General features: G+C 69.5%; 53 protein-coding genes (1 of these 53 running past the window's edge). 34 read left to right on the forward strand and 19 right to left on the reverse strand.

Going from position 1 to position 56540, the window contains the following annotated elements:
* Nucleotides 1-176 precede the first annotated feature (176 nt).
* Genes AX018_RS15840 through sctN form a run of 7 tightly spaced genes read left to right on the forward strand, consistent with a single transcriptional unit; the run spans nucleotide 177 to nucleotide 5061 of the window.
* Nucleotides 177-392 carry a hypothetical protein gene (locus tag AX018_RS15840; protein ID WP_111879002.1) on the forward strand — a complete coding sequence of 72 codons (216 nt, stop codon included), beginning with the start codon at nucleotides 177-179 and terminating at the stop codon, nucleotides 390-392.
* Nucleotides 389-901, forward strand: a complete 513-nt coding sequence (locus AX018_RS15845; RefSeq protein ID WP_111879005.1) for an HrpB1 family type III secretion system apparatus protein — start codon at nucleotides 389-391, stop codon at nucleotides 899-901. Before AX018_RS15840 ends, AX018_RS15845 begins: the two co-directional genes overlap by 4 nt.
* 38 nt (nucleotides 902-939) lie before the next feature.
* A complete protein-coding gene (locus AX018_RS15850; RefSeq protein WP_111879008.1) occupies nucleotides 940-1317 on the forward strand; it encodes a type III secretion protein in 378 nt (125 codons plus the stop codon).
* A 10-nt stretch (nucleotides 1318-1327) separates the two neighbouring features.
* A complete protein-coding gene (gene sctJ, locus AX018_RS15855; RefSeq protein WP_111879010.1) occupies nucleotides 1328-2155 on the forward strand; it encodes a type III secretion system inner membrane ring lipoprotein SctJ in 828 nt (275 codons plus the stop codon).
* Nucleotides 2152-2793, forward strand: coding sequence for a type III secretion protein HrpB4 (locus AX018_RS15860; protein WP_111879012.1), 642 nt, complete (start codon nucleotides 2152-2154; stop codon nucleotides 2791-2793). Before sctJ ends, AX018_RS15860 begins: the two co-directional genes overlap by 4 nt.
* On the forward strand, nucleotides 2787-3749 hold the full coding sequence (sctL, locus tag AX018_RS15865) for a type III secretion system stator protein SctL (RefSeq protein ID WP_111879015.1): 963 nt from the start codon (nucleotides 2787-2789) through the stop codon (nucleotides 3747-3749). Before AX018_RS15860 ends, sctL begins: the two co-directional genes overlap by 7 nt.
* Entirely contained in the window at nucleotides 3742-5061 is a 1320-nt protein-coding gene (gene sctN / locus AX018_RS15870) for a type III secretion system ATPase SctN (RefSeq protein ID WP_111879019.1), read from the forward strand. Before sctL ends, sctN begins: the two co-directional genes overlap by 8 nt.
* A gap of 223 nt (nucleotides 5062-5284) precedes the next feature.
* Here the strand turns inward: sctN and AX018_RS15875 are convergent, their stop codons facing one another.
* From AX018_RS15875 to AX018_RS15890, 4 genes are read right to left on the reverse strand one after another with little or no spacing between them, the layout of a single operon-like run.
* Nucleotides 5285-6043, reverse strand: coding sequence for a hypothetical protein (locus AX018_RS15875; RefSeq protein ID WP_146749340.1), 759 nt, complete (start codon nucleotides 6041-6043; stop codon nucleotides 5285-5287).
* A gap of 20 nt (nucleotides 6044-6063) precedes the next feature.
* The gene (locus tag AX018_RS15880) at nucleotides 6064-7932 is read right to left on the reverse strand and encodes a hypothetical protein (RefSeq protein ID WP_245951585.1); all 1869 of its coding nucleotides are present in this window, start codon (nucleotides 7930-7932) and stop codon (nucleotides 6064-6066) included.
* A gap of 4 nt (nucleotides 7933-7936) precedes the next feature.
* The gene (locus AX018_RS15885; protein WP_111879035.1) at nucleotides 7937-8425 is read right to left on the reverse strand and encodes a hypothetical protein; all 489 of its coding nucleotides are present in this window, start codon (nucleotides 8423-8425) and stop codon (nucleotides 7937-7939) included.
* Entirely contained in the window at nucleotides 8422-8907 is a 486-nt protein-coding gene (locus AX018_RS15890; RefSeq protein ID WP_111879038.1) for a hypothetical protein, read from the reverse strand. Before AX018_RS15890 ends, AX018_RS15885 begins: the two co-directional genes overlap by 4 nt.
* 303 nt (nucleotides 8908-9210) lie before the next feature.
* Here AX018_RS15890 and AX018_RS15895 point away from each other — a divergent pair, with 303 nt between their 5' ends.
* Nucleotides 9211-10599 carry a leucine-rich repeat domain-containing protein gene (locus tag AX018_RS15895; protein ID WP_111879040.1) on the forward strand — a complete coding sequence of 463 codons (1389 nt, stop codon included), beginning with the start codon at nucleotides 9211-9213 and terminating at the stop codon, nucleotides 10597-10599.
* A gap of 500 nt (nucleotides 10600-11099) precedes the next feature.
* Here AX018_RS15895 and AX018_RS15900 read toward each other — a convergent pair whose 3' ends face one another.
* The 4 genes from AX018_RS15900 to AX018_RS15920 form a co-directional block, all read right to left on the reverse strand.
* The gene (locus AX018_RS15900) at nucleotides 11100-13292 is read right to left on the reverse strand and encodes a pectate lyase (RefSeq protein ID WP_245951586.1); all 2193 of its coding nucleotides are present in this window, start codon (nucleotides 13290-13292) and stop codon (nucleotides 11100-11102) included.
* A gap of 830 nt (nucleotides 13293-14122) precedes the next feature.
* Nucleotides 14123-15721, reverse strand: a complete 1599-nt coding sequence (locus AX018_RS25285; protein WP_245951596.1) for a hypothetical protein — start codon at nucleotides 15719-15721, stop codon at nucleotides 14123-14125.
* Between the two features lie 436 nt (nucleotides 15722-16157).
* Nucleotides 16158-17030 carry a type III secretion system export apparatus subunit SctT gene (gene sctT, locus AX018_RS15915; RefSeq protein WP_111879048.1) on the reverse strand — a complete coding sequence of 291 codons (873 nt, stop codon included), beginning with the start codon at nucleotides 17028-17030 and terminating at the stop codon, nucleotides 16158-16160.
* Between the two features lie 9 nt (nucleotides 17031-17039).
* Nucleotides 17040-17582 carry a type III secretion protein gene (locus AX018_RS15920; protein ID WP_111879051.1) on the reverse strand — a complete coding sequence of 181 codons (543 nt, stop codon included), beginning with the start codon at nucleotides 17580-17582 and terminating at the stop codon, nucleotides 17040-17042.
* Nucleotides 17583-17824: 242 nt separating this feature from the next.
* Between AX018_RS15920 and sctU the strand changes: the two genes are divergently transcribed.
* The 8 genes from sctU to AX018_RS15960 are packed head-to-tail and all read left to right on the forward strand — an operon-like array spanning nucleotide 17825 to nucleotide 25369.
* On the forward strand, nucleotides 17825-18880 hold the full coding sequence (gene sctU, locus AX018_RS15925) for a type III secretion system export apparatus subunit SctU (protein ID WP_111879053.1): 1056 nt from the start codon (nucleotides 17825-17827) through the stop codon (nucleotides 18878-18880).
* Between the two features lie 57 nt (nucleotides 18881-18937).
* Nucleotides 18938-20992 (forward strand): type III secretion system export apparatus subunit SctV, encoded by a 2055-nt coding sequence (gene sctV / locus AX018_RS15930; RefSeq protein ID WP_111879055.1) that lies wholly within the window; start codon nucleotides 18938-18940, stop codon nucleotides 20990-20992.
* 13 nt (nucleotides 20993-21005) lie between these two features.
* Nucleotides 21006-21833, forward strand: a complete 828-nt coding sequence (locus AX018_RS15935) for a type III secretion HpaP family protein (RefSeq protein ID WP_111879056.1) — start codon at nucleotides 21006-21008, stop codon at nucleotides 21831-21833.
* Nucleotides 21834-21837: 4 nt separating this feature from the next.
* A complete protein-coding gene (gene sctQ / locus AX018_RS15940; RefSeq protein ID WP_245951587.1) occupies nucleotides 21838-22971 on the forward strand; it encodes a type III secretion system cytoplasmic ring protein SctQ in 1134 nt (377 codons plus the stop codon).
* Nucleotides 22968-23630, forward strand: coding sequence for a type III secretion system export apparatus subunit SctR (gene sctR / locus AX018_RS15945; RefSeq protein WP_111879059.1), 663 nt, complete (start codon nucleotides 22968-22970; stop codon nucleotides 23628-23630). The genes sctQ and sctR overlap by 4 nt, the downstream gene beginning before the upstream one ends.
* A gap of 19 nt (nucleotides 23631-23649) precedes the next feature.
* Nucleotides 23650-23913: a type III secretion system export apparatus subunit SctS gene (gene sctS / locus AX018_RS15950; protein ID WP_111879062.1), complete on the forward strand. Its 264-nt coding sequence runs from the start codon at nucleotides 23650-23652 to the stop codon at nucleotides 23911-23913.
* The gene (locus tag AX018_RS15955; RefSeq protein ID WP_111879064.1) at nucleotides 23910-24905 is read left to right on the forward strand and encodes a hypothetical protein; all 996 of its coding nucleotides are present in this window, start codon (nucleotides 23910-23912) and stop codon (nucleotides 24903-24905) included. Before sctS ends, AX018_RS15955 begins: the two co-directional genes overlap by 4 nt.
* Before the next feature lie 8 nt (nucleotides 24906-24913).
* Nucleotides 24914-25369, forward strand: coding sequence for a type III secretion system chaperone family protein (locus AX018_RS15960; protein ID WP_111879067.1), 456 nt, complete (start codon nucleotides 24914-24916; stop codon nucleotides 25367-25369).
* A 35-nt stretch (nucleotides 25370-25404) separates the two neighbouring features.
* On the opposite strand, the gene AX018_RS15965 is transcribed toward AX018_RS15960, so the two are convergent.
* Complete coding sequence (locus tag AX018_RS15965) at nucleotides 25405-26100, reverse strand: winged helix-turn-helix transcriptional regulator (protein WP_245951595.1); 696 nt, start codon at nucleotides 26098-26100, stop codon at nucleotides 25405-25407.
* Between the two features lie 236 nt (nucleotides 26101-26336).
* Entirely contained in the window at nucleotides 26337-26690 is a 354-nt protein-coding gene (locus AX018_RS25290) for a hypothetical protein (protein ID WP_170146284.1), read from the reverse strand.
* Between the two features lie 4 nt (nucleotides 26691-26694).
* Here AX018_RS25290 and AX018_RS15970 point away from each other — a divergent pair, with 4 nt between their 5' ends.
* A complete protein-coding gene (locus tag AX018_RS15970) occupies nucleotides 26695-28101 on the forward strand; it encodes a helix-turn-helix domain-containing protein (protein WP_245951588.1) in 1407 nt (468 codons plus the stop codon).
* A 147-nt stretch (nucleotides 28102-28248) separates the two neighbouring features.
* Here the strand turns inward: AX018_RS15970 and AX018_RS15975 are convergent, their stop codons facing one another.
* Together AX018_RS15975 and trpE are read right to left on the reverse strand one after the other, a co-directional pair.
* Nucleotides 28249-28590: a chorismate mutase gene (locus tag AX018_RS15975; RefSeq protein WP_111879073.1), complete on the reverse strand. Its 342-nt coding sequence runs from the start codon at nucleotides 28588-28590 to the stop codon at nucleotides 28249-28251.
* Entirely contained in the window at nucleotides 28587-30086 is a 1500-nt protein-coding gene (trpE, locus tag AX018_RS15980; protein ID WP_111879075.1) for an anthranilate synthase component I, read from the reverse strand. Before trpE ends, AX018_RS15975 begins: the two co-directional genes overlap by 4 nt.
* Before the next feature lie 398 nt (nucleotides 30087-30484).
* Here trpE and AX018_RS15985 point away from each other — a divergent pair, with 398 nt between their 5' ends.
* Nucleotides 30485-32275 (forward strand): methyl-accepting chemotaxis protein, encoded by a 1791-nt coding sequence (locus tag AX018_RS15985; protein WP_111879078.1) that lies wholly within the window; start codon nucleotides 30485-30487, stop codon nucleotides 32273-32275.
* A gap of 56 nt (nucleotides 32276-32331) precedes the next feature.
* On the opposite strand, the gene gph is transcribed toward AX018_RS15985, so the two are convergent.
* Nucleotides 32332-33042 carry a phosphoglycolate phosphatase gene (gene gph, locus AX018_RS15990; protein ID WP_111879080.1) on the reverse strand — a complete coding sequence of 237 codons (711 nt, stop codon included), beginning with the start codon at nucleotides 33040-33042 and terminating at the stop codon, nucleotides 32332-32334.
* Between the two features lie 291 nt (nucleotides 33043-33333).
* Between gph and AX018_RS15995 the strand changes: the two genes are divergently transcribed.
* Nucleotides 33334-33780, forward strand: a complete 447-nt coding sequence (locus tag AX018_RS15995) for a hypothetical protein (protein ID WP_111879083.1) — start codon at nucleotides 33334-33336, stop codon at nucleotides 33778-33780.
* Nucleotides 33781-33810: 30 nt separating this feature from the next.
* Here AX018_RS15995 and rpe read toward each other — a convergent pair whose 3' ends face one another.
* Nucleotides 33811-34491: a ribulose-phosphate 3-epimerase gene (gene rpe / locus AX018_RS16000; RefSeq protein WP_111879086.1), complete on the reverse strand. Its 681-nt coding sequence runs from the start codon at nucleotides 34489-34491 to the stop codon at nucleotides 33811-33813.
* A gap of 39 nt (nucleotides 34492-34530) precedes the next feature.
* Here rpe and apaG point away from each other — a divergent pair, with 39 nt between their 5' ends.
* The 4 genes from apaG to AX018_RS16020 all read left to right on the forward strand — a co-directional run bounded on the left by apaG (nucleotide 34531) and on the right by AX018_RS16020 (nucleotide 39465).
* A complete protein-coding gene (gene apaG / locus AX018_RS16005; protein ID WP_111879089.1) occupies nucleotides 34531-34938 on the forward strand; it encodes a Co2+/Mg2+ efflux protein ApaG in 408 nt (135 codons plus the stop codon).
* Entirely contained in the window at nucleotides 34935-36914 is a 1980-nt protein-coding gene (locus tag AX018_RS16010; protein ID WP_245951590.1) for a site-specific recombinase, read from the forward strand. Before apaG ends, AX018_RS16010 begins: the two co-directional genes overlap by 4 nt.
* Before the next feature lie 180 nt (nucleotides 36915-37094).
* A complete protein-coding gene (locus AX018_RS16015) occupies nucleotides 37095-38354 on the forward strand; it encodes a cation:proton antiporter (protein ID WP_111879095.1) in 1260 nt (419 codons plus the stop codon).
* Nucleotides 38344-39465, forward strand: coding sequence for a YbdK family carboxylate-amine ligase (locus AX018_RS16020; protein ID WP_111879098.1), 1122 nt, complete (start codon nucleotides 38344-38346; stop codon nucleotides 39463-39465). Before AX018_RS16015 ends, AX018_RS16020 begins: the two co-directional genes overlap by 11 nt.
* A gap of 6 nt (nucleotides 39466-39471) precedes the next feature.
* Here the strand turns inward: AX018_RS16020 and AX018_RS16025 are convergent, their stop codons facing one another.
* A complete protein-coding gene (locus AX018_RS16025) occupies nucleotides 39472-41622 on the reverse strand; it encodes a LamG-like jellyroll fold domain-containing protein (protein WP_415842014.1) in 2151 nt (716 codons plus the stop codon).
* A gap of 168 nt (nucleotides 41623-41790) precedes the next feature.
* Between AX018_RS16025 and thiL the strand changes: the two genes are divergently transcribed.
* The 7 genes from thiL (at nucleotide 41791) to AX018_RS24885 (ending at nucleotide 49658) form a co-directional block, all read left to right on the forward strand.
* A complete protein-coding gene (gene thiL, locus AX018_RS16030) occupies nucleotides 41791-42765 on the forward strand; it encodes a thiamine-phosphate kinase (protein ID WP_111879101.1) in 975 nt (324 codons plus the stop codon).
* 861 nt (nucleotides 42766-43626) lie between these two features.
* On the forward strand, nucleotides 43627-44895 hold the full coding sequence (locus AX018_RS16035; RefSeq protein WP_245951591.1) for a pectate lyase: 1269 nt from the start codon (nucleotides 43627-43629) through the stop codon (nucleotides 44893-44895).
* 182 nt (nucleotides 44896-45077) lie between these two features.
* Entirely contained in the window at nucleotides 45078-46799 is a 1722-nt protein-coding gene (locus tag AX018_RS16040; RefSeq protein ID WP_111879103.1) for a DUF4139 domain-containing protein, read from the forward strand.
* On the forward strand, nucleotides 46796-47329 hold the full coding sequence (locus AX018_RS16045; protein WP_111879106.1) for a phosphatidylglycerophosphatase A family protein: 534 nt from the start codon (nucleotides 46796-46798) through the stop codon (nucleotides 47327-47329). The genes AX018_RS16040 and AX018_RS16045 overlap by 4 nt, the downstream gene beginning before the upstream one ends.
* 59 nt (nucleotides 47330-47388) lie before the next feature.
* Nucleotides 47389-47883 carry a CinA family protein gene (locus AX018_RS16050; protein ID WP_415842276.1) on the forward strand — a complete coding sequence of 165 codons (495 nt, stop codon included), beginning with the start codon at nucleotides 47389-47391 and terminating at the stop codon, nucleotides 47881-47883.
* A gap of 299 nt (nucleotides 47884-48182) precedes the next feature.
* Entirely contained in the window at nucleotides 48183-49262 is a 1080-nt protein-coding gene (locus AX018_RS16055) for a Coq4 family protein (RefSeq protein WP_211322454.1), read from the forward strand.
* Between the two features lie 156 nt (nucleotides 49263-49418).
* Entirely contained in the window at nucleotides 49419-49658 is a 240-nt protein-coding gene (locus AX018_RS24885; protein WP_146749341.1) for a hypothetical protein, read from the forward strand.
* Between the two features lie 42 nt (nucleotides 49659-49700).
* Here AX018_RS24885 and AX018_RS16060 read toward each other — a convergent pair whose 3' ends face one another.
* Nucleotides 49701-50609, reverse strand: coding sequence for a LysR family transcriptional regulator (locus tag AX018_RS16060; RefSeq protein WP_111879147.1), 909 nt, complete (start codon nucleotides 50607-50609; stop codon nucleotides 49701-49703).
* 137 nt (nucleotides 50610-50746) lie between these two features.
* On the opposite strand from AX018_RS16060, the gene AX018_RS16065 reads away from it, so the two are divergent.
* The 3 genes from AX018_RS16065 to AX018_RS16070 are packed head-to-tail and all read left to right on the forward strand — an operon-like array spanning nucleotide 50747 to nucleotide 52123.
* Nucleotides 50747-51112 (forward strand): DoxX family protein, encoded by a 366-nt coding sequence (locus AX018_RS16065; RefSeq protein ID WP_111879111.1) that lies wholly within the window; start codon nucleotides 50747-50749, stop codon nucleotides 51110-51112.
* 37 nt (nucleotides 51113-51149) lie between these two features.
* Nucleotides 51150-51287: a hypothetical protein gene (locus AX018_RS25295; RefSeq protein ID WP_170146285.1), complete on the forward strand. Its 138-nt coding sequence runs from the start codon at nucleotides 51150-51152 to the stop codon at nucleotides 51285-51287.
* Nucleotides 51284-52123: a pirin family protein gene (locus tag AX018_RS16070; RefSeq protein WP_111879114.1), complete on the forward strand. Its 840-nt coding sequence runs from the start codon at nucleotides 51284-51286 to the stop codon at nucleotides 52121-52123. The genes AX018_RS25295 and AX018_RS16070 overlap by 4 nt, the downstream gene beginning before the upstream one ends.
* Before the next feature lie 52 nt (nucleotides 52124-52175).
* Here AX018_RS16070 and AX018_RS16075 read toward each other — a convergent pair whose 3' ends face one another.
* The gene (locus AX018_RS16075; protein WP_111879116.1) at nucleotides 52176-53657 is read right to left on the reverse strand and encodes a SulP family inorganic anion transporter; all 1482 of its coding nucleotides are present in this window, start codon (nucleotides 53655-53657) and stop codon (nucleotides 52176-52178) included.
* A 103-nt stretch (nucleotides 53658-53760) separates the two neighbouring features.
* Nucleotides 53761-54618, reverse strand: a complete 858-nt coding sequence (locus tag AX018_RS16080) for a YecA/YgfB family protein (protein WP_111879118.1) — start codon at nucleotides 54616-54618, stop codon at nucleotides 53761-53763.
* 215 nt (nucleotides 54619-54833) lie between these two features.
* On the opposite strand from AX018_RS16080, the gene AX018_RS16085 reads away from it, so the two are divergent.
* Nucleotides 54834-55670 (forward strand): hypothetical protein, encoded by an 837-nt coding sequence (locus AX018_RS16085; RefSeq protein ID WP_111879121.1) that lies wholly within the window; start codon nucleotides 54834-54836, stop codon nucleotides 55668-55670.
* Between the two features lie 211 nt (nucleotides 55671-55881).
* On the opposite strand, the gene AX018_RS16090 is transcribed toward AX018_RS16085, so the two are convergent.
* Nucleotides 55882-56540 carry the 3' portion of a UDP-N-acetylglucosamine 1-carboxyvinyltransferase gene (locus AX018_RS16090; protein WP_111879124.1) on the reverse strand. Its footprint extends 643 nt past the window's final position, so only the last 659 of its 1302 coding nucleotides appear in the window; the start codon falls outside the window, past its right edge; it ends in the stop codon at nucleotides 55882-55884.

A 56540-nucleotide genomic window follows, 5' to 3' on the forward strand; every position in this document is an offset into this window, starting at 1 on the left:
CAAGAGCAGAACATGAAGAACCAGGAGGCATTGACCGATGCCAGCACGAAGAACATGGCCAAGCAGGCCCTGCTCAACTTCCAGAAGGAAATGGCGGAAATGAACGCCAAGACCATCGGTGCCATGGGCAAGGGCCTGTCCGGTCTGGCTCCGTCCTGATGCGCACCGGACATGGCATGGAACAGCCTCTCCACAAGAAAGGAACGCTCATGTCCTATGCCATTTCCCTGGCCGTGGCCACGCTCTCCTGCGCGGCCTACGCCATCCAGGTGCATGCAGGCGCGGAGACCGCCGGGCAGCCCCCGCTGCGCGAACCGGCTCCGCTCCTCGGCCACAGCCCTTCAGCCCCTTCGCCCGCACTAAATCAACAACCAAGGGAGATCGCGCAATGAACCCCAAACTCTCACGGCGAGAAGTGGTCGCAGGCCTCATCAATCTGGCGACCAAGGCGATCGAACACCAACACACGGATGATGCGGTCGAGATCCTGCAAGGCGCGCGGGTGCTCCGCCCCAGAATGGTGGAGCTCGATCTGCTCGAAGGCTGGATCTGCATCCAGCGGGGAGAAATCCACGAGTGCATCCGGCTGATGCGCAACGTGGAAGACAGCCCAACCCACTGGGGCATGGCCAAGGCCATGATGGCCAAATGCCAGCAATTCCTGAAAGACCCGGCCTGGGAAGCCAATGCCAATGACGTGCTGTCGGGGTGCAAGGACCCCACTGCGCTCTACCTCGTCCAGCAACTGGGCTCGAAGCACCACGGCGGCCTGCCGGCCTATGAAGAGGCGCCCGCCGCCCCGGCGCCCGAACCGACCTCCCAGCCATCCATCCTGCAGCCGCGCAAGTTCGCGCCGGTGGATCCGCTGACCAATCCCTTCGTATTCCAGCTGCGCGCCTGAACCAGGCGCGCGCACCCACCGCCCACAGGACCTCCGCCATGAACGCCCTCCAAATGCCCGTCATTCCCACGTCTGCCATCGAACCGGGCTCGGCATCGTCCAGCCCCATGAGCGCACTGGCGGAAAAATTCGCGCGCCTGATGGAAGGCTCGCCCCAGACGCCCCTGGCCGAAATGGCACCCGACTCCACCCTCGGCAATGCGCTGATGCACCAGGACGAGTCCATGCGCAAGACCATTCAGGACATGCACGCGCTGGCGCATGCCCAGAAGGAGGGGCTGAACGACATCGACACGACCTCCCGGCAGATCGAGCTCATGTATCGCGTGTCCGGCATGCAGTTCCAGTTCCATGCCATGGTCTACCTGGCCCAGAGCAGCAAGAGCGGCCTGCAGACCCTGATGCGCAACCAGTGAGGGCCACGCCATGACCCCCGACCGCTCATTGCCCCATCGCATCGCGTTCTCGGCACGCCGGTGGCTGATGCCCCTGCTGGTCCTGCTGGTTCTCGCGGGCTGCAAGACCGACCTCTATACCAAGCAGACGGAATCCGACGCCAACGACATGGTGGCAGCTCTCCTGGAGAGCGGCATCGAGGCCGGCAAGGCCACCTCCGACGCGGGCAAGACCTGGAACGTGCAGGTGGAAAAGGACAACGTCGTGCGCTCGCTCGCCGTGCTGCGCTCCTATGGCCTGCCGCGCGAGCGGCACGTCACGCTGGGCGAGATGTTCAAGAAGGAAGGCCTCATCTCCACGCCGACCGAAGAGCGGGTGCGCTTCATCTACGGCGTGGCCCAGCAGCTCGAAGCCACGCTGTCCCAGATCGACGGCGTGGTCACCGCGCGCGTGCACATCGTGCTGCCCAACAACGACCCCCTGGCCGCGACCGTCAAGCCCGCGAGCGCCTCGGTCTTCATCAAGTACCGTGAAAACGCGAACCTCGCCGGCCTGGTGGCCGGCATCAAGAACATGGTCGCGCGCAGCGTGGAAGGCCTGACCTACGAGAACGTGACGGTCACCCTCGTGCCCGGCATGCCCATCGCGCCCGCCCCGGCGCCAGAGCCCGGGCGCACCGGCCTGTGGGCCGCCCTGGTCACGGCACTGTTGCTCGCCCTGGGAGCCGCCGGCGGCTGGATCTTCTGGAAGCGGCCGCAGTGGCTGCCTGCCGCGCTGCGGCGCAAGATCAAGCCGGCCGATGCGCAGTCCACGCCGGCCCTGCCCACCACGCCCGCCACGGAAGGGATCGCCGCATGAGCCGGGCACGCGATCTCGCACGGCTGGCCTGCGAACTGCAGGCCCGCATCGACGCACTGCCATCCCAGGTGGACCCGAGCTGGCGCACGCCGGTCGGCCTGGCCGGCTCCGCGGATGACACCCCGCCCCCGCCGGAGCTGCCACCCGAAGTGCGCGGAGCCTTCTCGCAGGCCTGGTATGCGCAGCACTGCGGACCGCTGCCGGCGCTGGAGCAGCTCGAAAGCCTCGGCGCCCAACTCGCGCTGCTGGACCGCCAGGCCCTGCTGGCGCGGCTGTGCGCGCTGGCGCTGCTTGGGCGCCCGGGGGTGCTGCGCTGCTGTGTCCAGCGCGGCGCGCGCACCGCCCTCCAGCAGGCCCTGGGCCCGGCATTCCCCCAGCTGCGCGCGCGGGAGGGCGGCCCCGCCGTTCCCGGCGACGTGGCCGCCTGGCCGCCGATCGCATGGTCATGGGTGGGCTACCGCGAACTGGCCCGCATGGGTGCCTGGCCCCACCGCGGCCTGCGCCGCATGGTGCGGCTGGCGCTGCCCGTCTCGCGCGCCGGCGCGCCCTCGCTGCGCCGCGTGCCCCGCGCCTCGACCGCCGCTGGCGAACGGCTGGCGGCACTCGAAGCGCTGTTCACGAAAGGCGCCCCATGCTGATCTGGTCATCGCCCCGTGGAGCCAGCCTGCGCGCGAGCGGGGGCATTCTCCGCTCGCACGAATTCCTTACCGCCACCGACGCCGTGACGCTGCTGGACGAGGCCCGCGCGGAACAATCCGCCCTGCTGGACCAGGCCCGGCGGGACGCCGAGATCCTGCTCGCCACCGCCCACCGCGATGCACGGGAGATCCAGGAGCAGGCCTCCGAGGAAGCCCGGATCTTGCTGGAACAGGCCCGCGAGGAGGCCGCCATGCAGACCGAGCGGGGCTATGTCGAAGGATCGGAAGAGGCCTCCCAGGAATGGCATGCGCGCTTCGCCGAACTGCATGCCACGCACGAGCAGGCCATGGCGGGGCTGGAGCGCCGCCTGGCCGCCGTCGTGGCCACCGCCGTGGAACGGATGGTGCATGCGGAACCCCGCGAGGCCCTGCTGCGCCGGGCCCTGCTGACGGTGCGCGACACCCTGCGCGAGGCCCGCACCGCGCGGCTGCGCGTGCACCCGGCCGATGCGCCCGCCGCCCGGGCCGCGCTGGCCGCGCTGGAGAACGATCCCCAGGCACCGCGCGTGCAGGTGGAGACCGATGCCGCACTCGCCCCGGGCAGCAGCGTCTTCGACGCCGACATCGGCCGGCTCGACACCAGCCTGAAGGTGCAGCTGGCAGGCCTGCGTGGCGCGCTGGACCGCGCCGTCCGGTATGCGCTGGAGGCACCGCTCACGGCCGAAGAGGCCCTGGACAGCGATGGCGACGACGCGGGAGACGATGACCCCGCGCCGCCCGCCCCGGACGACGCCCCGCCACGCGGCGAACCGCCCCTGGTCCTCGATGCCATGCCGGACGCCGATCCGCGTGAAAGCGATCCCGCCGATGGCCCGCACGATGCCGACGGCATCGTCGTGGCCTATGCACGGCACATCAGCGAAGACGACGCCCCCGAGGAACACGACGATGACTGAACTCTTGAACATCGCGCGATGGATGGAGCGCGAAGTCGCCGCGGCCCCGCTCGTGCGCCGCAGCGGCAAGGTGGTGGAGGTGATCGGCACGCTGATGCGCGTGACCGGGCTCGATGCCAAGCTCGGCGAACTCTGCCACGTGCTCGATGAGCACGGCGACCTGCTGCAGGCCGCCGAGGTGGTCGGCTTCGCCAACGGCCAGAGCATCCTCTCGCCCTTCGGCTCCATCCTGGGCGTGCGCGGCGGCTCGGCCGTCGTGGGCCTGGGCGAGGTGCTGTCGGTGCCCGTGGGCCCCAAGCTGCTGGGCCGCGTGATCGACAGCCTGGGCCAGCCCATCGACGGCAAGGGACCGCTGGAATGCACCGAGACGCGTCCCGTGTTCGCGCTGCCCCCCACGCCGATGGAGCGCGAGATGATCGAACACCCCCTGCCCACGGGCGTGAAGGCCATCGACGGCCTCATCACCCTGGGCGAAGGGCAGCGCATGGGCATCTTCGCGCCGGCCGGCGTCGGCAAGAGTACCTTGATGGGCATGCTCGCGCGCGGCACGCAGTGCGACATCAGCGTGATCGCGCTGATCGGCGAACGCGGCCGCGAAGTGCGCGAGTTCGTGGAATTCATCCTCGGCGAGGAAGGCATGGCCCGCTCCGTGGTCGTGTGCGCCACGTCCGACCGGTCCTCCAGCGAGCGCGCCAAAGCCGCCCACGTGGCCACGGCCGTGGCCGAGTACTACCGCGACCAGGGCCTGAAAGTGCTGCTGATGATGGACTCGCTCACCCGCTTCGCGCGGGCCCAGCGCGAGATCGGCCTGGCCGCCGGCGAACCCCCGGCGCGCCGCGGCTTCCCGCCCTCGGTGTTCGCCGAGATCCCTCGCCTGCTGGAGCGCGCCGGCATGGGCGCGCGCGGCTCCATCACCGCGCTCTACACCGTGCTCTACGAGGACGAGAGCGGCAACGACCCCATCTCGGAGGAAGTGCGAGGCATTCTGGACGGCCACATGATCCTCTCGCGCAAGATCGCCGCGCGCAACCAGTACCCCGCCATCGACGTGCTGGGCAGCCTCTCGCGCGTCATGTCGCAGATCGTCCCCAAGGACCACCAGCAGGCCGGTGGACGCTTCCGCCAGCTCATGGCCAAGTACGACGAGATCGAACCCCTGGTGCAGATGGGCGAATACAAGCCCGGCAACGATCCGCTGGCCGACGAGGCCATGGAAAAGTACCAGGAGATCCGCGCCTTCCTGAACCAGTCCACCTCGGACCTCTGGGATTTCGAGCGGTCCGTCGATACCCTGGCCGGCATCTCGGGCTGACACCGGCAGCGCCTGCGAGCCCGTGCCCGCAGGCAGTGCCGCGCGCGCATCCCGTCTCCCGCCCCCCTGCCGTGCCCACGCGCCACGGCAGACCCCGCCTCTTCCTGGCGAAGCAGCCGCCCGCGATGCCGGGCGTCTCCAAAAGAAAAACCCCCGACGGCATCGATTCCGTCGGGGGCCTCTGGATGACAACGCGCGCAGGCGCCGCCGTTGTCTGTCCGTCTCAGGCCTCACCCGCCACGGTGGCCATGGCGTCCGCCTCGGACGCCGGACTGAAAAGCCGCACATACGACACATAGACGCCGGAACGCGTGAAATCGTCGGACACGAAGGCCTCGTACTTCGCGCGCAGCCATTCGCCCGAGGTCGATCCCCCGCGCCGCAACTGCTCGAAGATGTCGCGGCGCAGCTCGCTGATGTCGGCCTCCGTCATGCCGCCGCGGCGCAGCGCCTCCAGTGCCTCGTCGCGCGGCAGGCCGAGGATGGACACCCGCGGGCCGCCAACGGGCTCGGCCCGCAGCAGGATGCCCACGATGGCGGCCGTGCGCTCGACGATGACTTCCCGCAGCTCTTCCTCGGCGAAGGCCGCGCGCAGCGCCTTCCAGTTGGCCTGCAGCGGAGCGGTGCGCAGGGCCTTGCCCCGGCCACCGAGAAACTCCACCACCTGCCGCATCTGGCTGCGCTGCATGGCATCGATCTCGCAGAGCTGGAAGCGCTCCAGCAGCCGCTGCGCGGGCGACGGCGGAGCGCCGTCCTGCACCCCTGGCGCATGCGCGCCATCGTGCCGCAAGGATGCGCCGGTGCGCCCCGGCGGCACGGCCCCGGCGCGGCGCCGCGAAAGCGGCCGCAGCGCCGAGGCAGGCCCCAGCGGCAGGCGGGAGACCCGCCGCCTCCAGGCCGCTTCCCACAGCGCACTGCGGATCCGGCCCCCCAGCCCGGCGCGGGCCGCGCCGGCAACGGATAGAACGGAAAGAGTCGACATGGAGGACCTCCGGCCAAGCCTCAGACGTTCTCGGGACCGCGCACAGGCGGGCGCGGCTGGTTCTCCGCGGCGCGCACGGCGCCATCGGCCTGCCAGGTGGACCCGATGGTCTTGTAGTTCGCGGCAGCCCATGCGCCCACGGCCCCGTTGGTCAACAGCGCGCTGACGGCAGGCGGCAGATCCTTGGTCAGGAAACTCACCAGGTCGCCCACGGAGTTGGTACTGTCGAGGATAGCGACACGGGCCGCCACATGGTCTTTCAAGCGGCCGAAGTCGTTGCCCTTGATGTGGGGCGACAAGGTCTGGAGCGAGTGCGACTGCAGGGCCTCCTGCTCGGTGACCGAGAACCAATCCGCCGTTTCCAGGGCAGTATTGATGCCGAACTTGACCATGGCCATTTTGGTGACAGCCTCCCATGCTTCGCCTTTCGAGAGCCCCGGAACCTCCACCCCGCGCAAGACATCGCGCACGTTGTCGGTGCTGATGTTCTTTGGCAAAACCAGCCCGGGCAATCCACCCCAGGCGTATCCAGCCACCACATTGGCGCCGCCATAAAACAGCCCCGCGCTGTTGAGATGGCTGCCGCTGACGCCATGGCTGTGGTCTTCCGGCGTGAGTTTTACCATGCCCCACTTGGACTGGATGGCATCGCGCATTACCGAGTATGCGAGAACCTTGGCTTCGCTGGCGATCGAGGCCGCCGCGAGGGAGTTGTCACCCTTGACCGTACCATAGATCGCTAAGCTCACATTAGTCATGAGGGATGCCACCTGCAGCAGGGTCACCCGGTTCGAATGCTTCTGCTGCTCCGCGCGCAGCGCATCCTTCTCATCAGGCGTCTTTCTTGCCCATTCGTCAGGGCTGAGCGCGTGGAAGCCACGTGCCGCCTCATCGGGATTGCGGCGCTCGCGGGCCTGGCGAAGCATCTGCAGCGAAAAGTTGGTCACGCCCATGCCCACCTCGATGCCCAGCAAGGCCCCCGCAGGCAGGTGGCGCAAGCTGGCCCGCAAGCCTTCGGCCGCCACCTCGCGCGCCAGCGTGGTCACCCCCACCGCCACGCCCTGGTGGGTCAGATGGCCGACGATGGCGCCCATGACGCGCTTGTTGGGTGTCAGGAGAAGGTCCTTGGCCGCGGAAAGTGCACCGCCGCCTGCCTGCAGGAAATTGCGGGAGTACGACGTGACGCCATAGGCTGCTCCATAGCCCGTGGCCGCCACCGCGCTGCCCACCGCCTGCTTGGCCGCCCCCAAGGCGATGCCGCCCGCAGTGCCGGCATCCGAGAACGCGGCTTTCATCATGGCCTTCCAGCTCTGCCGGGGCGGCACGGTGTTCTCCTCGCCACCCTGGTGGCCTGCCTGGGAAATCTCCAGAGGAGGCACGGTGTTCTCGCCATTGCCCCGCTGGGACCCCTGAGGACGATCCAGGGAAATCTCGAAAAGATCCTCGGACCCGTTCGATTCACGGCCAACGCCCTGCCGAAGCTCATGCAGACGATCCTGGGGAAGCTCGAAGAACTCCTCGGACATGTTCGATTTACGAGCCGAGGACACATCCGCTCCGACGATGTTGTCGAAAAATCCTTCTCGGTGCCGGTAGTCCTCCGAGGTGATTTTGCTGCCTTTGCGGAGAGGCGCTTCATCGTGCGTTGGGGATGACCCCATCTGCAACGATACCCTGCGCCGCGAGGAGGTCTCGCCCCCATCGTGGCGCAAGGATGACTGCCGGGGTTGTGGCCCATCAGGATTGATTTCGTGCCTGCGGCTGCCCGTGCCGGATGACGTCCGGGAGTGGGTTCCGCTGGTCGAAGATGATTGCCCGTCTCCCTGCACAGGCGCTCGGGGCTGGCTTCTGGAGACGGGAGGCTGGTTCGGCTTGGAATTGATCGTCATGGTGTCACTCCTGGCTGGCCCCGACAGCGGCCACGGTGTTGGCGGGAGCGCCGGCGGCCTCGGGATGGCCGGGCACGGCAAAGCCTTGGGCAATCGCGGCCATCTGCCGGACTCCGTTGGCGAGTGCATCTACGTCCCCGGCGGGCCAGCGGCCCACCAGCACGGGACCGCCCAGGCCGCGCGCGAACACCACGCCGATCTTGACGAACAAATGCATGTTGGCGGCCAGGGCGGCCGCACTGCGCGCGGGATCTGCGAAATAGGCATCCCCCAGGTCCACGGACAGCAACAGGGTGTCTTCATCGGCATTGGCCGCGACACCCACCCGGTGGCTCTCCAGCTCGAACCGGCCCGTGCGCGCGGCCTCGCGGGCCTGCTCGGGCGCGGCGCCCAGCTTGAGCGCCGTTTCGCGCACCAGTGCGATCACAGTGCCCGAGGCCTCGAACTCCTGCTCGGAGGCCGGTTTTTCAGAAAGGGTGGCGGGTGCGTTCATGCGGACTCCTCCTGCGAATTCGCGGCCAGCGCCACGACCTGTGCGCCGGCCGCCACGGCCAGGCACAGCGACAACATGCCGTCGAAGTTCGCCGACAGCATGCGCGGGTCTTTCAGATCGGGCTCGAGCGGCATCATCAGCACGCCATCCCCGCGCTCTTCCAGGCTGAACGCCCAGTCGGCCAGCAGAATGGCCTGCCCGTTGGCCAGCAGCAGCGCCTCGGCCCATCGGGCCTCGGACACTTCCTCGGGACGGCGCACCACGGCCGTGGCGATCCACCGCCCATCGTCCCGGTCGGACAGGGAAGCGATGCCCAGCAAGATGCCGTCCGCCATGACCATGCCCTGCTCGCCGAACGCCTGCACCGACGCATCATCCGCCCCCATGAGCCGCAGCGCGGCTTCCACGCAGGCACGGCGTGCGGTTGAAAGATTGGATTGCGGAGACTGCAATGCCTCCCTCGACTCTGTAGTTGTAGTCATACTCCTCCTGCACTGTGATAGGGCCCCACATGTGAATTTCCGGGGGGGCGGCGGATATGCACGCGCACCGTGCCGACACAGTCGGGACCAGGGCGGTCGGAACTGCTGGGGCCATGCTAGGAAGCGCCGTGCGCGCGCACCGGCCGCACGCGAAGCCGCGTACGGCATGGCGAAGGCTCCGCCACAGGCTGTTGGCGAAGCACGGGCAAGCTCGCATGTCCATCGATTGCTTCGCCCTCCATGTGCGCATGGCACGGAGCTGCGCATACCGTGCGATGCATAACCACTTCGCATGGAAGACTCATGACACCTGCCTCCCTGAACCATGCCGCGGATGCCCTCGACGCCGAAGAACGCACCGTTCGCGATGCCCGTGGCCTGCTCGCGCTATGCCGGGACGACATGCTGCAAGGCCTGCGCAGACTCACGCTGCGCGGGGACTTCTCCGACGAGGACCTGCGGCACCTGCCCGCGACGCTGAAGACGCTGGAGCTGGCCGAATGCACCGCCATCACGGCCAAGGGGCTCTCCCTCCTGCTCTCGCTGCCGCTGGAGACGCTGATCCTGCGCCGCATCCCGATGGCACCCGATGCCTCGGAAGTGCTGGCCTGCCACCCGGGCCTGGCCACGCTGGACATCGGCCAGACGGCCGTGGGCGATGCCAGCGTGCGTGCGCTTTCCCGGTCGCAATCCCTCACGGCGCTGCGCCTGAACGGCTGCGCCCTCACGACCGCGGCCCTCGCGGCGCTGGCAGGCCATCCATGCCTCACCCACCTCGAAGCGCGCGGCAATGGCCTGGGCCCCGAGGCGGCCGCCGCACTGGCGCAAAGCCGCAGCCTGACCACCCTCGACCTGGACGACAACCGCCTCGGCCCCGAGGGCGCTCAGGCGCTCGCACGCCTGCACAGCCTGCAGTCGCTCTCGGTGAACCACAACGCCATCGGCGACGAGGGAGCCCGCGCATTGGCCGGTTTGCCAAGGCTGCGTTCGCTCTCCGCCCATGGCAACCAGATCGGCGAGCCCGGCGCGCTTGCGCTGGCACGCAGCCCATCGCTCGACACGCTCGGGCTGCACCGCAACCGCCTGGGCGACCGCGGCGCCTGGGCGCTGTCCACGATGCACACCCTGCGATCCCTCAGCCTCTCGCGCAACGGCATCGGTGCCGGGGGCGCGCAGGCAATCGCATGCATGCCGTCCCTGCTGACACTGGTCATCGCCCACAACCCCCTGGGCGATTCCGGGGCGCAGGCCCTCTCGACATCGGCCTCGCTGCGCTTCCTGGATGCGGGCGATTGCCAGGTGGGCGACGTGGGCGCCTCGGCCCTGGCGCTCTGCGGCAATCTGGTTTCACTGGTGCTGAACAACACGCTGTCGGGCACCGTCCGCATCGGCGAACGGGGGGCCTGCGCCCTGGCCGCCAGCACCTCCCTCGTGGAACTCGACCTCGAAGGCCAGGCGGTCGGTTCGGCGGGCGCCCGCGCGTTTGCCGCCAACCCCTACCTGCGGCGCCTGAGCCTCGCGCGCAACGAAGTGGGCAACGCGGGAGCCCATGCGCTGGTCGGCAGCCCCACCCTGGCCAGCCTGGACCTCTGGAACAACCGCGTGACGGACAAGGGGCTGGGCTACCCCTCGGCGCCGTGGTCACGCCGGCGCAGCGCCGCATCGCGCTGGATCAGCCGCGCGATGGGCTGAAGCCAATCCCGCCCCGATAAGCAGGGGAATCAACGCCGCGATGAGGATGGCAGGAGCCCCCTGCCTTCTTCACGCGGCGTATCTGTTTCTGCACCTGCCTGAGAACGTGTTCACGATCTGAGCGTGAGCAGCCATCGCGCACCCTTCGCACGTCACGCCTCTCTGCGCAGGGATGCCCTCTCACCCGCGATCGCCCTGCGCGAGCGGGATGGCGTACTGGCGACCACCTGGCGACAGCCCCTGATGCACCGAGGCGGCCGCACCCCGAGTCGCGCCGCCCCATGCAGCCACGTTTCAGGACGCCCTCACGCCGGGCGTCGGAGTGCGCGCAGCCACCACCCGGTACAAGCCTGTCTCGACCGGCACGCATTGGACAGACATGCCTCGGCCACAACGAAAAAAAGCCATGGGGTACGGCATCCGTACCCCATGGCGTTGCTCGAAATATCCGGGCTTGAAGCCACCGGAAGGCGCCAGGCCCTCCGGCGGCCCATACCCCATCAACCCGAGTATTTCTTCCAGCCGCGATTTTCAGCGCCTTGGACCTGGGCCTCCTGGGGCGCGATCACATCGTTCGGCGTATTCGTGATGGTGTTTCCACTCAGCTGGATGTTCGCTTTGGTGGCATCGGAACGCACCACGGCCTCCTTGCCATTGGTGAACGAGGAGTTGGTCACCGAGATGTCGATCGGGAAGTCCTTGCCGCCATTGGTGCGCACGGCCTTGCCGAAGGTATCGCCGGTGAAGTTGTCCAGCTTGAAAGAGCCGCCGGCATTGAGCTGGAAGATCTTGTCGTTGGCATTGAAGGCCGAGCTGTTCGTGACCTCCACGTTGCCCGGGCCCTTCATGGTGAATGCATCCTCGCCAACGTCGGCCCACTTGATGCGATCGAGCTTCGCGTCGCCCATGGCATGGATACCGTCAGCGCCGGAGAGTTCGAGGTTGGAGATCTTGGAGCCGGACTCCATGCGGACCAGCTCCTTCTGCCCTTCGGCCTGGCCACCATCGCCCAGGGCCGGTCCGGCCTTGATCTTGGCTCCATTGAAGTCCACATCGACGCCAGGAGGAATGACCCGGGTCTTGTTATAGATACCCACGCCATCCGCGCCCACCGAATCGGGCTTCAGCTCGGCCTGAAGCTGTTTGACCTGCGCATCGCTCAGAGGCTTATCGGGGTTGGTGGACTTGATGATGGGCTCACCACCCGTGCCCTTGGGCCCGGTGTCTCCGCTCACGCCACCAGAGCCCTTGGTCCCTCCAGCTCCTTCCGCTCCCTTGCTGCCAGCAGTACCGCCGGAGCCTTCGGCACCCTTGGTACCGCCGCTTCCGCCACCACCGCTGCCGGAGCCTTCGGCACCCTTGGTACCGCCGCTTCCGCCACCGCCGCCGCCGGAGCCCTCGGCACCCTTGGTACCACCGCTTCCGCCACCACCGCCGCCGGAGCCTTCGGCACCCTTGGTGCCGCCGCTTCCGCCACCACCGCCGCCGGAGCCTTCGGCACCCTTGGTACCGCCGCTTCCGCCACCACCGCCGCCGGAGCCTTCGGCACCCTTGGTACCGCCGCTTCCGCCACCGCCGCCGCCGGAGCCTTCGGCACCCTTCGTGCCGCCGTTTCCGCCGCCACCGCCGCCCGTACCCTGAGGACCGGAGGCGCCGCCACCGTTATCGCTGCCACCCTTGTCGGACGAGTCATCGCCAGGCTTCTTGCCCGTCAGCAGCTCCAGCAGCTTCATGAGGAGTTCCATGATCTGCTGCAGCGAACCCTGGCCCTTGTCGCCCTTGCCGTTGAGCAACTGGTCGATGCCGCTGGTATCGCCGTTCATGAGGGCATCGAGCAATTGCTTGATCTGATCGCTCTGGCCGGCGCCACCAGCCCCCGAAGCACCGCCTGCACCGCTCGGAGCACCACCGCCATCGGCGCTGCCTGCACCGCCGGCACCATTGCCGCCGCCCGCACCGCCTGCACCGCTGGCCGGCGAACTGCCACCACCATTGGGCGAGCCCCCGAGCAACTGCACGACCTGCTTCAGCACATCCAGGAGTTGCTCCAGAGAGTTCTGGCCCTTGCCACCCTGAGCGCCCTTGCCGTTCAGCAACTGGCTCAAGGCCTGCGTATCGCCACTGAGCAGGGCATCCAGGAGTTGCTTGGCCAGGTCCCCGACCCCGCCGCTGCCACCGGCATCGCCGCTGCCGCCTGCGCCACTGCTTCCGCCCGCGCCGCTGCTGCCATTCGTGCCATTGAACTGCGACTGGAGGTTCTTCAGGAAGTTGTCGGTGAAGCTATTCGCACCGCCGCTCTGGGAGTCGCCGCCCAGCTGATCCAAAGTCTGGTCGCCCACACCCAGCGCATTGGCCAGCTTCTGGGCGAGGGAATTCATCTTCTGGTCGTTGATGGTCTTGTCCAGGGCCTCGCCCAGGTTCTTGAACAGATCCGCGAACTGCTGCAAAGCGCCCCCGGGGCCGGAGCTGCCGCCACTCTTGGAGCCCCCGGGGCCGGACGTGGCGCCATTGTTGAGGTCATTGCCCCCTTTGCCGAGCTTGTCCTGCGCGGCCTTCAAGACCTGCTCGAGAATCAGCATCACGAGTTGCTGCAATGCGTTGTCCGAGCCGCTTCCCGACGAACTCAAGGAGTTGCTGGAGAAATTCAGGGAACTGGACTGAAACTGTGCCTGCTGAAGAAGAGAGACTGCCATGGATGAACTCCTGTGAAATGGTTGAAAGCAAACATCCACCTTGCGATGGAAACCAGAACGGGCCGAAGAAAGCGCATCTCTCCTGCGTCCCGCCTTCCAAACGATGGGTAGCCAGCCGGGCACGGGCCGCAACAGAGCGGACTCCAGCGCAGCGCGTGCATGCGACACATCCCGACCCCTCTCTCCCTGCCCCCGGATCCTTTTTTTCGCGCTCCTGGATACGGCCCAGCGATAGAAAGCGTGGAATCGTTCCCGCACGTTACGGGGCGGGTTTGACGCGGCTGACGAGATGAGCGAACGAGGAGCCCGGCATGCGAACCAAGCGATGGAACGGACCATCGCGGCAGCCTTCAATACGAATTCGCCGCGCCGTCGAACACCGCGCATTGCCGCAGGCCGTGCCATGGCTGCGCCCGGGCAAGGCGGCACGGCGAGCGCCCGAGGCTCCGTGGGACAGCGCCCCGGCCATGCCGGCGTGCACTGCCTGCGGACGCCACGAAGGCCATCGCTCGGATCTGGACAGGGAAGAAATGGCGCAGGCCCCGTGCAGTGCCCGCGTTGGCACCAGGGCCGGGCACGACGAGAGCCTCATGACCGGGCTCCGGGCCGGCACCACGGCCAGCCAGCCGAACGCCCCGGGGATGCCAGAGGCGGCATGCTGACTGCAGCCCCCGTCCGCGCGCTGAAAACCGGGGGACTCGAAAGATCGCTATCGGCCATGTACCCGGCGGTCCGCGCGGACCCTGCGCCAGGCCACGGCTCCATGGCAATGCGCCCGGCGGGGAACCCTTTCCATGGGTTCCCCGCTTCGGGCGGGATACCCATGCCTATCAGCGGCGAGCTCCGGCATCCGAACCCTGAGGTGCCGGCGCGGGCGCCTGGGCCTTTTCCGGCTCGGGGGTGGGTGTCTTGCTCGGCTCGGGAATGGGAGCGGGAGCGGGAGCGGGGGTAGGGGTGGGGTTGGGGTCCACTTCTTCCGTGGCCGGTGGAGTGGTCCCCTTGTCCTGGACATTCGTGCCACGGCCATCATCCACCCCTTGCGGCGCGGGAGAGCCGCTGTCGCCGGAGCTGCGCGGTGCACCGCCGCCCGAACCCTGGGGTGCCGGAGCAGGTGCAGGAGTGGGAGCCGGCGCGGGTGCCGGGGCCGCGGCGGGGGCAGGCGCACCGCCGCCGCTGCCCGAACCCTGAGGACCGGAAGCCCCACCGCCACTGCCGCCGCCGTCCTTGTCGGAGCCTTCGTTGCCGGACTTCTTGCCCATCAGCGTCTCGATCAGCTTCATGAGCAGTTCGAGGATCTGCTTGAGCTGCTCCAGGCCCTGCTCGCCCTTCTCGCCCTTGCCGTTGACCATGTTGTCGACACCGCTGGTATCGCCCTTCGTGAAATCGTCCAGCAGCTTCTTGATCTGATCGCCCTGGCCAGCGCCATTCACGCCGGGAGAGCCGCCACCGCTGCCGCCGGCATCCGTGGGGGAACCACCGCCACTGCCGCCAGCACCCGTGGGCGCACCGCCGCCACCGGCACCGGCCGGGGCACCACCACCCGCGCCGCCCGCGCCATCGGCACCGCCTCCGCCACTACCGCCACCGCTGCCGCCGGCACCACCCGCGCCTTCAGCGCCGCCGCCGTTGGCCGAGTTCTGGCCACCGGCCTTGAGCGCCATCTGCAGCAATTCGATGAACTGCTTGAGAACGTCCATGAGCTGGTCGAGCGACCCCTCGCCCTTGCCACCCTTGTCGTTCTGGGCACCCTGCAGGTTGTCCAGGGCCTTGCTATCGCCCTTGAGAAGCCCTTCCACCAGTTGCTTGGCCAGGTCTCCGATGCTGCCGCTTCCATTGCCGCCGCTACCGCCGCCGACACTGTCGCCGCCGCCAACGCCGCCGCCACCGCCAACACTGTCGCCGCCGCCACTGCCACCACCACCGACGCTGTCACCACCGCCTGCAGCGCTGCCGCCGCCCGCGGCGCCACCGCCATTGGAGAGCGATTCGAGGTTCTTCATGAAGTCCTTGGCGAAATCATTGAAGCTGCCGTTCTGCGCGCCGTCGTCCATCTGGTCCAGCGTCTTGCTGTCGGTGCCCAGCGCGTTGGCCAGCTTCTGGGCGAAGTCGTTGGCCTTCTGGTCGTTGCCCGACTTGTCCATGGCTTCGCCGAGATTCTTGAACAGGTCGGCGAAGCGTTGCATCGCCCCTTCAGGGCCGGAGCCGCCGCCACCCTTGGCACCGCCGGGGCCGGAAGCGGAATCGCTGCCGCCGACGCTCTTGTCGTCGCCCTTGCCGAGCTTGTCCTGCAGGGCCTTGACGACCTGCTCGAGGATCAGCATCACGATCTGCTGCAACGGGTTTTCCGAGCCGCTGCTCGATGAATTCGACGATTCATCGGGAAAGCCCAGGGAAGTGGGCTGGAACTGTGTCTGAAGAGAGACGGCCATAGATGAACTCCTGAGAAATGATTGAAAGAAGGCCCTGCCTTGCGGCACAGGCCTGAACAGGCCGAAGAGAACACTCGCTCCCCGCGACCCCTCCCGAGCGATGGGCCACGTCCCTGTGCGGGCACGCGGCACATCCCGACCCCGCCCCTCGCCGAGGTCCTGCACGCCACACGCCCAGGCACGTCGGCACCCGGCTTTCGGGAGTGCCAGTGCATCGCGCGGACACGGGACATCAGTTCCTGCGACAAGGGGCAGGAGATCGTTTCTTCACGTTAAAAGGCCGGTTTGACACGGCGGAAGGTGCACGCGAAAGAGGCTGCGTGGATGCGAACCAAACCGTGGTTCGCGGTACACCGCCATGCCTCCTGCGGCTTCGCAACCCAAGAGATCCATGCGCGGCATCGCGCAGTGATCTCTGTCCGGTGGCAACCCCTTCTCAGCGGCGGTCGCCGGCTCCTGCGCCCTGGGGAGCCTTCGCCGGGGGATCGGCCTCGCCGTGCGCGAAGGTGCGCTCCAGGCGCTGCGCCACGGGCCGCAGGGTGAGCTGGGCACGCACCTGGTGAAAGAAAACGCCCACCAGCATCACCAGAAGCAGCATCGTGGCGGCACCCTTGAGAGGCTGCGCCAGGCTGCCGGGCTCAAGCTTTTCGGCCGCCTTGCTCAGCAGCCCCACACCCAGATCGATGAGCATCAGCGTCACCAGCACCGGCCCCGCGATCTTGATCACGGTCTGCGCATAGCTCGATATCTCGTCGGGGAAGAAGCGCTCCATGAGCACGGGCCAGCTCGGCAGCATGCCGGTGAGCGGCCACCACTCATAGCTGTCGAACAGCAGCCCGACGAACACGAGCATGCCCCCCAGCATGTAGAAGCCCACGATGGCGAGCTGCATCAGCAGGTTGCCCACCGGCGTGCTCTGCTGCCCGCTCAGCGGATTGGTCTGCTGGATGTTGTTGTAGCCCGCCTGGTTGTCGATGAGCATGCCCACGCCTTCGGCCACCCAGAACACCAGCGACACGGCAAAGCCGATCAGCATGCCGATGACGGCCTCCTTGAGCACGAGCCCCAGGAAGACCATCGGCCCCATCGACGTCAACAGCCCCGAGGGCTGCCCCCATGCGACGAAGCCCCCCAGTATCAGCACCGTGCCGTTGCGGACACGCCCCATCAGCAACTGGTCGTTGGTGGCGGGAAGCACCAGCATGGCCGCGTAGAAACGCGTGCAGCAGAGCGCGAGCAACCCCAGCATGCCCTTGAAATCCGCGCCCAAGCGAAAGAGCGCGAAACCGTTGTCGACGTAGCCTTCCATGTCAGCCTTTCATGCGCCGTGAGGCACCTGGGCATCTGCGCGCATGGCGGCCCGCTTGCGATCGCGCGACGCGGCCAGCATGCGCGCCACCGCCGTTTCCTCGGCTTCTTCATCCTGGGCGTCTTCCTGCGCGCGATCGGCCGCGGCAATCGCAGCCTCCAGGCGCTCGCGCGTGGCCTCCAGCTGCTGCTGCGCGCGGCGCAAGGCGACTTCGCACGCATGGACATGGCCACGCGCCGCATCCACGCGATCCAGGGCCTGGGCCGTGTTGCGCGCCGCATCGGCGCTGCGTCCTTCCGCCTCGGTCAGCAACATCTGCAGGGTGATGGCATCGCAACCGAGAAAGCGACTGCCCTCCCCGGTCGCCGAGAAAAGGCGATCCCGCGCCGCGCCCTCCCCGTTGCGGGCCTCGGCTTCGGTCGACTGCGCCTGCGCATGCGCATCCTCCTCGCCACGCAGCGCGCGGATGCTGTCCTGCAGGGTCGCCTCGGACTGCTCCGCACGGCGCGCCTTCAGGCGCACAAGCGTGCGCAGGCCCTTGATCGTGCTCACTGGTTCTCCATCGGCCGACACCCGCCGACCCGCTGTCCGCGAGCCTAGGCGGCACGGACCCTTCACCCGACAGGCGCACCGAAGGCGAACACGGGCAAGCGAAGCCGTTCGCCGGGCGCCAGGCCATCGGCGCCTGGCTTCGCACGCGCCGGAACCGCTTCGCCCCGCACCGGCCCGCGGCGCCCCTGCCCGCCTAGATTGGACATACCGCGCACTCCGCGCGCCCAACCCTCTGGCCTGCCATGTCGGAAAAAACCGAAGAGCCCACAACCAAGAAACTCAAGGATGCCCGCAAGAAAGGGCAGACCGCCAAAAGCCAGGACATCGTGGTGGCGGCCATCCTTGGGGCATCGCTGCTGGTGCTCACGGGCGCCGGCCCCATGCTCTACGACCGCCTGCGCCGCATCGTGACGACCGCGCTGGAACAAGGCATCCAGGCACGCGACACCCAGCAGTTGCTCGCGCTGCTGTCCTCGATGGTATTGGACGGCATGGTGGTGGCTTTCGGCATGGTGATCGTCTCGGTGCTGGTGGGTGCGCTCGCGCTCATGCCCCAGGTGGGATTCATGATCACCTTCGAGCCGCTCACGCCCAAGTTCGACAGCCTCAACCCGGCGGAGGGGCTCAAGAAAATGTTCAATGCGCGCGCGCTGATCGAGTTCGCCAAGTCCGTCCTGAAAGCCGTCGTGCTGGGCGCCGTTCTCTGGAAGATCGTGACCGGCCTCGTCCCGCTGCTCGTGGGATCGGTCTATCTCACGCCCGAAGCCAGCGGCAAGATCGCGTGGAGCGCGCTGCTGCACCTCTTCTCTTTCGCCTGCCTCGTGTTCGTGGTGATCGGCCCGGTGGACTACGGGCTGCAGCACTGGCTCTTCATCCGCGACCAGCGCATGAGCAAGGACGACGTCAAGCGCGAGAACAAGGACAGCGAGGGCGACCCGCACCTCAAGGGCCATCTGAAGTCGCTGCGCGAGGAAATGGCCACCAGCCCGCCCCAGGAGCGCGTTCCAGGCGCCACGGTGGTCGTCACCAACCCCACGCACTACGCCGTGGCGCTGCGCTACGAGGCGGGCGTGACGCCGCTGCCGGTGGTGGTGGCCAAGGGCATGGACGAGCAGGCCGCCGTCATCCGCGGTCTGGCCACGATGCACAACATCCCCCTCATCGCCAACCCCCCCCTGGCGCGGGCCCTGCACAAGCTGCCCCTGGACCGCCCCATTCCGGAGGAGCTTTTCGAAGCCGTCTCCGTGGTGCTGCGCTGGGTGGCGGAACTCGAAAAGCTGAGCGGCGCGCAGCGATGACGCCTCTTTGTTGACCCTTTCTTTTCTTCTCCGATCCACCGTCTCCAGGAAACACCCATGGCCCAGCGAATCGACTCCACCCTCGTCAATGACCTGACGATGGCCGGCTTTCTCGTCGGCGTCATCGCGCTGATGATCCTGCCGCTGCCCACGCTGCTGATCGACACGCTGCTCGCGATCAACCTGAGCATCAGTGTCCTGCTGCTGATGACGACGCTGTTCATCCCGGATGTGCTGTCGCTCTCCACCTTCCCCTCGCTGCTGCTGTTCACGACGCTGTTCCGGCTGTCGCTCAACATCGCATCGACCAAGGCGATTCTTCTGCACGCGGATGCGGGCCACCTGATCGAGAGCTTCGGCCAGCTCGTGGTGGGCGGCAACCTCGTCGTGGGGATCGTGGTGTTCCTCGTGATCACGATCGTGCAGTTCATCGTGATCGCCAAAGGCTCGGAGCGGGTCGCGGAAGTCGGCGCGCGCTTCACGCTCGATGCCCTGCCCGGCAAGCAGATGAGCATCGACGCGGATCTGCGCGCGGGGCTGCTCACTCCCGACGAGGCCAAGACCAAGCGCGCGCGCCTCAGCATGGAGAGCATGCTGCACGGCGGCATGGACGGCGCCATGAAGTTCGTGAAGGGCGACGCGATCGCGGGCCTGATCATCACGCTGGTCAACATCCTCGCAGGTGTCGTGGTGGGCATCATGTACCACAACATGAGTGCCGGCGAGGCCGCCAACCGGTTCGCGGTGCTCTCGATCGGCGATGCGATGGTGTCGCAGATCCCCGCCCTCTTCATCTGTATGGCCGCCGGTATCCTGACCACCCGCGTGGCCGACGAGCACAGCAAGAAGCCCACCTCGCTCGGCGAAGACATGACCGAGCAGCTCACGCGCAACACGCGCTCCATGTACCTCGCGGGCGTACTCACGCTGGGCTTCGCGGCCATTCCGGGCTTCCCCGCCGTTCCCTTCTGCCTGCTGGCGGCCGGCCTGATCGGCGGCGGCCACTGGCTGTCCCGCCGGCGCAAGGCCGACAGCGGAAAGACCCATTCCAAACCCATCGCGGCCCTGCTGCGGGAGGGAGGCAAGGGCGATGGAACGGCCATCCAGCACCGGGCTCCCGAGTTCGCCAAACCCCTGTCGATCCGGCTCTCCGACGAGCTGGCCCGCCTCATCAATGCCGAGCGTCTCAACCAGGCGCTGAACAAGGAGCGCGAGGGACTGCAGACGCGGCTGGGCCTGCCCTTCCCGGGCGCCGCGATGTGGGTCTGGGACGGACTCCAGGACCTGCGCTACGAGATCCTCATCAACGACGTGCCGGTGGCCCAACCCCGCCTGCCGGGCGACATGCTCCTGCTGCTGGACCCGCAATCCCCGCTGGCCGCGCAGGCGGAGCGCCACGGGCCGGCGCTGGGCACGGCGGAGTCGCTGTGGCTGCCGCAGAGCGCGGTGCCCCCGGCTCAGCGCGCCAATGCCTGCCTGGAGGTGGAGCAGGTCATCGCGCGCGAGGTGATGGAGATGCTGCAGCGCCATGCCCATCTTTTCATGGGCGTGCAGGAAGTGCAGTGGATCATCGAGCGGGCCACGCCCGAGTACCCCGGCCTCGTGGCCGAGGTGCAGAAGGTCATGCCGCTGCAGCGCATGGCCGAAGTGCTGCGCCGCCTGCTGGAGGAGCAGGTTCCCATCCGCAACATCCGCAGCATCTTCGAGAGCCTCATCACCTGGGCCCCCAAGGAAAAGGACCTGCTGCTGCTCACCGAGTACGTGCGCTCGGACCTGGGCCGCTATCTCGCGCACGAGGCGGGCGGCGGACAGCGCCATCTCTCGGCCATCCTGCTCGCCCCGGAGATCGAGCAGGCGATCCGGGGATGCATCAAGCCCACACCCGCAGGCAACTATCTGGCCATGTCGCCCGACGATGCGCGCGACCTCACCGACCGCATCGCCGCCGTGGCCGGGTCCGCCTCGCATGGCGGCGTGGCACTCGTCACGTCGATGGACATCCGGCGCTACGTCAAGAAAATGATCGAGGGCCGGCTCGACTGGCTGCGCGTGTACTCCTTCCAGGAGCTGGGCAGCCTGATCGAACTGCGGCCGATCGGCCGCGTGGCCTAAGAAGCGCCCCGCCATGTCACGCGCCGATGCCGCTCCACGCGCCCGCCCGGGCCATGCCGCCGGCATGGGCCCGCAAGGCCTCCGCGACGCCTCCTCGGCCCTGGCGGCCGCCTCGGAACGCTTTCAGCGGCAACTGACCGAGCCCTCGGAAGGGGACGAAGCCGTCCTCCTGCTCTTCGACCACCGCGTGCCTGCGGGCATGCCGCGCCGCGAGGGCGGCGAACCCGATGGATCGGACGAAGACCGCCCTCCCCGCGAGCCACCCGGCGTCCTGCTTCCTCCCACGGGGCCCGCCGAGGCCGCGGAGGACACCGAACCCGGCCCGCCCCGGGAATGGAGCGAGGCGGACCGCGCCCCCGCGGAGAGCCCCATGGAGCCGCCCCGGCCCGAGGCGGCCCGGAGCGACGCCGGCGCGGCCGACTCGCAGCCACCACCGCCCCCGCCCTCCACCGCGAGGCAAGCCGGCTCCCGCGACGCCTCGGATCGGTCTCCGCAGGACGGGGACCGCCCGGCAGATGGTTCCACGCACCTCGCGGGCGCGGACGGCCCCTCCGCGACGGAGCCCCCCGCATGGCTGCAGGACACGGTCCAGCGCATTGCCTGGCTCTGCGCGCAGGCGGGCCCGTCCTTCCAGTCGTGGGCGGTCACGGTCCCTATGGACCCCGAAGTGCTGCCGGACTGCGAAGTCGCCCTCTCGATTTCGCCCTACGCGATGAGCCTTCGGTTCCGCACCGGCTCTCCGCGCTCGGCCCACCTAATCTCACTCCATCGCGATCCATTGCGCGCGCAGCTCGAAGCACTGAGCCCGGGCCAGCGTGGTATCGACATCGACCTGGAATGACACCGTGAACACCCTCGTGCAGACCCCGACCATGACCGACGATCTGGCCACCAGCCTGCCGGGCGTGGAGCCGGGCGAAGCACATGTGGCCCGCGTGGCCTTCGACCGGCGCTTCACGCGCTGGGCCAGCCAGCTCTGCCAGCAAGACGACGGCCGCGTGGCGGTGGCCCTGCCCGAGGCGCGCAGCGACGCCGTGGCACTGGAGTTCTCCTGTGTCCACGGACGGCTGGAAGCCTCGGTGCGGCTTTCGGCATGGCCCGCGCTCGAAATGGCCGCCCGGCTGACGAACGCGGCCCTGGCGCGGGACGTGGCGGAAGCCCTGCTCTCCGCACCCCTCGCGGCCCTGGGGCCCGCACTGCCGGGGTTGACGCTCTCGGGCATCGCCTTGCGGCCGGCCATGCGCGCGCCCCTGGAATGGGTGTGCGGCGGTATCCGGGTCGGCCTGCATGCGGTCGATGCGGGCGTGGCCACGCGGCTGCGCGCCGGCCTCGCACGCTTCGGCCAGGCCGATGGCCGGACCCTGTCGGGCCTGCGGCTGCCGGGCCGCGCACGCATCGCCACCCGCCACCTCCCGGCGGCCGATCTGGCCTCCCTGCAGCCCGGCGACGTGGTGCTGTGCGGATCGCTGTCGCCCTCGAGCCATCGGCGCCTTTGCCATCTCTCCTTCGGACTGGGAACCACCATGCAGATACCCGCAGAACTCGATCTGGACAGCGCGGAAGTCGCGCTCGGCGCAACGCCGCACGCGAATGACGACGACGCCGCCTGGAACACCCCGTCCATGCAGACAGCGCCGGGAACGCGGGGACCCGCCTCGCTGGCGCCCACGGACGACGGGCACGCCGACGGCAGCGATGACTACGCGGACACCGAGCTGCCCCTGGCCCACATCGGCGGCCTGTCCGTGCCGGTCGCCTTCGAAATCGATACCGCGCGCATCCGGCTGGACGATCTGGCGGCCCTCGGCCCCGGATCGGTGGTTCCGCTGGACATGCCGGCACGCGATGCCACGGTCAGGCTCGTCTGCCACGACCAGGTGGTGGGCTCCGGCCGTCTGGTCGTCATCGGGGAAAGCCTGGGCGTGCGCATCGAGCGGATGGCGCTCGACACCTCCGCCTCCTCCGGCCCCACGCCATGATGCCGATCTCGGGACTCGATCCCGTCTCGCTCGCGCTCTCGCTGCTGCTGCTGGCAGTGCTGCCCTTCGCCGCGATGATCGTCACCTCGTACACGAAGGTGGTCGTGGTGCTGGGCCTGCTGCGCAACGCGCTCGGCGTGCAGCAGGTGCCGCCCAACATGGTGCTCAACGGCATCGCCATCATCATCTCGGTGTACGTGATGGCCCCCGTGGCCATGGAAGCCGCCGACCGCATGCAGATGGCCCCGCCGGCCGCGCAGTCCTCCAACACCCAGCAGCTCCTCCTGGCGCTGTCGGCCGCGCGCGAGCCGTTCCGGCAGTTCCTCGGCAAGCACGCCGACCCAGCGGAGAAGGCCTTCTTCCTCAAATCCGCGCAGGCCCTGTGGCCCCAGGAGCGTGCCAAGGCGCTGCAGCCCGATGACCTCGTGGTGCTGGCGCCGGCCTTCCTGCTCACCGAGCTGACGGCGGCATTCCGCATCGGCTTCCTGCTGTACCTCGCATTCATCATCGTGGAGCTGGTCATCGCCAACGTCCTGCTCGCGATGGGCCTCTCACAGGTCTCGCCCACCAACGTCGCCATTCCGTTCAAGCTGCTGCTCTTCGTCGTGCTCGACGGATGGTCGCAGGTGATGCACGGGCTCGTGATGACCTACCGCTGACCCAGCACACCAGACCGCCATGAACCACGACAACGTCGTCCAACTCACATCCGAGGCGCTGATGCTGTGTCTGCTGCTGTCGCTGCCGGCGGTGGCCGTGGCGGCCATCGTGGGGCTGCTCGTGGCGCTGGTCCAGGCCGTTACCTCGCTGCAGGACCAGTCGATCTCGCAAGGCATCAAGCTCATCTGCGTGACTGTGACGGTGGCCGTGAGCGCCCCCTGGGTCGGCAGCACGGTTCTGCAGTTTTCCCAGCGTCTTCTCACTGCCGTATTCACACCATGATCCCAACCCCTTTCTCTGCACAACTGCAGCAGCAGCGGTTGCGGCAACAGCGCAACCGCCAGCAACTGCAGCAGCAACATATCAAGCAGGAGCATCTGCGGGAGCAGGGCGCGCAGCAGGCACTGCAACGCCAACAAAGCTCGGGGAGCTTCAACAACTACGTCTTCAAGACGCTGGGACGCGCGCCACCACCGCCACCGCCCAGGCAAAGCCACCTGCCGGGGCAGGGGGGAGAGCCGGCACCGGAGGGCGAGCGCACGCCACTGGACTATCAGGCGGATTTCGAGCGGGCCAAGGAAGCCGGTGAAGACGCGCGCAGCGAACGCTCCGGCCACGAAGCCGAAAGCCACAAATCCGCGCACGAGCACGGCCATGACCGGGAGGTCGCCCATCGCCGGCACGAAGTCCTCGAACCGTACACGCAGGACGTTTTCCTCCAGCCCGAGGGCAACTCGGCGCAGCAGCAAGGTCGCGACGGCGACAACGGCTCCGGCAACCAGTCCGGCGGCCGGCAATCGGGCGGAGACACGGGCGGCCAGAGTCGCAGTTCGCAGAGCCGGCGACTCACGAACAGGTCGCAGCCCACCGCGCCTGCATTGGACAAGGCGTTCCAGGACGCGATCGAGGCCGGGCTGGCCAACCCCGACCCGTCGGTGCAGGCGTCCTCCCTGGTGAGCGTTCTCGGCCAGGTCATGATGGCTGGAGACCATCTCGGCTTCCAGCGACAAGCCACACAGCTGGCCATCATCGGCAAGTACATCGCCATGAGCAAGGACAACAAGGACATGGTCAAGACGTTCGCCACCGTGGCCACCACCAAGGCAGCGCTCCTGGCGGCAGGATTCGACGTCTCCAAACAGGGCCCTGCCGACCGCTTTGCCCTGTTTTTTCTACAGCTTCTCAACATCAGCCGCCCCCGCACCCAATCCCAGGAAAACCTGACCACCGAACGGCTTGCGGATTCGCCCAACTGGCTGCTGCAGCGCGCATAAAACCGACTATGAGCTTTCAACAATACGAACAGCTTGTGACCGACCTGTGCTCGGCCATAGACCTCCCCGACCCACCGGCCGTGCTGGAACGTGGCTGGGTCGAGGTGGAGGGATTCGAGGTCCAGCTCACCCACTACGAGAACGACGTGGGCGCGATGTACCTCAACTTCCACTACGGCATCGTGACCCCGGGGCGCACCCTGACCATTTACCGCCTGCTGCTGGAGGCCAATCTCACGGTGTATGCCCAGGACCAGGCGCAGGCCGGCATCAACCCGGACACGGGCGGCATCATCCTCATCGTCCGGGTGCCGATGACCCCCGACATCACGGGTTCATGGCTGGCCGAAACGCTCACCCACTACGCCGAGCACGGCCGCTACTGGGGCGACAACATCCTTGGTTCCACCGACGAGGCCTTCCTGGGCATCTGCTCCGGAGATTACCTGTGGATCAAGGTATGACTATCGCCCCGCCTGAGCGCCGGGGCCTGCCTGCATCAACTGCCCAGCGGCGGCATCGGAGGAATGGCGCTCATGGGCTGCACGGCCCTCGGGCGCGGCGTATGGATGTGGACGCAGGTCTGCTGGTGCGAGATCGGGCCGGGCTCTTCGCCGGTGGCCGAGAGCAGGCGGTAGCCCCGGCCGTAGGCGGCCTGGACACGCAGGCTGCAGCCTGTCTGGCGCAGCTTGGTGCGCAGCTTGTAGATGTGCTGCTCCAAGGTGCGCTTGTTCGACTCCACGGAGCGCCCCCAGACGCGCGCCACGATGGTGGGAGACGACACGACCTGGTTCGGCCGCGAAAACAGCAGCCAGGCCAGCTCGCATTCGCGGTGGGTGAGCTCGACGGTCTTGCCTCCGTGCACGATGCACTGGCGGGCGGGGTCGAGTTGGCAGCCATCCACGGCGATGGCATGCGACGCCTCCAGCGAGTAGGCCTCCACGTGGCCCCGGATGCGCGCCTTCAGTTCGTCGTGGCCGACACGGGAGAGGTTGATGTAGTCCACGGCCCCGCAGGCCAGGGCGGTGCCGAAGCCGGCCTGCAGCTCGGAGCCGGCGACCAGCACTGGAACATGGGTGGAAATGCAGCTTCGGATCAATCCAAGATCCTCCGCGAGCGTTCCACCGCAATCCTCCAGGATCACCGCGTCCGGCGACTGCTTTCTGGCCTGTATTCGGAAGGCCGCGATGCTCACTTGCAAGATGGCTTGGATCCCCCCCCGGGACAACAGATCCACCAGGAATTGATTCACCGCGGAACGGCGCGACAGCAATGCGACTTGCATGAAGTTCCCCATACGCAAACGTTTTCGTTGATATAGCCATGACCTTGACGGCCATGTGATCGTCACCAATGCATTCACAAATTTTTTCAATTTTTGCAAATGACTGTGCGTGAGTGACGACAGACGCAAGCTTAGTTCATTCCGGATCACGCCGAACGATTGATCATTTGCACCGACTTGATAGTCAGCCCCAATTTCAGAGTGAAAAGTGTGTCGCCAGAAGGCGGCTTTTCACATTTTTTTAATTGATTGTTTCGACTTCTGTCAATCAGCAACCCAGTCAATTGTTTCAAGCAGCACCAGATGACTGCACGGGCATCCAGCCCCTGATGTCCCCGCCCGGCGCAGGGGTCCACGGCGTCCACCCCCCGCACGGAACGCCAGTGCGCAAAGTTGAGGATTCGCGGAGGCTGTGTGAGCTTTGTTTTCGCCCCCGTTCCTAGCATGAAGACGTCACCAAACACGAGGCGCGGCGGGGGCCGCGACAACAACATGCTCATTTCCTTGCTCTCTCTTTCCTGCCAACGCATTGGCAACAATGCGCCCGCGCTCACCCAACTGCTGCACAACCTGCAGATCAAGGACGCAGCCGCCATGGGCCGGCGCCGACTCGAACGCGGACAGGCCCGCGATGCCAGCCCCGTCGAGGAGGGCGCGCTGCTGGGCCGCACGCTGCTCGTGATCGGGCAGGAGGAACTCGCGAGCGATGTTTTCCACCAGCAGCTCAAGGCCTACGATGCCGTTTCGCGCAGCATGGTGCGCTGGCACTCGGCGCTGGACCAAGCCTGGATGTTCCATCACCTGCGCAAGCCCGCCCGCGCCACGGCATGCTGGACCATCGTGGCCAATGACCACAATGCCCCGACGCCCCTGCGCATCGAGGCCTGCTGCGGCCTGGCGCTCTCGCTGCAGGCGCAAGGCCACCACGCATCGGCCTTGATCGCGGCCCAGCGTGCCCAGGTGCTGTGCGAGGCCGCGGACAGCACCCACCTCGCGCTCCATGCAGACGCCATCCACCTGGAGGTGCTGGCCCGTGTGGAACTGCTGCGCAGCGAAGAGCTTTCCGACCACGCCTTCGCCGAATCGGTGCTGGAGGTGGGGCGGGACCGGATGACGGGGGACACGCTGTCGGACGAACTGCACGGCCTGGAATCGCACGCCGCCACCCCGCCGCTGCTGCGCGCGCGCCTCGGCTACCTGGGGGGCATGCTGGCCAGCACGCACGGATCGGCGCGCCAGGAATCCGTGGCCATCTTCGCGCGCTGGCTGCGCCAGCATGGCCTCACGGGGCTGGAAAGCGAAGCCCGCGTCGAGGGGTGCCTCGCCCTGCTCGCCTGCCGGGCCATTCCCGCCGCGCGCGAAGTGATCACCCCCCTGGCGGGCGGAGAGCGCGAAGTGGAACACCACCCCCTGGCGTCGGACATCCAGTATTGCCTCTCCAAGATCCACATGAGCGAGGGGCGCCTGAGCGAATCACTGCGCCAGTACAAGCGCCACGTGGCGCAATCCATGCGCGTCGTCCACCACGCAGCACTCCAGCGCATGGAAGTGCCAACCACGGCGGCGAGCGGCGCAGCGCAGGACACGGTGGGCCTGCGCCTGCCCCCCCGCTACCGGGCCGCATACCGCTACATCATCGAGAACCTGCACGATGCCAACCTCTCGGTGCGCGAGATCGCGGGGCGCCTGGGCATCACCGAACGGGCACTGCAGCTCGCGTTCCGCAACCACCTGGGCATGACCCCCGCCGAACTGATCCGCCGCGAGCGCGTGCGGCGCATCGAGGGGGAAATGGAAGAAGCCAACGCCACGGGCGGGCGCGTGCACATGCTGGACGTGGCGTCCCGCTGGGGCATCAGCAACCGCTCCACGCTCGCCAATGCCTTCAAGCTGTCATCCGCGCGGCACTGATGGACGCAGGCGCACGGCGATCACCGGGGCGGCCCGCGCCGGCCTCATGCGGGTTTGCAATCCAAGAGAGAGCAAGGTGCGAAGCAGGCCGTGCCGCAGCACGCCCCGGCGAAGCAACGCCGTGATCTCTTGGATTGCGAAGCCATCTCACGGGCTGCCGTCGCCCGCCTTCTCTCCGGAGGCCGCCAGCCGCGCGAACTCCCGGTGCTCGTAGGCGATGTAGACCTCCATCATGGCGCGGTAGATCGCCTCGATCACGTCGGGCTCGCCCCCCTCGGCCGCGGCACGCGCGCGGACCCGGCCCACGATGGACTCGATGCGCTCCTCGTCGCGGACCTGGCTCTCTCTGCGCTTGTTGTGCGCCGCCTGCGTCATGTAGCCGCCACGCTCCACCAGCAGCGGCACGAGGATGTCGTCGAGCGCATCGATGCGCTCGCGCACTTCGGCCATGCTCCGGCACGGCTGGGTCCTGTCGATCGCCCGGGTCATTCGAGCCCCTCTTCCACGAGTTCGGCCGCGCGCAGCAATGCGCGGGCCTTGTGTTCGGTTTCCTTCCACTCCAGCTCCGGCACCGAATCGGCCACCACGCCGGCCGCGGCCTGCACGTAGAGCGTGCCGTCCTTCACGATGCCGGTGCGGATGGCGATGGCCACATCCATGTCGCCCGCATAGCTCAGGTAGCCGCATGCGCCGCCATAGAGGCCGCGCTTGGTGGGTTCGAGCCGGTCGATGAGCTCCATCGCGTGCACCTTGGGCGCGCCCGTGAGCGTGCCGGCCGGGAAGGTGGCCTTGAGCACGTCCATGCTGGTCATGCCCTCGTTCAGCAGGCCTTCCACGTTGCTGACGATGTGCATGACGTGGCTGTAGCGCTCGACCACGAAGGCCTCGGTCACCTTCACGGAGCCGGTCTTGGCGATGCGGCCGATGTCGTTGCGCGCGAGGTCGATGAGCATCACGTGCTCGGCGCGCTCCTTGGGGTCGTTGACCAGCTCGATTTCGGCCGCCTTGTCCTTCTCGGGCGTGGCGCCGCGCGGGCGCGTGCCCGCCAGCGGCCGGATGGTGATCTTCTGCCCCTCCTCGGTGCGCTCCTGGCGCACGAGGATCTCGGGGCTGGCACCCACCACGTGGCTGTCGCCGAAGTGGTAGTAGTACATGTAGGGCGATGGATTGAGCGAGCGCAGCGCACGGTACAGCGAGAGCGGGGATTCCGTGAAGCGCTTGTGGATGCGCTGGCCTACCTGCACCTGCATGAAATCGCCCGCGGCGATCAACTCCTTGGCGCGCTCGACGGCCGCCAGGTAATCGGCCTTGCCGAAATCGCGCTGGGGCGGATGGCTCTCGGTGGGCTTGACCACCGGCGCAGCGACGGAGTATTTAAGCTGCTCCTTCAGCTCGCGCAGCCGCTTCTTGCCCCGCGCATAGGCTTCCGGCTGCGCCGGGTCCGCGTAGACGATGAGATACAGCTTGCCCGAGAGGTTGTCGATGACGGCCAGTTCCTCGCACTGCAGTAGCAGGATGTCGGGCATGCCCAGCGTGTCGGGCGGGCAGGTGGCTTCCAGCTTCTTCTCGATGTAGCGCACCGCGTCGTAGCCGAAGTACCCCGCCAGCCCGCCGCAGAACCGCGGCAGCCCGGGCCGCAGCGCCACCTTGAAACGCTTCTGGTAGGCCGCGATGAAATCCAGCGGATTGCCCTGGGCGGTTTCCACGACCTGCCCGTCGGTCACCACCTCGGTGCGGGCCTGATCGCCAAAGCCGCTCGCGCGCAGCAGGGTGCGCGCGGGCAGGCCGATGAAGCTGTAGCGCCCGAAGCGCTCGCCGCCCACCACGGATTCGAGCAGGAAGCTGTACCGCCCTCCATCGCGCGCATGGGCCAGCTTGAGGTACAGCGACAAGGGGGTTTCCAGGTCCGCAAATGCCTCCGCGATGAGCGGAATGCGGTTGTAGCCTTCGCTGGCCAGGCTTTTGAATTCAAGTTCGGTGATCACGGGGAGAGCGCTCCAGATCGGTCAGCGCATGGAACGGGGCAGTGCCCGCGCATGCCGCGCCAGGTTCATTGCAGTCGGCCCCGCAGGGGCCACGGGTGCACGCCGGAGGCGTCGGCCCCGGGTGCGTTTCAGCGGTTCGATGCGGCAGGCCTGCGCCAGGGCCAGGCTCCCCGGTCGCTACAACCTGTGATGAACACGTGGTGAATGAACATGGGCGCAAAGTGTAGCAAAGCAACACACCCCGTGCCGGCGTGGCCGCCGGGCCACAGGTTCCTCCGCGGAAGCCGGACTCCGCACCGCGAAAAGCACGTGATTGTCTCTGGAGCGCGTTATGGTGTCGGCGCCACTATCTTGGCGGGTTCCCATCGGCAGAGAAAAAAGATACGGAAGGAGGTCCCATGGCATTGCATCACATCAAGGTCGGCACCCGGCTGGCACTCTCATTCGGCATCGTGCTCGCCATCACGGCCGCCATTGCCGCCATTGGCGTATGGCGCCTGCAAGCGCTGGAGAACACGACGCGGCAGCTCACCATGGAGGACAACGAAAAGCTGCGCATGGCCTTGCAATGGCGCCAGACCATCGAGCTGAACTGGGTGCGCACCCGCGCGGCGGCGCTGGATTCGGAAACCTCGCGCCTGCCCGCCTGGCAGGCAGAGATGGACAAGACCTCCGAACTCACGGCCACGTCCCGCAACCGGCTGCAGACATTGGTCGTCTCCGACGAAGGCAAGCAGCTGATCGCCCAGGTCGATGCCGCCCGCGAAGCCTACCGAGGCCCGCGCGCCAGTCTCCTGAAGCGCCGCCAGGGCGGCGAGGACGTCTCCGCGGCGCTGGAGCGCGAGATCCAGCCGCTGGCCATTCGGTACATCGAGGCGATCCAGCAACTGGAAAAGCGCCAGCAGGTGATCTACGACGCCTCCGTCCAGGAGGCAGAGGACGCCGCCGCCGCCGGGCGCATGACCCTCATCGTGGGCGGCATCGCCGCGCTGCTGCTGGGGATCGCGGCCGCCGTGCTGCTGAGCCGCTCGATCACCGGGCCCCTGCGCCTCGCGGCCACGCGCGCCGGGCAGATCGCCGAAGGCGACCTCACGCAACCGATCGAGGCCCAGGGCAGCGACGAGGCGGCCCAATTGCTGCGGGCCCTGCAACACATGCAGGAGAACCTGTCGCGCGTGGTGGCCGGCGTGCGCAGCAATGCCGAGAGCGTGTCCACCGCGAGCGTGCAGATCGCGCAGGGCAACAACGACCTCTCCGCCCGCACGGAGCAGCAGGCCAGCGCGCTGGAGGAGACCGCCGCCTCCATGGAAGAACTGGGCTCCACGGTGCGGCAGAACGCCGACAACGCCCGCCAGGCCAATCAGCTTTCGATGAATGCCAGCACCGTGGCCGTCCAGGGCGGCGAAGTGGTCGCGGAGGTGGTGGACACGATGAAAGGCATCAACGAGAGCAGCCGCAAGATCGCGGACATCATCAGCGTGATCGACGGCATCGCGTTCCAAACCAACATCCTCGCCCTCAACGCGGCGGTGGAGGCCGCACGCGCCGGCGAGCAGGGCCGGGGCTTTGCCGTCGTCGCCTCCGAGGTCCGCACCCTCGCCCAGCGCAGCGCCACCGCCGCCAAGGAGATCAAGGAGCTCATCACGGCCAGCGTGGGCCGCGTGGAGCAGGGCACGCAGCTCGTGGACAAGGCCGGCACGACGATGACGGAAGTGGTGCACGCCATCCGGCGGGTGACGGACATCATGGGCGAAATCAGCGCCGCCAGCCAGGAGCAGAGCCAGGGTGTGGCGCAGGTGGGCGAGGCGATCACGCAGATGGACCAGGCCACGCAGCAGAACGCGGCCCTGGTGGAGCAAAGCGCCGCGGCGGCCGGCAGCCTGCGGTCGCAGGCCGCTCAACTGGTGGAGGCCGTGGCGGTCTTCCGGCTCTCGCGGGAAGGCGCCGCCACACGCCCACGCCCTCCGGCACAGGCCGCCACCCCCACGCCACAAGCGCCACGGCCGGCCCCCGCGCGGGCGCCCGTTGCGGCGCCACGCGTGGCTTCGGCCGCGCCGGCGCGCAAACCGCTGGCGGCACCGCCGGCACCAGCGCCACGCACTGCGGCCCCTGCGGCCCTGCCGTCGGCACGCGCACCGTCCCCGCCAGCGTCCGCGCGCGGCGGGGACGACGACTGGGAAACCTTCTGAAGCCCCCTGTGCCCCGCTCCGCTTCATAAGCGCCGCGGGGCACGCGGCCCCGGCCGTCAGGCCGCGGGCGCCAGCTCCTGCAGGCTGTCCACGTGGGCATCGGCCTCCACCGCCCGGGCGGGCTGGCCGTGGTTGTAGCCATAGGTCACCAGCACCACCGGGCAGCCCGCGGCCCGCGCGGCGCGCGCGTCGTTGACCGAATCACCGATCGCCAGCGTGCGCCCGGGCGCCGTGCCCAGGGCCTCGCAGGCTTTCAGCAGGGGCAGCGGATCGGGCTTCTTCCGCTCGAAGGCATCGCCGCCGAACACCTGCTCGAAGAGCCCCGACAGCCCCTTGGCCTGCAGCAGCGGGACGGCGAACGCGGTCGGCTTGTTGGTGACGCAGACGAGGCGCAGCCCCGCGGCACGCAGGGCCTGCAGGCCCTCGGCCACGCCCGCGAACACCCGTGAATACTGGCCGTTGATGGCGAGGTAGTGGCGCTCGTAGGCCGCCCACGCGGACGGATACAGCGCCTCGGCCCTCTCCGCGCGCTGCTCCTGCGCCAGCGGCTGCAGGACGTGACCGAGCACCGACCGCAGCAGATGCTCGGTGCCCTTGCCCACCATGCGCTCGATGTCGGCCGCCGCGATGCCCGGCAGGGCCAGATCGGCCAGCGTGCGATTGAGCGCCTCCGCGAAGTCACCCAGGGTGTCGACCATCGTGCCGTCCAGGTCCACGATTGCTGCATCGGCGCGGGCCACCAGCGCCGCCACGGAACGTTCCACCATACCCATCCATCCTCGTTGTCCAAGAACGTGTCCACGTTCTACATGGCCGCCGCACGGCGGCCCCTGGGAGCCGGTCCGCCACGGACCGGCGCGGGGCACGCAGTGTAGTCCGCCGCCTCCCGCGCGTGCGGGATCGGCCACACACACCGTCTCGGCCGTCCGACAGACCTCCAGGCCCCGGCCGCCTACGCTGAAAGCACAGTTTCCGCCCCGTTGCGGACGGAAACCGTGGGTTGCCCGGGCCCGCCGATGGAGACGGCCCGACTTGTCCATGAATGGAGGATTCTTGCCATGACGAACCGATTCACTTCCGCCCCCCGGCTCCTGTCCACCGCCTGCCTGATCGCGGCCTGCGCCGCCGCCCAGGCCGCGCCGGACGGCTCCGCCGCGCGGGAGCGCTACCAGCAGGACCGCCAGGCCTGCCTGCAGGGCGACACCGCCCAAAGCCGAGAGACCTGCCTGCGCGAGGCGGGCGCCGCGCTGCAGGCCGCGCGCGCCGGCCAGCTCGCGGAGCAGGGCGCGGCCAATGCCGACGCCTACGCCCGCAACGGCGTGCAGCGCTGCGATGTCTTCAAGGAGGAGCAGGACCGCAGGGCCTGCGTGGCCCGCGTGAATTCGGGCATGACCGAAGGCTCAGTGGGCGGCGGCGGCGTGCTGCGCGAGGCCGTCACCCAGGTGCAGCTGCCGCAGAGCCAGGGCCAGCCGGCGCCGGCCCCCGCCTCGCCCATGAACCAGTGAGCCAGTGAGCGGGCGCGCGGGAGGCCGCCGTCAGGCCAGCTGGGCGCGCATGGCGTCGATGACGGCGCGGTAGTCGGGCTTGCCGAAGATCGCGCTGCCCGCCACGAAGGTGTCGGCGCCGGCATCCGCCACGCGGCGGATGTTGTCCACCTTGATGCCGCCATCCACCTCCAGGCGGATGTCCTTGCCGCAGGCGTCGATGCGCCGGCGCAGCAGTTCGACCTTGCGCAGCGCCGAGTCGATGAAACCCTGGCCGCCGAAGCCGGGGTTCACACTCATCACGAGGATGAGGTCGATGTCTTCGATCACCCAGTCGAGCACGTCGAGGGACGCGGCGGGGTTGAATACGAGGCCCGGCTTCACGCCCTTGGAGCGGATGGCCTGGATGCTGCGGTGCACGTGCGTGGAGGCATCCGGGTGGAAGCTGATGTAGTCCGCGCCCGCCTCGGCGAAAGCGGCGGCGATGGCGTCCACGGGCTCCACCATCAGGTGCACGTCGATGGGCACGGGGCGTCCGTCCGGCGTGACGGCGTGGGGCTTGAGGGCCTGGCACACCATCGGGCCGAAAGTGAGGTTGGGCACGTAGTGGTTGTCCATCACGTCGAAGTGCACCCAGTCGGCGCCGGCGGCGACGACGTTCTTCACTTCCTCGCCCAGGCGGGCGAAATCGGCGGACAGGATCGAGGGGGCGATGCGGAATTGGCGGGTCATGCCGCAATTGTCGCAGCCGCCGCCGTTACCATTGCGCCCATGCCGAAGTACCAGTTCCAGGCCGAGGTGCAGCCCCAGTACCTGCCCGAGCAATCCACGCCCGAGGACGGCGCCTACAGCTTCGCCTACACGATCACCGTGACCAATACCGGCGACGTGCCTGCGCAACTCATCGCGCGGCACTGGATCATCAGCGACGCGCGCGGCCACACCGAGCAGGTCAAGGGACTGGGCGTGGTCGGCCAGCAACCCCTGCTGCGCCCCGGCGAGTCCTTCCAGTACACGAGCGGCTGCCGCCTGCGCACGCCCAGCGGCAGCATGCACGGCAGCTATTTCTGCGTGGCCGAGGACGGCGAGCGCTTCGAATGCCCCGTGCCGCTGTTCGTGCTGGAGGCCCTCTCCGGAGGCGTGTCGGGCACCCCGCTCTCCGGCCGGGTGCTGCATTGAACGCCCAGGCCGCCGGGCCGGGCCCGCTGCTCGCGGCGCTGGACCCGGCCGCGCCGCTCGCGCGGCGGCACCTGTGGATCATCGGCTTCTTCGCCTGGGTGCGCGGCGACGGCCAGTCGGTGGACGCGGCCATCGGCCGCCTGCGCGGCTTCGTGGAAGCCGCCGAGCAGGATGCCGGCGCGCGGGAGCGCCTGCGGGCCTGGTGGAGCACGCTGCTGGGCACGGTGGACATCACCACCCTGCTGGCCGATTTCGGCTTCGCGCCGCGCACGGCGCTGGCGAGCGAGATGGCCGAGCGCCTGCGCTACAAGCTGCTGCCGGGCAGCCCGGAAACCATCGATGCCTCCGAGCTGTTCATGCTGGCGTTGCCGGGCGATTTCGACGCGCAGTGGCTGGCCGCGCTCGACGAGGCGCTGCTCGGGCGCCTGCTCGCGCTGCTGGCCCCGGGCGAAGCGGGCGGCGCCACGCGCTGGCAGCAGTCGCTGCTGGACGCCATCACCTATTGCGCGGGGCAGATCCTCTCCACCGGCTTCGCGCCCGAGCTGCGCCTGCGCATGAGCGAGGCCGCGCGCGACGCGCAGCCCTTCCATGCGCTGATCCGCGACGTGGAGAGCCTGCGCGTGGAGGTGCTGCACCCGTTGCGCACCACCGACCGGCTCGACGAGGCCGTCGCGCGCCTGCGCGAGCGGCTGGAGGCCTGCCGCGCCGCAGCGGCCACGGTGTATGCGCACTTCGAGGACAACGGCATTTCCGTGGGCCTGGTGTTCCGCCTGCGGCAGCTGCGCGAGCGCATCCTGCGCGTGCGCGATCTGCTGGACTGCCTGCTCGCGCCGCAGCCCGCCACCAGCGCCGCGCGGCTGATGGCGCGGCTGGTGACCGTGGGCCGCGAGCGGCGCAGCCTGCGCGCGCTGATCGCATCCAATTCGTCGCTGCTGGCGGCCAAGGTGGCCGAGCGCAGCGCCGAGACGGGCGAGCACTACATCACCCGCACCGGCGCCCAGTACCGCGCGATGGTGGCCAAGGCCGCGGGCGGCGGCTTCGTGATGGCGTTCACCACGCTCATGAAGTTCGGCATCGCGGCGCTGGCGCTCTCGACCTTCTGGGGCGGCTTCTGGGCCGGCGTGAACTACGCGGTGAGCTTCGTGCTGGTGATGCTGCTGCACTGCACGGTGGCCACCAAGCAGCCGGCGATGACGGCGCCGGCAATGGCCGCCAAGCTCAAGGAGCCTCAGACGCCCGAGGCCGTCGAAGCGTTCGTGGACGAGGTCACGCACCTCGTGCGCTCGCAGGTGGCGGCCGTGCTGGGCAACGTGCTGGTGGTGTTTCCAGCCGTGGCGGGGATCACGCTCGCCATCGCCTGGGCCACGGGCGCGCCGGCGATCAGCCAGGCCGAGGCGCGGCACGTGCTGCACTCGCTGCAGCTGCTCGGGCCGTCGCTGCTCCATGCGGCATTCACCGGCGTGCTGCTGTTCTCCTCCAGCATCATCGCGGGCTGGGCCGAGAACTGGTTCGTGCTGCACCGGCTCGATTCGGCGCTGGCCTACAACCCGCGCATCACCGCCTGGCTGGGCCCGGCGCGCGCGGCGCGGTGGGCGAGGTTCTGGCGCGAGAACCTCTCGGGCTTCGCGGCCAACGTGTCGCTGGGCTTCATGCTGGGGCTGGTGCCGGCCTTCGCCGCGTTCTTCGGCCTGGGCCTGGACGTGCGCCACGTGACGCTCTCCACGGGGCAGCTCGGCGCGGCGCTCACTTCGCTGGGCCTCTCCGCGCTGCACCAGCCATCCTTCTGGTGGGCGGTGGCCACGATCCCGTTCATCGGCGCGCTCAACGTCACGGTGAGTTTCTACCTGGCCTTCCGGCTCGCGCTGCGGGCCCACAGCGTGACGGGCGTGGAGCGGTCCCGCATCATGGCGGCGCTGCGCGCGCGGCTGCGGCACGCGCCGCTGCAGTTCTTCGTGCCCCGGCGCGGCGCGGCCTGAGCCACCTGCCAGGCCCTCCGCGCGCCGCCGGGAGGGGGCGTCCGTCCTACAGGATCGCCCAGGATCAGCGGGTACAGTCGGTCGGCCCCCGGCCGGGGGGTGCGCGGGCCGTGGATGCGGCCCGCGTGCGGACCGGGCGGGCTGCGGGCACCCGCCCGCGCGACGCATAGGACGACAACAATGGATGAAATCATGGGTTTCTGGGCGCAGTGGCTGCGCCCATCGGCCGGCCTGCCCACGGTGCAATGGTCGCTGCTGCTGGCGGTGGCCGCGGTCTCGGGCTACCTGTTCCAGCGCCACATCGGCCTGCCCAAGGTCGTGGGCTACACCCTCGTGGGCACCATCGCGGGCCTGCTGGGCTTCAGCGGCGCGGTATGGCCGCTGCAGGGCATCGGCCTCTTCCTGCTGGAGCTGGGCATCGCCATCGTGCTCTTCGAGGCGGGCGGGCGCATTCCGCTGCGCTGGTTCCGCCACAACCCGATGGTGCTGGTGCAGAGCATCATGGAGTCGGCGCTCACCTATTTCGCGGTGTATTACGTGATGCTGTGGCTGGACGTTCCCCAGCGCGCCGCCGGCCCGCTGGCGCTGGTGGCGCTGGCGGCCTCGCCCGCCGTGCTCACCCGCGTGGTGGCCGACACCCGCGCGGCCGGCCCGGTGACCGACCGCTCCATCGTGCTGGCCACGCTGTCCACGCTCTACGCCCTCACGCTGGGCAGCGCGACGGCGGAGCTGATCAACCGGCCGGCCGCGCGCATCATGGACACGGTCTATCCCGTGATGGTGGTGCTGGGCGTGTCCATCGTCGTGGGCGCGGTGCTGGCGCTGGTGCTGCGCACGGCGCTGCGCTTCATGAGCCCGACGAGCGAGAACACGGCCTTCCTGCTGCTCACGCTGATCGCCGCCGGCACGGCCGTGGCCGCGCACATGGGCGGCTCGGCGCCGCTGGCCGCGCTGCTGGCGGGCATGCTGCTCAAGCAGCTCAACCCCCGCCCCTGGGCCTGGCCGCGCCAGCTCGGCACGGCGGCCTCGCTGCTCACGATGCTGATGTTCGTGCTGGTGTCCACGGTGGCCGCGCAGGCCGACTGGAGCGGGCCCGTGGCCGGCGCGGTGCTGGCCCTCATCGTGGTGCGCCTCGCGGCCAAGGCCCTGGGCGTGGCGCTGGGCAATGTGGGCAGCGGCGCGAGCTGGCGACAGGCCCTGTGGGTGGGCTGCGCGCTGACGCCGATGTCCTCCATCGCGCTGCTCATCGCCTCGCAGTTCGTGGTGGCCTCGGCCGCCACGGGGCAACTCATCGCCCGCGTGGCGCTGCCCGCCATCCTGCTGATGGAAGTGCTGGGCGCCGTGATCGCCACGGTGGCGGTCTACCGCGCCGGAGAGAGTTCGAAACCCTGGGCGCCCCTCACGCGCGCCGCCAACGGAGATGCCAGCCGTGAGTCTTGAAGCCTTCCACCATTCCGAGCCGCTGACGCTGGGCGTCGAGCTGGAGCTGCAGCTCGTCAACACGCACAACTACGACCTCGCGCCGTATGCCGAGGACATGCTGCGCCTCATGGCCAAGCAGCCGCTGCCCGGCAGCGTGGTGCCCGAGATGACCAACAGCATGATCGAGGTCTCGACCGGCATCTGCCATTCGAGCAGCGAGGTGCTGGGCCAGCTCGCGCAGATCCGCGATGCGCTCGTGAAAAGCGCCGACAAGCTCAACATCGCCGTGGCGGGCGGGGGCACGCACCCCTTCCAGCAGTGGCACGAGCGGCGCATCTACGACAAGCCGCGCTTCCAGGAGCTGTCGCAGCTCTACGGCTACCTCTCCAAGCAGTTCACCATCTTCGGCCAGCACGTGCACATCGGCTGCCCCGATGCCGACGCCGCGCTGCTGATGCTGCACCGCATGTCGCGCTATATCCCGCATTTCATCGCGATGTCGGCCTCCAGCCCCTACGTGCAGGGGCAGGACACGGCCTTCGATTCGGCGCGGCTCAACTCGGTGTTCGCGTTTCCGCTCTCGGGCCGCGCGCCCATGGTGCTCACCTGGAAGGACTTCGAGGCGTACTTCGAGAAGATGACGCGCACCGGCGTGGTCAAGAGCATGAAGGATTTCTACTGGGACATCCGCCCCAAGCCGGAGTTCGGCACCATCGAGATCCGCGTGTTCGACACGCCCCTGACCATCGAGCGCGCCGCCGCGCTCGCGGGCTTCGTGCAATCGCTGGGCGCCTGGTTCCTGGCCGAGCAGCCCTTCACGCCGACGGAGGACGACTACCTCGTCTACACCTACAACCGCTTCCAGGCCTGCCGCTTCGGCATGGAGGCGGTGTACGTGGACCCGGCCACGGGCAGCCACATGCCGCTGCGCGACCACATCCTGCAGACCCTCGACCACATCGCGCGCCATGCCACGGCCACCGGCGCCTCGGGCGCGCTGCACCTGCTGCGCAGCGAGGCGGCGGCCGGCCAGAACGACGCGCGCTGGCTGCGCGACCGCCAGCGCGACGAGCAGCTGCTGGGCGAAGTGAGCCGGCAGGCGGCGCTGCGCTTCCGGGGCAGCACCTGACACCGATCAAGCGGCCTTTCGCGCGGTGAGCCACTGCGCGGACGGCAGCGGCGCGGCGGCGATGCGGATCTCTCCGATCTGGCCGAAGAACCCGTCGGCCCGCGCGCCGTCCCAGGAGCCCGCGCCCACCATCCAGCGCATGGCACTGCCCACGGTGGCGATGCCCGAGGCGTCGCCGCTGTTGCGCAGCACGGGGGCGCCTTCCACGTACATCACCGACTCCTTGGCGACCAGATTGGCCACGATGGCGATGTGGACCCAGCGGTCCGCCAGGATCTCGCCCGACCAGCTCGCCTGCGGCTCGCGCGTGCCCGCGTGGGCCGGCACGATCTCCCACTGGATCTCCCGCAGGCTGGAGACGGCGAACAGCACGGGCGTGGACTCGGGGTCGCCGCCCGAGAAGCCCTCGACCTTGCCCCGGTTGCCCTCGCGCGTGAGGATGTTCATCCAGCGGTGCAGCGCGCTGCTCCAGTCCTTGTCGATCTTGACGAACGCCTCCACGGTGTAGCCCGTGGCGGCGAAGGTCTGCTGGTTGAGCGCCGCCGCCGCGTCGGTGGTGAAGTAGCTCATGCGCGGCGTGTTCTTGTTGGTGTTGAGAAAGCGCACGGAGCCCGGCGCTGCCGAGAGGTGGTGCCGGTCCGAGGACCAGACCAGGTCGCCCAGTTGCGCCTCCTTCACGCCGTCGATGTTCAGCGCGGCCCGGCGGATCGGGTTGGCCCCGGTTTCGTCGGCGATCACCTGCCCGACGGGCACGGGCTGCCCGTCGGCGCCACCGAAGAAGCGCCAGTGCGCGACGGTGCCGGCCACCCGGGGATAGTCGTCGGGGCCGGACGCCGCGCGCTGCACGGGCTGCGCGGGGTCGGTGTAGCCCGCCAGCAGCGCCGCGCGCGCCTGGGTCACGATGGACGTGCGGGTGGCCGCGCCGGCCTTGAACGCGGGGTTGAAACGCGCGAAGCGCCGGGCGAAGTCCATCGGGATGGTGAAGGCTTCGTTGGCGCCCTTCAGTTCCGCGACGTCGAACGGCGTGAGCGTGTCGCGGGGCTTTTGCACCACCCAGGGCGAGAACGAGAACACCTGGATCGTGTTGTGGGTGAGGTCGAACTCGTAGAGCCGCATCTGGCCGTTGCCGCCCTGGTAGGCCATCTGGTAGTCCACCACCATTTCCTCGACGGGGTTGCCGAAGTCGTTGGTCTTGGTCAGGCGGGCGGCCCCGTGGTGGTGGCCGTTGAGCGTCATGAAGATCTGGTCGTTGCTGCGGATGAGCCGCTCCCACAGCATCTGGCCGTAGGCGGTCTCCAGGGGGCTGGTCGCGTCGGAGGCGATGTTGAGCAGCTGGTGGTTCACCAGGATCACGGGCAGGGTGGGGTTGGCCTGGATCACCTTGCGCGCCCAGGCGATGCCATCGTCGGAGATGCGCCAGGACAGCGACAGCACCATGAACTTCTGGCCCTCGGCGGTGAAGACGTGGTATTCGTGGAAGCCGCTCGGGTCGCGCCCGCCGAAGGTGGACTGGCGCTGCGCCCGCGCGGTGCCGAACCACTGCAGGTAGGGCTCGTTCGCCAGGGTGCGCTGCGCGTCGGTGGCGCTCGCCTGCGAGCTGGCATCGACGTAGTCCTGGTCGAGCAGCACGTCGTGGTTGCCCGCCAGGATGGAGTACGGCAGCTTGGCGGTCTCCAGCACGCGCATGGCCTGGTCGGCCACCTTCCACTGGTCGGGCTTGCCCACCTGGTCCACCACGTCGCCCAGGTGGATCAGGAAGGGGATGTTGAGGTCGCGGGCGTTCTCGGCGGCCCAGAAGGTCTGGGCCATGAAGGGCTCGCTGCCGAACTTGCGGCTGAACTGGCTGCTCTCGGCCAGGGTGGCATAGCGGGAATAGAACTGCGTGTCGGGCAGCACGGCCACGGCGAAGCGCGAACCCGCCACGGCGTCCTGGGCCGGCGCGGGAGCGGGCGCCGGGGTGGCGGCGGGGCCGCCATCGCCGCCGCCGCAGGCCGCGAGCAGCGCGGCGGAGCCCGTGGGCAGCAGCGCCGCCAGACCGCCGCGCAGCACGCCGCGGCGCGTGGGCGGGACGGCCCCCGGGTCCGGCGGCGGCATGGCGGCATCCGCCGTGGTGAAAGGCGCGGGGGCCGCGCCGCAATCCGTGTCGGTGGTGCGCATGGGAAGCTCCGGAAAGAAGCAGGAGGCGGAAGGGAACGCCACCCGCTACGGTAGGAAGGCCCCGTGACCGCCGCGTGACCGCCGCGTAACCATCGCGCGAAGGATGCGCGAAGCCGCGATGACCGCGCAGCCGCACGGGCCGGAGCGCCGCGCGTATCCTCCCGCCCCATGGGCGAATTCGAACTGATCCAACGATTCTTCCGGCGCCCGGTGCGCCGCGCCGTGCTGGGCGTGGGCGACGACTGCGCGCTGCTCGCGCCGGCCGCCGGCATGCAACTGGCCATCTCCAGCGACATGCTGGTGGAGGGGCGCCATTTCTTCCCCGACGTGTACCCCGCGCACCTGGGCCACAAGGCGCTGGCGGTGAACCTGTCGGACCTCGCGGCCTGCGGCGCGCGGCCGCTGGCCTTCACGCTGGCGCTGGCGCTGCCCGGCGCCGAGGAGGCATGGCTGCAGAGCTTCTCGCAGGGCCTGCTGGCGCTGGCCGACGAGCACGGCTGCGAGCTGGTGGGCGGCGACACCACGCAGGGGCCGCTCAACATCTGCATCACCGTCTTCGGCGAGGTGCAGGCGGGCCAGGCCCTGCTGCGCGGCGGGGCCCGGGACGGCGACGACCTGTGGGTGAGCGGCCACCTGGGCGACGCCCGCCTCGCGCTCGACGCGCTGCAGGGCCACGTGCCGCTGCCGCCGGCCGTGCTGGCGCGGGCCCGCCACCGGCTGGAATGCCCCACGCCGCGCGTGGCGCTGGGCCTGGCGCTGCGCGGCGTGGCGACCAGCGCCATCGACCTGAGCGACGGGCTGGTGGGCGACCTGGGCCACATCCTGCAGGCCTCGGGCGTGGGCGCGCGCATCGACACGCCGACCGTCGCCGGGCTGATGGACTGCTGCGCGGACGATGCGCCGGGGCATGCCGGCTTCGACCTGGACAACCGGCTGCGCTGCACCCTGGCGGGCGGCGACGACTACGAACTGCTCTTCACCGCCCCGCCCGCGCGGCGCGAGGCCGTGGGAGCCGCCGCGCGCCAGGCCGGCACGCGCGCCACGCGCATCGGCGCCATCGAGGCCGCCCCCGGCCTGCGCCTGCTGGACGCGCGCGGCGAGCCGCTGGCCGCGCAGTACCTCGCCTACGACCACTTCCGCTGACCCGGCCGGGCCCGCGGGCGCCCCGGCGCGCGCGCCCATGGGCCCGCTATCCGGGTTCTTCAAAGGCCTTGGCTCGGCTTTTGTTGTACGACGTCAAATCACTTAACTTTTGCACGGCAATGGCATGAAGCCTTGGGGCATCGCTGTTTCACGAGTGAATTTCTCGTGTGGAAGGGCCTCCGGGTAAATGCGGATCGCCTCCGGAATCTGGATGATCACAATCCATGTTGTACGACATCATCTGACTACGTACAACCCGCAAGCCAGGCCGCCGCACCGTGTGCGGCAGGAACCCGGCAGCGGGCGGCCCCGTTTTTCCCGCCGCCCGCCAGAAACACAACATCCGTTCCCGAGGAGATATTCCAATGAAGAGAAGAGACTTTGCGCTGGCCGCGCTCGCGCCCGTGGCCCCCCTGTGGCTGACCGCCTGCGGAGGGGGTGGCGGCGATGCCGGCACGCCGAGGGGGCAGGCCGTGACCGCGATGCGGCGCGCGGCCCAGTACATGGACGAGGTGGTGTCGTACCAGGGCGGCTACGTGTGGTCGTACTCGCCCGACCTGAAGCAGACCTTCGGCGAGATGGAGGCCTACCGCACCATGTGCTGGATCCAGCCGCCCGGCACGCCCTCGGTGGGCCACGTGTACCTGGACGCCTTCCACGCCACGGGCGACGAGCGCTACTACCAGGCCGCCGAACGCACCGCGCTCGCCGTCGTGGCCGCGCAGCACACCGCCGGCGGCTGGAACTACATCCACGACTTCGCTGCGCCGGTGGTACGACACCATCGGCAGGAACGGCTGGCGGCTGGAGGAGTTCCAGCACTACTACGGCAACGCCACCTTCGACGACGCGGGCACGGCCGTGGCCTCGCAGCTGCTGCTGCGCATGTACCTGGAGCGGCGCGATGCCCGCTTCCTCGCGCCGCTGCGCAAGGCCATCGACTTCGTGGTGAACGCGCAGTTCGGCCCCGAATGGGGCATCGCCAGCGGCGGCTGGCCGCAGCGCTTCCCGCACTTTCCCGGCTCGGTGGGCAGCATGCCCTCGCCCTACCCCGCGCAGGTGCCGGCGGGCGCGCACCAGGGCATGGAGGATGGCGACTACACCCTGCACGTCACCTTCAACGACGACGTGATGGGCGAGAACATCAAGTTCCTCACGATGTGCGTGGTCGCGCTGGGCGAGACGCGCCTCGTGCCGAGCATCCAGAGCGCGATGGAGTGCATGCGCCTCATGCAGCAGACCGGCCCGCAGGCCGGCTGGAGCCTGCAGCACCTGTCGCGGCCGATGGACGGGCGGCCCGCCGGTGCCCCGGCCGGCGCGCGCAGCTACGAGCCGCGCTCGCTCGCCACGCACACCACGCAGACCAACATCCGCCAGCTCTTCAACTACTTCCAGCTCACCGGCGACCGCAAGTACCTGGCGCGCATCCCCGAGGCGATCGCCTGGCTCAAGACCTGCCCGCTGCCGGCCGCCGCCGTCGCGGCCAACTCGCTGCTGGGCGGCGGGCGCACGCACCCCACCTTCGTGGAGCTGGGCACCAACGATCCGCTCTACGTGCACCGCTACGGCTCCAACATCCACAACGGCGGCTACTACGCCGACAAGGACTACACCAACACCCTCAGCCACTACTCGGCGGGCCGCGCCATCGACATCGCGGGGCTCGAATCGACCCATGCGCGCCTGGCCGCCATGAGCGACCGGGACGTGGCCGACATGGTTGCGCGCTCGCCGCTGCGCGGGGGCGCCACACGCGCCCTGCCGACCTATTTCTCGATCCGCGAGGTGGACTTTCCCGACCTCTTCGTCGGCGCGACCATGGCCACGCCCACGGTGCCCGAGAGCGAGGCCCAGGGCCTGGTGCAGGACCTGGGCCAGAAGAGCTACTGGACCTCGCCCGTGCCCGAGATCGTCAACGCCTACCAGGGCGACGGCCCCGCCGCGGCCTACACGGGCACGGCCTACCGCAGCAAGCACGTGGGCGATCCCTACGACACCTCGCCCTACCCGGCCGACAACCCGCCCGACGTCGCACCGTACGTGAAGAAGGACAAGCCCCAGTTCATCGTCACCTCGGAGTGGATTCGCCGCATGGGCCGGCTGATCGCCTACATCGCGCCCGTCCGGTAAGGCGGTGGCGAGCGGTGCGCAGCATCCGATTGCTATAGAAGATATAGCAAACTTCATAGAAAAGACGGCGACATGGCCGGGTTTCGGGCCTGAAAACCCGGCCCCCGCCCGCTCCACGCCTCCCGCGCGGCGGCGCTGCTAGGATGGCCCTCCCCTCTCCCCCCGGAGAGAAGGAGCCGCCGATGAACCTCGCACGCCCGCCGGGCCTGCCGCCCCACGCCCCCCTTGCCGCCAGGAACGCTCCGCGCCCCGGCGGGGCCCTTGCGGCCCTGGCCGCCTGCGCGGCGCTCGCCCTGCCGCACGGCACGGCCGGCGCGCAGGAGCCGCCCCCCGTCGCCTCGCGCATCACGCAGGTGACCGTCGCGCCGGGCATCGCCACCGTGGAGCGCACCGCGCGCATCGCGGCGGGCGCGCGCGGCGCCACCTTCACCTGCCTGCCGGCCAGCCTGGACGCCGACAGCCTGCAGATCAGCGCCGACGCCGGCGTGCGCGTGGGCGAGTTCAAGGTCGCCACCGAGGACCGCGACGTGGCCGCCGGCTGCGCCCATCCGCTCGACGAACGCATCCGCGCGCTGGAGGACCAGATCGCCGGCGTGCAGGCCGAGATCGCCGCGCTGCAGCGCGCGGACCGCTACCTGCAGGGCGTGGCCGGCGGCCCGGCCCGCGACGGCCAGGGCACCGCGCCGCCCGCCACGACCGCCCCGGCCGCGGCGCAGATCCCGGCCACGGCCGAGGCGCTGCGCAAGACCACCGCCGACACCCTCGCGCGCCTCACGCCGCTGCAGCGCCGCCAGGAAGCCCTGGAGCGCGACCTGAAGCCGCTGCGCGCCGAGCGCGACCGCGCCTCGGGCGGGCCGCGCGCACGGGCCGTCTCGGTGGCCGTGAACCTGGCCACCGACCGCGACGCCGATCTGCGCCTCACCTACCAGGTGCGCGGCCCCGGCTGGCAGCCCGGCTACCGCGCGCGGCTGGACACGGCCACCGGCGCGGTGGTGCTGGAGCGCCTGGCCGTGGTCGCCCAGCGCAGCGGCGAGGACTGGAGCAACGTGCGGCTGGCGCTGACCACCCAGGCCGCCGCGCGCGCCGCGCAGGGCCCCCGGCCCGGCCCGTGGACGCTGGACGTGGCCCGGCCGGCGCCGCCAGAAGCGCAGAGCCTGCGCAGGTCGGTGGCGCCCGCCGCGCTGGCGGCCCCCGCGCCGGCCCCCGAGGCCGCGGTGGCGCAAGAGCCCCTGCCCCACTTCGACATCACCGCCTTCGCCGGCGGCTACGCCACGCGCTTCGAGGTGCCGCAGCGCCTCACCGTGCCCGCGAACGGCCAGCGCACCACCCTGCTGCTGGGCACGGTGGACGCACCGGCCCGCCTCGTCACCCGCGCCGTGCCCGCCGCGCAGGAAACCGCCTACCTCGTGGCCGAGATCGCGCCGCCGGCCGGCCCCTGGCCCGCCGGGCCCGTGGGCCTGTACCGCGACGGCGCCTTCGTGGGCAACGGCCGGCTCGACTTCTCCGCCGGCGGCGACAACGGGCCCTCGGACGGCAAGGCCCGGCTGTGGTTCGGCCCCGACGACCTCGTGACCGTGCGGGCCGAGCCCCCGCAGGAAGTCACCGGCACCGCCGGCCTCACGGGCGCGCGCGTGGAGCGCCGCACCCTGCTGGCCTACCGCGTGGAGAACCGCCACACCGCGCCCATCACGCTGCAGGTGCTCGACACCGCCCCCGTCTCGCGCAACGAGAAGGTCGAGGTCGAATCGCGCTACACGCCCCCGCCCCTCTCCACGGCCTGGGAAGGCACCGCCGGCACGGTCGCGTGGCAGCAGACGCTGGCGCCGGGCGCGGCCGCGCGCTTCTCGGCCGAGCACACCGTGCGCCACGCCAAGGACATCGAACTGAAGGAATCCCGGCCATGAACACCACCACGCCCTCCGCCACCGGGCCGCGCCGGGCGGGCGCCACCGCCGCCTTCCTGCGGGCCCACCCCGCGCACTGGATCGCCCTGGGCTTCGGCGCGGGCCTCTCGCCGCGCGCGCCCGGCACCGTGGGCACGGCCTGGGCCTGGCTCGCCTACCTGCTGCTGCAGCAATGGCTGTCGCCGCTGCAGATCGGCCTGCTGATCCTGGCCGGCACGCTCGTGGGCTGGTGGGCCTGCACCACCACCGCGCGCCACCTGGGCGTGGCCGACCCCGGCTGCATCGTGTGGGACGAGATCGTCGCCTTCTGGTGCGTGCTCTGGCTCGCCATGCCCATGGGCTTCTGGGGCCAGTGCGCGGCCTTCGCGCTGTTCCGCGGCTTCGACGCCGCCAAGCCCGGCCCCGTCGCCTGGGCCGACGGGCGCTTCAAGGGCCTGGGCTGGCGCGGCGGCTGGGGCATCCTGTTCGACGACTTCGTGGCCGCGTTCTGCACGCTGTTCGTGATCGCGCTCTGGAGGGCGCTGTGGTGAGCGCCCCCCGCCCGCCGGCCGGCGTGGCGGCCGGATTGCTCCTAAAAGAAGAGCAAACTATCGAGCAAATACGGCGACATGAAGCCGATCTGGCCCATATCGCACGCACCCTGGCCGCCCGGAGCTGGATGCTGGCTACCGCCGAGAGCTGCACCGGCGGCCTGATCGCCGGCGCCTGCACCGACCTCGCCGGGTCGAGCCAGTGGTTCGAGCGCGGCTTCGTCACCTACTCCAACGCCGCCAAGACCGAGCTGCTGGGCGTGCCCGCCGCGCTCATCGAGGCCCACGGCGCCGTGAGCGAGCCCGTGGCCCGCGCCATGGCCGAGGGCGCGGTGCGCCACTCCCGCGCCCAGGTGGCGCTGGCCGTGACCGGCGTGGCCGGGCCCTCCGGCGGCAGCGCCGACAAACCCGTGGGGACGGTGTGGTTCGGGTGGTGCGTGGAGGGGGTGACGTACAGCGAGGTGGTGCGCTTCCCAGGCGATCGCGCGGCCGTGCGGGCGGCGACGGTACGGCATGCGTTGAAGAGACTTGCAGAGTGGTGGACCCGGGGATGATCGAGCCAGACAATATGGCGGTATCGATTCCTGAGTGCCGCACCGCTGGTCGATATTCCAGTGGGGGATAGCGAAGCCTCTTGTCATCGAGGGCGGCTATCGACTCCTGAAAGACTTGTGGGCGGCCCCGTCGAGCGTTTGCCGCGCCGGCTGTTCTTCAAATCCGCGGGGTACCGAGGGCATTCCGATCGCAGCGCCCCTCGCAAGCGCTCCACGGGTAGGAATTGGTGCAATAGGATCTTTGCGTTTTCGCGGTTTTCCGGCTGTCACGGGCTGTTCAGATCGCACCAATCCATCTAATGCAAAGCATAGAGAGGCGGTATCCGCAAACGTTACAAAGGACCGCAGTCAACACAGCCATCCTCACCCCAGCCGCGATCGACAAGGTTTTCTGGAAAATTCGCATCGGTAACCAACCGGCCGCAGTTCCAGCGGCTAATCAAACACCTCCGGCAGCCAAGGCTATTACGCCTTTTTTCTTTGCCTACCATCAAGAAGCGCAAAGGGAAACATGCGCCCAGCATGCGACTGACGGTTGCCAGCTATGTGTTCCCTTTTTTGCCGTGGCGCGCGGCGAAACCTGGTTGGGAAGAAGAGTCATGGCTGACATCGTTTCTTATCATTTTTTTCATGCTGATCGTCCACGCCCGAAACTGCGCCCGTTGCGCGCATTGGGGCACTTCCGCAAACTCATGGCCGATAAGGAAGACACGGCCCAGTATTTCCACATGTCCGAATGTCTTATGACACAACGCACGGTGACGCTGGTAGAGCGGTTTTGCGAGAGTGAGCGCGGTCGCACCCTGATGGCGAAGGAACCCGATCTCCCCCATCTGCTGGATGACCACCGTACCCTGGAGGCTATGCCTTCCGACAGTGTCGCGCACGCCTATTTATCCTTCATGCGCAACGAAAACCTGTCCGCCGCGGGTTTGGTGGCCGAGTCGGAAAAGTCGGGAATCCCTAGTTATGCAGACCAGATGCAGTGGCTTCATGACAGGCTTCGAGACACCCATGATCTGGTTCACGTTCTGACCGGCTATGGCCGAGATGCATTGGGCGAAGCATGCGTTCTGGGCTTTTCAGCCGGTCAATTTCCCTGGGGAGAGGCTGACCACATTTTTCCTTGGGGCGCAGCCTTGGAAATCGGTCGGCAGAGCAAAATAACCGCATCTGCCTGGGCGTCGGTCTCAGAAGCGAAGCGCCACGGGAAGACTGCACTGCCTATCTATGCCGAGGATGTGATGGCAATGATGGCCGAGCCTCTGGAAGCGGCAAGAAAGCGTCTTGGAATCGGCGGGCCCACGAAGTACTTGCTTGCACATCAACAGCTACGCGAGCGTGGCATCGACCCTTTCAAGGTTCTGAAAATGGCCTGAGAAGGTGCCACGGAGTCAGTGAACGGGCCAAAGCAGCTCACGAGTTGCATGACACTGGTAAACGAGCCACGGCTGATCGCCTCGCCAGTAATCAACGCGAAGAAGCGTTCGGGTGGCCAACATTAGGCGTTGGAGGTGCACGGATGCCGCGCCAGGGTGCCCAGCGACTGCCAGTCGAAAGTGGAGGCCGGCAAGCTGGTGGATGCGGTGAGCCAGTTCTGGCTCCACCACGACCTGAGTCTGGCGCCCGCCGCGCCACCCCGGTCCGGGGGGCCACCCCTGCGGCGCCCCGCCTGTCCTTGGGCTCCCTCCGGGCGCGCATCGCCGCCCCGGCCCGCCAAGGCCTCCCTGGCGGTGGCCGGCGGGGCCGGCCAGGACGACTGGGCCAGCTTCTGATACCCCCGGGCCCGGCCAGTCCGGCGGGCCGGCCGGGCTCCGTCACCACGGCCCGGCTTCCAGCCTCTCCAGTTTCTGCGACACCAGCGCCACGAAGGCCGTCACCGCCGCGGGGCGGTGCCGGCGGCTCGGGAACAGCGCGTTGAGCCCCTGGCCCATGCGCCGGTATTGCGGGAGCACCGGCACGAGCACGCCGGACCGCAGTCCGGCCCGGGCCAGGGCGGAGGGCAGCAGCGCGATGCCCAGGCCGGTCTCCGTGGCCTTGCGCCGGGCCTGGGCGGCGTTGCCCGTGAAGCGGCCGGCCACCGACACGTCCTCCTCCACCCCGTCGGGGCCGGTCAGGCGCCACGTGGCACGGCCGCCGGGGTGCGCCACGGTCACGCAGTCGTGCCGCGCCAGATCCTGCAGCGTGGCGGGCGCGCCGCGCGCAGCGATGTAGCCGGGGCTGGCGACCAGCCCCCCGCTGGCGGCGCCGAGGATCTGGCGGCCGACATAGCCCGAATCGGACAGCGCGCCGCCGCGGAACGCAACGTCGATCTGCTCGGTGATCAGGTCGGCCTGGACATCGCTGAGCACGAAATCGAGCCGCACCCGCGGGTGCGCGGCCAGGAACTCGGCCACCCACTCCATCGGGAAGAAATCGAAGAAATCCGCAGTGGCCGCCACGCGCACCAGGCCGCTCGGCTCCTGGCCGCTCGCCATCAGCGCCTGCCCGGCCCCGAGCAGCCCATCGACCGGGCCCGCGCAGCGCTCGTGGAAGGCCTGGCCGGCGCTGGTGAGGGTGAGCCGCCGCGTGGACCGCTGCATCAGGCGCGTGCCCAGCCGGGCTTCGAGCTGCTGGATGCGCCGGCTGACGGTGTTGGGCGGCAGCCCCAGCCGCCGCGCCGCCTCGGCAAAGCTGCCGCAGCGCACCACCTGCACGAACATGGCGACGTCGTTCAGATCCAGCACCGGATCGATTCCTTTCATTGGCGGATGAGTGCAATCCAATTGCGACGCCTAGTCTAGCAATCGAGGGCCTCCTAAGCTGGCGTGCACCGGGACTTCTCCCGTTCTTCCACCCAACGCCGCAAAGGACCCCGCTTTCCATGGCCCCCACCCTCTCCACGCCACCCACCCAGCGCCGCGTCGTCTGGGGGGTGCGCATCCTTCTGGCCCTGGCCTTCGGCGCCGCCGGCATCGCCAAGCTCGCCGGCGTGCCGCAGATGGTCCAGGTGTTCGACGCCATCGGCTTCGGCACATGGTTCCGCTACCTGACAGGCGCCGTCGAGATCGCCGGCGCCGCGCTGCTGCTCGTGCCCGCGACCGGCTTCCTCGGCGGCCTGCTGCTGACCGCCACCATGGTCTGCGCGACGGCGACCCACCTCGTCCTGATCGGCGGCAACCCCGCGCCCGCCATGGTCCTGGGCGTGCTCTCGGCCTTCGTCGCCTGGCGGCAGCGGCCGGCGCGCTGATGCCGCGCCCCTCCACATCCATTCCCAGGAGCACTCCATGCCCTCTGAACTCCCCCGCCTCGGCACCGTGATCGGATCGGCGCGCGAGGGCCGCTGCGGCGAACCCGCGTCGCCGGCCTGGGCCCCGCCAAAGCACGGGGCCGCGCAGCGCCGGGCCGCGAGGCAGGCCGCATGACCGCGGACGTCGCCGCCCGGGCACGGGCCATCGTTTTGCGCACCCGCGGCCACACCCACGGGCCGATCACGCGCCTGGCGAGTCCGGGCGATCTGGGCAGGCTCCTGAAACCCTTCGTGTTTCTCGATCTCTTCGGCTTCACGCCCGCCACCGGGCCCGGGGGCTTCGGAATGCATCCGCACTCGGGCATCGCAACGCTGACCTTCATGATCCAGGGCGAGGCATGGTACGAAGACACCACCGGCAAGAGCGGCGTGCTGCCCACGGGCGGCGTCGAATGGATGCAGGCCGGCGGCGGCGCGTGGCATGCGGGCGCGCCGCTCGGCAGCGGGCCGGTGCAGGGCGTCCAGCTCTGGGTGGCGCTGCCCCCGCCGCACGAGGATGGCCCCGCGGAAAGCCTCTACCTCCCGCCCGGGCACGTGCCGCGGGAAGGGCCGGCGCGCGTGCTGCTCGGGCGCCATGGCGCGGCGCACAGCCCCATCGCGGCACCGGGGTCGATGAACTATCTGGCGGTCTCGCTGAAAGACGGCGAACGCTGGCGCTATGCACCGCCCGCCGGCCACGCCGTCGCCTGGGTGGCCGTCTGCTCGGGCCGGCTCGACGCGGGCGGGCCGGTGGGTGCCGGAGAGCTCGCCGTCTTCGAAGAATCCGGCGAAGCCATCGACTTCGTCGCCCAGGGTGATACCGGCTTCATGCTGGGCTCGGCGGCGAAGCACCCGCACCCGCTGGTGACGGGCCCGTACTCGGTGCACACGAGCCGGGAAGCGCTGGCCCGGGGCGAGGCCGAGATCCGGCGCATCGGCATGCGCCTGCAGCGCGAGGGGCGCCTGGCATAGCGCGACGAGGGGGGGACGCCATCGGTGGAAGAAGGCGTCCGGGGCCGCCGCGTCAGCCGCCCCCCTGCCGCTCCACCAGCCCCGCGCTCGCCTCGTTCATCCCCACCACCTCCACGCCGCACCCGTGGTGTCGCAGCCGCGCCACCACCTTCTCCAGCGCGGCCACGGCCGTCACGTCCCAGAAGTGGGCGCGCGAGACATCGATGCGCACCGGCCGACCCTCGGCGGCCAGGATGTCGAAGGCATCGATGAACGCATCGGCCGAGGCGAAGAACACCTGGCCCGACACGCGCCACGTGCGCCGGCCCGTGGCGGCGTCGTCCTCGGCGCGCACGTCGAGCAGGCGCGCCACCTTGAAGGCGAAGAACACGCCGCTCAGCGCCACGCCCACGGCCACGCCGGCCGCGAGGTTGTGGGTGGCGAGCGTCACGGCCACGGTGGCCAGCATCACGGCGCTGGAGGTGCGCGGATGCCGCGCCAGGGTGCCCAGCGACTGCCAGTCGAAGGTGGACGCCGACACCATCACCATGATGGCCACGAGCGCGATCACCGGCACCCGCGACACCCAGTCCTTCAGCGCCACCATCAGGACCAGCAGGAACACGCCCGCGAACAGCGTGGACAGGCGCCCGCGCCCGCCGTATTTCACGTTGCCCACGGCCTGCCCGATCATCCCGCAGCCCGCGATGCCGCCGAACAGGCTGGCCGCGATGTTGGCCAGGCCCAGGCCCGCGCATTCGCGGTTCTTGTCGCTGGGCGTGTCGGTCATTTCGTCCACCACGGCGGCCGTGAGCACCGATTCGAGCAGGCCCACGAGCGCGATGGCCAGCGCCGGCAGCGCGATGGCGCGCAGCGTCTCCAGCGTGAACGGCACGCCGGGCAGCGCGAAGGCGGGCAGCGCATCGGGCAGCGTGCCCAGGTCGGCCACGGTGGGCAGCAGTAGCCCCATGCCGGAGGCCAGCGCCGTGAGCGCCACCACGCACACCAGCGGCGACGGGATCGCCGTGAGCGCGCGCCAGCCCAGCCAGGCGCCCAGGCGCGGCAGGCCGTAGATGATGGCCAGCCCCAGCGCCAGCATCGCCCAGGTCATGGCACTGGCACCGCGCAGGTGCGGCCACTGCGCCGAGAAGATCAGCACCGCCAGCGCGTTCACGAAGCCCGTGCGCACCGAGCTGGAAACGAAGCGCACCAGCACGCCCATGCGCAGCAGCCCGAACGCCACCTGCACCACGCCGGCCAGGAGCCCCGCCGCGAACAGATAGCCGATGCCGTGCGACTGCACGAGCGGCGCGGCCACCAGCGCCACCGAGCCGGCCGCCGCCGACACCATGGCGGGCCGCCCGCCCGCGAAGGCGATCACGAGGCTGATGACGAACGAGGCGAACAGGCCCACGGACGGATCGACGCCCGCGACGAACGAGAACGCGATCACCTCCGGGATCAGCGCGAAGGTGGCGACCGCGCCGGCGAGCAGCTCGCGCGGAATGCTGGGCGCCCATTCGGCGCGCAGGCGGGAGAGAACGGTGGAGCGCATGGGAAGGGGTCCGGGGAGCAGGAGGCGCAAAAGACGACGCGCGCCGGGGGCGCGCGTCGAGGGGTGCGGAGCGAGGCGGGGGAAAAGGAAGGACGGCGGCCGCTCAGGCCGTGGCACCACAGCACTTCTTGTACTTTTTGCCGCTGCCGCAGCTGCACACGTCGTTGCGGCCGGGGGTGTCCGCGCGGCGCACGGATTCGACGCGCGGGCCCAGGCTCTTCCAGAGCTGGCGCAGGTCATAGACCGCCCACACGGCCTCGCCGAACACCTCCAGCCGGTCCTCGCTCACGCTGGGCGGGCCGTCCTCGGCGTACATGTTGACGGTGGGGCGGCCGGTGTCGTCCTCGGTCAGCGCGACGATGTGGTCGAGCGCGCCGTCGAGCCACTGCGCGGCCTCCTTGTCGCGCGGCGCGGCCCATTCCTCGGGCCAGTTCTCCACCGCGAACATGAAGCCCAGGGCCCAGACCTGGCCGAACGAGGGCACGTCCTGGCCGGCCATCTCGGCGCGCTCGGCCTCGGGCAGGCAGGCGATGGCGCCGCGCATGTCCATCACCTCGGGCTGGAAGGCCTGCTCTGCGTCGAGCGACTCCACCGGCGCATCGAGCTGGCTCGACACCTCGTCCCAGCGGCGCATCCACAGCTCCACGAAGCGCGCCTGCTGCGCGTCGTCCTGGAAGGCGGGCAGGCGCGGCAAGGCGCTGCCCTCGGCCACCAGCTCCATCGGGCCGCCGTCGTCCAGCAGCATGGGCAGGTATTCGGCCGGCGGGATGGGGCGGCGCGTGCACGCGAGGGCGGTGAGGAAGCCGTCGCAGAACTCCCACTGCGGGATTTCCTCGGCGCGCGAGCGCAGGTCGTCGAGCAGCGTGTCCAGCTCGTCGAGATCGTCGTTGCTGAGCGCGGGGGCGGCGCCGGCCGGGGCCAGGGCGTCGTCGGCGGGCGTGGGGGCGTGGGAATCGGTCATGTGGGGCTCCTGCGCAGGGCGCGCGGGCGGGGTCGAAAAGATGTCGGGGCCATGGCGGCACCCGGTGCCGCAGGGGGGCGGATCGGCGGCGGGAGGCCGCCCGGGCAGGCAGGCACCCTCTATGATGCCGCCGCGGCGGGCTGGGCCCGCATCCGCGCTCCCGAGGCGGCGAGTGTAGCCGCGCGCCCGATTTCCCGCCTTTTTCCGCCCCCGCCATGTCCGCCATGCCCCCCGCTCCCGACGCCCTGCCCGCGCCCGCCCCCCGGCCCGACTGGGACGGCTTTCTGCGCGAACGGCTGGCCGCGCCGGCGCCCAGCGTGCAGCGCCACGAGGTGCAGGGCGTGCAGGTCTGGCTCAAGCGCGCCGCGCCGGCGCGCGGGCCCGGCCGCCACCGCGCCCAGGCCCTGCTCGCCCGCCTGCTGCGCCTGCCCGTGCTGCGCCCCGTGCCCGTGCCGGGTGGCGCCGAGGCCATCGCCACCGAGGTGCGGCGCCTGCGCGGCTTCGCCGCCCTGGGCCTGCGCGTGCCCGAGGTGCTGGCCGCGCAGGCGGACGGCTTCCTCATGCGCGACCTGGGCCGCCCCGGCGAGGAGACCCATTCGCTGGGCAACGAGATCGACCACGCCGTGCCGCACGGGCCCGGCGCCGTGCTGGCGCTCTGGCGCCAGGGCCTCGCGGCGATCGATGCCGTGCACGCGCACGGCGCCTGCCTGAGCCAGGCCTTCGCGCGCAACCTCGTGCGCTGCCCCGACGGCGTGGTGGGCTACCTGGACTTCGAGGACGACCCCGCCGCCGCCCTGCCCCTGCCCGTATGCCAGGCGCGCGACCTGCTCTGCTACGCCCAGTCCACCGCGCTCTACCTGCGCGAGGCCGGTGCGCTGGACACGGCCCGCGCCGAACTGGTCACCGGGCTCACCACGCGCGATGCGGCGCTGCGCGCCGTGATGGAGCAGACCGTGCGCCGCCTCACCTGGCTGCGCCGCCTGCCCCAGGACCGCCGCTGGGGCCGCGACCTGCAGCGCGTGCGCGCCGCCTACGACCTGCTAGCGCCGTAGCGCCGCGTTACTTGGCGTCAACCGTCAGGATTCACCGCGCCACAAGCAGACTACGGCCTGCGCCCCCACACGGCCTCACCCATCAGAAGGCCGCGGAGCAGGCCACGCCAGCAGACGCCGTGGAGCGGGCTCCGCCCGGCCACCGGCGTCGCCCCCCTTCCCGCGAAGCGAGAGAAGGGGGGAGCGGCAAAGCCGCTCGGGGGGTTGTTCTCTACTCTTCACTCGCCCACTCCACCCGCACCCCCAGGCTGCGCAGGTTCTCGACGAAGCGCGGGTGCGCGCGGCGGATCGGCGCGGCGTGGCGGATCTCCGAGCGGCCGGGGATGCTGGCCGCCACCATGAAGAGCGCGATCGCCACGCGGATGATGTAGGGGCTCTCGACCACGGCGGGCACGAGCGCCTGCCCGCCGAAGGTCACGATGCGGTGCGGATCGGACGAGAACACGTGCGCGCCGAACTTCGACAGCTCGCCCGTCCAGCCCAGCGCGCCGTCGTAGACCTTGTTCCAGAACATCGCGTTGCCCTCGGCGCGCACGCCCAGGGCGATGAAGATCGGCAGCAGGTCCACGGGAAAGTAGGGCCAGGGCGCGGCCTCCACCTTCGTGAGCGTGTTGCCCGTGAAGGGCTGCTGCACCTTCAAGGGGCCCGCGCGGCGCACGCGCGACCAGCCGTCCTCGTGCGCGATCTCCACGCCGAACTTCGCGAACGTCCGGTCGATGAGCGGAAAGTTCTCCGGCGCGCTGTTGCGCACCACCACGTCGCCGCCGGTGATGGCGCCCAGCGCGAGGAAGGTGGTGATCTCGTGGAAGTCCTCGTCGAAGCGGAACTCGCCGCCGCCCAGCGGCATGCCGCCCTCCACCGTGAGCCGCG

Origin of the sequence: Paracidovorax anthurii (assembly GCF_003269065.1) — a bacterium.
Taxonomy (GTDB): Bacteria; Pseudomonadota; Gammaproteobacteria; order Burkholderiales; family Burkholderiaceae_C; genus Paracidovorax; species Paracidovorax anthurii.

Excerpts from the sequence above, each read along its gene's own strand:
- AX018_RS15995 (WP_111879083.1), top strand. The coding sequence starts at position 33,334 with ATGACGAACCGATTCACTTCCGCCCCCCGGCTCCTGTCCACCGCCTGC.
- AX018_RS25285 (WP_245951596.1), bottom strand. The coding sequence starts at position 15,721 with ATGGCCGTCTCTCTTCAGACACAGTTCCAGCCCACTTCCCTGGGCTTT.
- AX018_RS15840 (WP_111879002.1), top strand. The coding sequence starts at position 177 with ATGGAACAGCCTCTCCACAAGAAAGGAACGCTCATGTCCTATGCCATT.
- AX018_RS15975 (WP_111879073.1), bottom strand. The coding sequence starts at position 28,590 with ATGACCCGGGCGATCGACAGGACCCAGCCGTGCCGGAGCATGGCCGAA.
- AX018_RS16045 (WP_111879106.1), top strand. The coding sequence starts at position 46,796 with ATGAACACCACCACGCCCTCCGCCACCGGGCCGCGCCGGGCGGGCGCC.
- AX018_RS15845 (WP_111879005.1), top strand. The coding sequence starts at position 389 with ATGAACCCCAAACTCTCACGGCGAGAAGTGGTCGCAGGCCTCATCAAT.
- AX018_RS16025 (WP_415842014.1), bottom strand. The coding sequence starts at position 41,622 with ATGCGCACCACCGACACGGATTGCGGCGCGGCCCCCGCGCCTTTCACC.
- sctV (WP_111879055.1), top strand. The coding sequence starts at position 18,938 with ATGGCCCAGCGAATCGACTCCACCCTCGTCAATGACCTGACGATGGCC.
- AX018_RS15955 (WP_111879064.1), top strand. The coding sequence starts at position 23,910 with ATGATCCCAACCCCTTTCTCTGCACAACTGCAGCAGCAGCGGTTGCGG.
- AX018_RS16040 (WP_111879103.1), top strand. The coding sequence starts at position 45,078 with ATGAACCTCGCACGCCCGCCGGGCCTGCCGCCCCACGCCCCCCTTGCC.
- sctJ (WP_111879010.1), top strand. The coding sequence starts at position 1,328 with ATGACCCCCGACCGCTCATTGCCCCATCGCATCGCGTTCTCGGCACGC.
- sctL (WP_111879015.1), top strand. The coding sequence starts at position 2,787 with ATGCTGATCTGGTCATCGCCCCGTGGAGCCAGCCTGCGCGCGAGCGGG.
- AX018_RS15895 (WP_111879040.1), top strand. The coding sequence starts at position 9,211 with ATGACACCTGCCTCCCTGAACCATGCCGCGGATGCCCTCGACGCCGAA.
- sctU (WP_111879053.1), top strand. The coding sequence starts at position 17,825 with ATGTCGGAAAAAACCGAAGAGCCCACAACCAAGAAACTCAAGGATGCC.
- AX018_RS15890 (WP_111879038.1), bottom strand. The coding sequence starts at position 8,907 with ATGACTACAACTACAGAGTCGAGGGAGGCATTGCAGTCTCCGCAATCC.
- sctN (WP_111879019.1), top strand. The coding sequence starts at position 3,742 with ATGACTGAACTCTTGAACATCGCGCGATGGATGGAGCGCGAAGTCGCC.
- apaG (WP_111879089.1), top strand. The coding sequence starts at position 34,531 with ATGCCGAAGTACCAGTTCCAGGCCGAGGTGCAGCCCCAGTACCTGCCC.
- AX018_RS16075 (WP_111879116.1), bottom strand. The coding sequence starts at position 53,657 with ATGCGCTCCACCGTTCTCTCCCGCCTGCGCGCCGAATGGGCGCCCAGC.
- AX018_RS15875 (WP_146749340.1), bottom strand. The coding sequence starts at position 6,043 with ATGTCGACTCTTTCCGTTCTATCCGTTGCCGGCGCGGCCCGCGCCGGG.
- AX018_RS15880 (WP_245951585.1), bottom strand. The coding sequence starts at position 7,932 with ATGACGATCAATTCCAAGCCGAACCAGCCTCCCGTCTCCAGAAGCCAG.
- sctT (WP_111879048.1), bottom strand. The coding sequence starts at position 17,030 with ATGGAAGGCTACGTCGACAACGGTTTCGCGCTCTTTCGCTTGGGCGCG.
- AX018_RS16085 (WP_111879121.1), top strand. The coding sequence starts at position 54,834 with ATGTCCGCCATGCCCCCCGCTCCCGACGCCCTGCCCGCGCCCGCCCCC.
- AX018_RS16080 (WP_111879118.1), bottom strand. The coding sequence starts at position 54,618 with ATGACCGATTCCCACGCCCCCACGCCCGCCGACGACGCCCTGGCCCCG.
- sctR (WP_111879059.1), top strand. The coding sequence starts at position 22,968 with ATGATGCCGATCTCGGGACTCGATCCCGTCTCGCTCGCGCTCTCGCTG.
- thiL (WP_111879101.1), top strand. The coding sequence starts at position 41,791 with ATGGGCGAATTCGAACTGATCCAACGATTCTTCCGGCGCCCGGTGCGC.
- AX018_RS15960 (WP_111879067.1), top strand. The coding sequence starts at position 24,914 with ATGAGCTTTCAACAATACGAACAGCTTGTGACCGACCTGTGCTCGGCC.
- sctS (WP_111879062.1), top strand. The coding sequence starts at position 23,650 with ATGAACCACGACAACGTCGTCCAACTCACATCCGAGGCGCTGATGCTG.
- gph (WP_111879080.1), bottom strand. The coding sequence starts at position 33,042 with ATGGTGGAACGTTCCGTGGCGGCGCTGGTGGCCCGCGCCGATGCAGCA.
- AX018_RS15935 (WP_111879056.1), top strand. The coding sequence starts at position 21,006 with ATGTCACGCGCCGATGCCGCTCCACGCGCCCGCCCGGGCCATGCCGCC.
- AX018_RS25290 (WP_170146284.1), bottom strand. The coding sequence starts at position 26,690 with ATGAGCATGTTGTTGTCGCGGCCCCCGCCGCGCCTCGTGTTTGGTGAC.
- AX018_RS15860 (WP_111879012.1), top strand. The coding sequence starts at position 2,152 with ATGAGCCGGGCACGCGATCTCGCACGGCTGGCCTGCGAACTGCAGGCC.
- AX018_RS16015 (WP_111879095.1), top strand. The coding sequence starts at position 37,095 with ATGGATGAAATCATGGGTTTCTGGGCGCAGTGGCTGCGCCCATCGGCC.
- AX018_RS15900 (WP_245951586.1), bottom strand. The coding sequence starts at position 13,292 with ATGGCAGTCTCTCTTCTTCAGCAGGCACAGTTTCAGTCCAGTTCCCTG.
- AX018_RS25295 (WP_170146285.1), top strand. The coding sequence starts at position 51,150 with ATGCCCTCTGAACTCCCCCGCCTCGGCACCGTGATCGGATCGGCGCGC.
- AX018_RS16055 (WP_211322454.1), top strand. The coding sequence starts at position 48,183 with ATGCAAAGCATAGAGAGGCGGTATCCGCAAACGTTACAAAGGACCGCA.
- AX018_RS15850 (WP_111879008.1), top strand. The coding sequence starts at position 940 with ATGAACGCCCTCCAAATGCCCGTCATTCCCACGTCTGCCATCGAACCG.
- AX018_RS16065 (WP_111879111.1), top strand. The coding sequence starts at position 50,747 with ATGGCCCCCACCCTCTCCACGCCACCCACCCAGCGCCGCGTCGTCTGG.
- AX018_RS15985 (WP_111879078.1), top strand. The coding sequence starts at position 30,485 with ATGGCATTGCATCACATCAAGGTCGGCACCCGGCTGGCACTCTCATTC.
- rpe (WP_111879086.1), bottom strand. The coding sequence starts at position 34,491 with ATGACCCGCCAATTCCGCATCGCCCCCTCGATCCTGTCCGCCGATTTC.
- AX018_RS15885 (WP_111879035.1), bottom strand. The coding sequence starts at position 8,425 with ATGAACGCACCCGCCACCCTTTCTGAAAAACCGGCCTCCGAGCAGGAG.
- AX018_RS16070 (WP_111879114.1), top strand. The coding sequence starts at position 51,284 with ATGACCGCGGACGTCGCCGCCCGGGCACGGGCCATCGTTTTGCGCACC.